The organism is Pluralibacter sp., from assembly GCF_019237635.1.
Taxonomy (GTDB): Bacteria; Pseudomonadota; Gammaproteobacteria; order Enterobacterales; family Enterobacteriaceae; genus Enterobacter_B.
The window spans coordinates 1-41,410 of the sequence record NZ_JAFAGS010000123.1; the positions used below are offsets into that span (position 1 = coordinate 1).

A 41,410-nucleotide genomic window follows, 5' to 3' on the forward strand; every position below is an offset into this window, starting at 1 on the left:
CTCGATATAGGTCGCATCGGCCATTTCCGGGTCGGTCATGATGGTTGCCGGGTTGGAGTTCACCAGAATGACGCGGTAACCCTCTTCGCGCAGAGCTTTACACGCCTGGGCGCCGGAGTAGTCAAATTCACAGGCCTGGCCGATAACGATCGGGCCAGCGCCAAGGATCAGGATGCTTTTTATGTCTGTACGTTTTGGCATGGTCTTCTCGGCTCCTGATTATTTAGCGGTCTTACGGTAAAGCTCGATAAGTTCGATGAAATGATCGAACAGCGGCGCGGCATCGTGCGGGCCTGGGCTAGCTTCCGGGTGTCCCTGGAAACTGAACGCCGGTTTATCGGTACGATGAATGCCCTGCAGGGTGCCGTCGAACAGCGACTTGTGCGTCACGCGCAGGTTGGCAGGCATGGACGCCTCATCCACGGCGAAGCCGTGGTTCTGCGCGGTAATCATTACGGTATTGTTATCGATATCTTTTACCGGGTGGTTGCCGCCGTGGTGACCAAACTTCATCTTAACGGTGTTCGCACCGCTCGCCAGCGCCAGCAGCTGATGGCCGAGGCAAATGCCGAATACCGGGATATCCGTTTCCAGGAAGGATTTGATGGCGTTGATGGCGTAATCACACGGCGCCGGGTCGCCAGGGCCGTTAGAAAGGAAGATTCCGTCCGGATTCATCTTCAGCACCTCTTCAGCCGAGGTCTTCGCCGGCACCACCGTCAGGCGGCAGCCGCGGTCAACCAGCATGCGCAGGATATTGCGCTTGGCGCCAAAATCGTAGGCCACCACGTGGAACGGCAATTCGTCCTCTTTTTTCGCTTCCGGCAGGTCGTTCGCCAGCGTCCAGCTCCCCTGCGTCCAGCTGTAGGCTTCTGCGGTGGTCACTTCTTTTGCCAGATCCATGCCGTTCAGGCCCGGAAAAGCGTTGGCTTTTTCCAGCGCCAGCGCCGCATCCAGGTTATCGCCCGCGATGATGCAGCCGTTCTGAGCGCCTTTCTCGCGCAACAGACGCGTCAGCTTACGGGTATCGATATCGGCAATCGCCACGATGTTATGGCGCTTAAGGTAAGAAGAGAGGTCTTCAGTATTGCGAAAGTTGCTGGCAATCAGCGGCAGGTCACGAATGACGAGGCCTTGCGCATGGACCTGAGAGGATTCTTCATCAGCGGCGTTGGTGCCGACATTACCGATATGAGGATAAGTAAGAGTGACGATTTGGCGGGAATAGGAAGGATCAGTGAGGATTTCTTGATAACCGGTCATTGAAGTATTGAAAACGACTTCCCCAACCGCCGAACCTGTTGCCCCTATGGCCCGACCGTGAAACTGGGTTCCGTCTTCCAGAACCAATAGCGCTGACTTAATCAAAACACCCTCCAGAGAATATTCACTCACTTTATTTGCATATTAATGCATTCACATCGTGTGAATCAATGCAAATTTGCTTACCCATGGATTTCTGGCAAACGGCGGCATTCTGGAGATACAGAGGCAAAAAGTCAACTTAAAGACGGTATTTTCATTGTTATTTTACGCCACTGAACGATTACACCCTGTATAACAGGCAAAAATAGCAACCAGGGTGATGATAACAACCGCTTGCGTCGCCAGGATAATGTAAAACGAAGCGTCTGAGGTTAAAAAAGTGGACCAGATGGTCAAAATTTACATATCAACAACACAAAACCGAAGTAAAACATGTGAAAATAACAATCTAATTAGCAAATCACACCTAAAAAGACAAAATTAAAGGGCAATAAAATATTGCCCTATGCAATCAATAAATTATGACTGCGAAAACCACATCACGATGGGTAATAACTCTTACAAACTGTTGAGATCGAGCACATCACGCATATCAAAAAGACCATTTTTCTTGCCTTTTAACCACAGTGCTGAACGAACAGCACCGTTAGCAAATGTCATGCGGCTGGACGCTTTATGCGTAATCTCCACACGTTCACCGATATCGGCAAACATTGCGGTATGCTCACCGACAATGTCGCCAGCCCGAACGGTGGCAAAACCGATAGTGCCCGGTACGCGCTCGCCGGTATGGCCTTCACGGCTGTATACGGCGCAGCTTTTAAGATCTTTATTCAGCGCGCCAGCAATCGCCTCGCCCATCGCCAGCGCGGTGCCTGACGGCGCATCAACCTTGTGGCGATGATGCGCTTCGATAATTTCGATATCGGTGTAGCTTCCCATGACTTTAGCGGCCTTCTCCAGCAGCTTCAGCATCACGTTGACCCCCACGCTGAAGTTGGCGGCGAAGACAATCGCAATGTCCTGCGCTGCGCGTTGAATAGCCTGTTTACCGGCGTCGTCAAAACCGGTCGTGCCGATAACCATGCCCTTGCCGTTCGCCCGGCAGAACGCCAGGTGCGTCAGCGTCCCTTCAGGACGGGTGAAATCGATGAAAACGTCAAAATCCGCTTTCACCGCTTCCAGGCTGCTTTGTACCGTAACGCCGGTGTGGCCGATGCCAGCGAGTTCGCCCGCGTCGCTTCCCAGCAGAGATGAGCCTTCGCGCTCCAGCGCAGCGCCCAGTTGAACGCCATCCATCTGCGCTGCGGCCTGAATTAACTGACGCCCCATACGGCCGCCCGCGCCCGCTATCGCGACGCGGATTTGTGCATCATGCATATCTATTCTCTTAAGTTAACTATATGTGAATCGTTTTCAGAGTAACCAGCCCCGCCAGAGGCCGCCACTCAAAAACACCGATAATTAGAATTTAACGTGAAACAGGGATCGCTATCAGTAAAAGATATAACGATCAGCGAAAACCGCATGATTCTCTGACCACCAGCGCAGGCGGCAGAATGATCCGTTTCGGCGGCTCATCATTGCCCTGAATACGACTATAAAGCAGTTCGCCCGCCTTGCGTCCTATCTCTTTTGCCGCAACGGAAACCGTCGTCAGTGCAGGCTGTACCAGCGCCGCTTCGGTAATATCGTCAAAGCCGATGAGAGCGAAGTCACGCCCCACCTCCCTGCCAAGCTTACGCAGGGTCTGCATCACGCCCAGCGCGACGATATCCTGATAGCACACCGCCGCGGTGATCTGCGGAAATTGCCTGAACAGCGCTTCGGATACCCGTGCGCCGTCGCTCTGACTGGCCTGCGAGGTTACAATCCACTGCGGATTCGGCGACAGCCCGTGCTCCAGAAGACGGCTGGTGAAGCCGCCGATACGCTGGGAGCGGGTGCCGGAATTCTGGCTGCCGCCGATAAACGCGATGTTCCGGTGCCCCAACTTCAGCAAGTGCGACGTCGCCATTTGCGTACCGAGAAAGTTGTCGGTACCGACGAAATCAAAATCCGGGTCGGTCAACGGCCGCACCACCATAATGGCCGGGATATTGCGCCGCTTCAGGCCGTCGAAAAATGCCTGCGGGGTTTCCCGCGCCGCACACAGCACCATGCCGCAGGCATTATTGCGCAGCAGCGAGTCGACAAACTTCTGCTGACGCTCTTCTGACTCCTCGCTGTTGGCCAGAAACAGCAACATCTCATGACGCTCCATCTCATGGCTCAGGCCAGCGGTCATCTCCCCGTAAAAGGGGTTGGTAATATCGTGCAGCAGCAAACCCACCTGGTTGCTGCTGCGATTGCGCAGATTCGCCGCCGTCTGGTTATAGACATAACCGGACTCATCCAGCGCTTTTAGCACCCGTTCGCGGGTCGCCTGTGAGATGCGCCCACGGTTGCGCAGCACCATCGACACCGTTGCCGTCGATACGCCCGCCTTCTCGGCTACCTGTGCCAGCGTCACTGTCGTCATGTTTCCTCCTGTCGCTCCCACCACAGATTAATCGAATAACCGATATTTTGCATTTTTCCCTGTGAGGAACTTCACATCGCGTGGCGTGAAACGCATTTCATTGCTTTTTTGCTGGGTTAATCGCGTTAACCCCTCTTTCCATAAACGGTTAATCGATTAATCTTATTATAGCGATTACGGAGAGAAAGAATGAAACTGACCACCTACGATAAATACCCTGAAGTTTCCGTGAAGGACTACGAACATCAGGCCTGGCAAGGCTGGCAGGCCATTATTACTGCGCTAAACACCAGGCGTTCTGCTTCCGCCAAAACCGTGCTGGTCATCGACTGCTACCCGGGCGTACGTCTGAGCGAACTGGAAAATCAGCTGCTGCCTGCGGCGTAGGTCACTACGCCAAACAACAGCATCCGCTTTTGCAGCTCGTCGCGATCCTGCATGCGCGCCACATCCATCGCAATAGCGTATACCTCGTCCGGCCCTTCGCAGTGCGGGTCGCGAAGCGATGCGCGGATCTGATCGAGATGGCGAATTTCCGGCATCGGTCCTGTGACCTCATCGCCATAGCTAAACCCGAGCGGCTGGTGGTGGATGGTCATATCGAGCCCGTAAGGTTGAGGCTTCTCACCCATTTTTCACCTCCCGGACGCAGACCTGCTGGTTTTCCTCCAGCACCCGCAGCGCGAACCCACCCTGTAGCGCCGCGTAATCATGCCCGACGATAGTCGGCAAGACGGCCAGCGCGGAGAGGATATCGCTGCCGGTATTGATAAGCCGGTGCGCCGTAAACCCGGGAATAATATGCACCGAACCGGCGCCGACCGTTTCCAGCCGCGCTTTTCCGTGTTCGTCCTGCAACAGCAGCAGCCCCTGCCCGCTCAGGCCAAAATAGACTTCGCCCTGCTCGCGTCGGGCGTGGAAATGTCCGCGGGTCATGAAAAACTCGTTGCCTACTTTTCCGGGATTCAGGTGCGTTACCCCCGTCCAGAGTTCGCCCTCTCCGGCAGGAGTATCAAGCATTTCAACGGTATAAACCGGGTGTTGAGGATCGTAGCCATGCCAGCGAAAACGGCGGTCAGATCCTGAATACGTGTAGTTTTTCGAATCAGTGGCGCATGACTAAAGGCGCCACTCGCCCACGCCACCTGCGGTGACTGGATTATTTGAGAGTTCATGTTTATCTCCGGCCCGAGGAGAACAACACATTAGGCGCACCAGATTAATCGATTAACCTTGCGATGCAATGATAACTTTGCTGGGCGAGTCACACTCCGCCGTCAGGGCGCCAGCGCCAGTACCTCTAAGACCCAACGGCGGAAGCCGTCGACATCCAGCCCCAGCGCGACCTGGGCGTTGGCGTGTTGCCCAAGACGGCCTTCAATATCCACAACGGTGGCGCCCGCAGTCCAGGTTCCCTGGGTTTCAACAGCGACGAAGCACGAGCTAAGCGCGAACAGTTCCGGGCGAACCAGCCAGGCAATGGCGCAAAGATCGTGCATCCGCAGCCCGCTGCTCATGCTGCCGCTGCGGTAGTGGCTGAACAGGGAATGCAGCATTTTTCCGGTTTCGTTAAGCCGCGGCAACTGCGCCAGGTCATCGGGCGTCAGCACCGCCTGGTTTGTGACGTCCAGCCCGCACATGACGATATCAATGCCGCTTTGAAACACGCGCGCGGCGGCCTCCGGATCAATCGCAATGTTGAACTCTGCATTCGGCGTGAAATTCCCCCGTCCGGCAGAACCGCCCATGATGACCAGTCGACGAATGTTAAACATGCATTCCGGGTAGTGGGTCAACAGCAGCGCGATATTGGTCAGCGGGCCAATCGCCACCAGCGTCAACGGTTCCGGCGCGCTCATCACGGCATCGCGAAGCGCAATAAACGCCGGTTTCACTAGCGGCTGGCGGTTATGCTCGACAAAGTCATAACCCTCCATTCCCGACTCGCCATGGATGTCCGCCGCATTACGCAGCGGGCGCAGCATCGGCGCGGCGGCGCCCTGCGCCAGCGGAACATCGGCCTGCCAGAAATGGAGCAGTTGCAGTGCGTTCCGGGTGGTTTTCTCGACCGAAACGTTACCGGCAACGGTCGTGATTAACTGCAAATCCAGCTCAGGGGCAAACAGCGCAGCGGCAATCGCCGCCGCATCATCAATGCCAGGGTCAGTATCAAGTACGATCGGTAAGCGCATTTTCCCTCCTAAAAAAAATGCCAGACGGGCAGTCTGGCATCTTCTCATAACAGTGAAATGAATAACTTACTCGACTTCACGAACATCCATTCGCAGTTCTTTCGGCACTTCAAAGACGATGTTTTCTTCACGCCCTTCCAGCGGCACGGCTTCACCGCCCCCTAAATCCTGGAGACGCGCAATCACGTTCTGCACCAGAATATCCGGCGCGGACGCGCCTGCGGTCACGCCGACGCACTTCGCCTCTTTCACCCAGGCTTCCTGAATATCCGTCGCATCATCAATCAAAAACGCCGCCTTCCCCATACGCTGCGCCAGTTCGGCCAGACGGTTGGAGTTCGACGAGTTTTTGGAGCCGACGACCAGCACGACATCCGCCTGTTCCGCCAGCGCGCGCACCGCTTCCTGACGGTTGGTGGTGGCATAGCAGATATCGTCTTTACGCGGCCCGACAATCTGCGGGAAGCGCTTGCGCAGCGCGTCGATGACGTCGGACGTATCGTCCACCGAGAGCGTGGTCTGGGTCATAAACGACAGTTTGGCTTCGTTTTTGACGTTCAGCCGCCAGACGTCATCCGGCGACTCCACCAGATACATCCCCCCTTGCGGGTTGCTGTACTGGCCCATCGTGCCTTCGACCTCCGGGTGACCGGCATGGCCAATCAGAATCGACTCTTCGCCGCGACGGCTGGCGCGGGCAACCTCCATATGCACTTTGGTTACCAGCGGGCAGGTCGCGTCGAACACGGTGAGATCGCGGCCTTTGGCTTCATTACGCACCGCCTGAGACACGCCGTGCGCGGAAAAAATCAGGATGGCGCCGTCCGGCACTTCGCTGAGTTGTTCAATGAAAATCGCCCCGCGCTCGCGCAGGCTGTCCACCACGTAGCGGTTGTGCACCACTTCGTGGCGAACGTAAATTGGCGCGCCGTAGATAGCCAACGCGTTTTCAACAATGCTGATAGCGCGGTCAACGCCAGCGCAAAAACCGCGCGGGTTAGCCAACAGGATCTGCATGTTATGCCTCCAGTGCCGGATCAACTTCCAGCACGTCAATATCGAAATGAACGGTATGACCTGCCAGCGGGTGATTGAAATCGACGGTGATGGAATCGCCGTTGATTTCGCGGATCACGCCTGGCATTTCGCTGCCATCCATAGCGGTAAAGAGCATAATCGCGCCGATTTCCGGCTCGCCGGCATCCATAAACTCGCGGCGGGAAAAGTACTGGATGAGGTCCGGACTCGGCACGCCGAACGCGGCGTCAGGCTCCAGCGAGAAAACGCGCTTTTCGCCAGCCTCTAACCCCAGCAGATGCTGCTCAAGCCCTTCAGACAGAGAACCATCGCCCAGGCGAAACAACGCCGGTTTGCCGTTGTTGCGGGTCGACTCAGCAAGCGAGCCGTCATCAAGTTTCAGCGTGAAATGCACCAGAACGGCGCTGTTGCTCTGTACAGATGTAGACATGCAAATTACTCGCTTGTTTTGCCCGGCGGCGCAACGCCTGCCGGGCGAGTGTTGTTACGCCTGTCCTTTCTCGGCTGGCTTCGGTAAAAAGCCTTCCAGCACGATCAACGCCGCACCAATACAAATCGCCGTATCGGCAAGGTTGAACGTGGCAAAGTGCCAGTCACCGACGTAGAAGTCGATCATATCGACCACAAAGCCATGCCACAGCCTGTCGAACAGGTTGCCCAGCGCGCCGCCGATGATCAACGCATAGGCGATGTTATTGAGTTTCTCCGACGCTTTAGAACGGTACATCAGCACCGTTAAGATGACGCAGATACCGATTGCAATGCCCGCAAAGAACCAGCGCTGCCAGCCACCGCTGTCGGCAAGGAAGCTAAACGCCGCACCGTAGTTACGCGCATAGTGCAGATTAAGCGACGGAAACAACCCAACCGTATCCCCCAGCATGAAGTTCTGGAGGATCAGGTATTTGCTGCCCAAATCGATAATCAATACGGCTACGACGACCCACAGCCAGCGCAGCCCTGTTGAACAGACAGATTTACTCATCAGGCAAACTTACGTTGTTCGCCGTCACCGGCGATGTTACTGACACAGCGTCCGCAGATCTCTGCGTGTTCCGCCACCTGGCCGACATCAGTGGTGTAATGCCAGCAACGCGGGCATTTATCACCTTCGGCTTTGCTCAGCGCGACTTTCAGCCCTTTCAGCAGTTCGCTCTGTTGAGCGTCTGCCGTTGCGGCTGCATAATCGGCCACTGTCGCCCCGGAGGTCAACAGGACAAATCGCAATTCGTCGCCCAGCGCCGTCAGCTTCGCCGCCAGCTCAGGTTCCGCGTACAGGGTCACCGCCGCTTCCAGAGAACCGCCGACTTTCTTATCCGCACGCGCCTGCTCGATGACCTTGTTCACTTCGCCGCGCACTTTCAGCAGCTCGTCCCAGAAGGCATCGTTCATGGCTTCGGTGCTGGAGAGATCGAACAGACCTTCGTACCACTCGCCGGTAAAGACGTACTTCTCACGGTCGCCCGGCAGGTAGCCCCAGATTTCATCAGCGGTGAAGGACATGATCGGTGCCATCCAGCGCACCAGCGCTTCTGCGATGTGGTACAGCGCAGTCTGGCAGCTGCGGCGCGCCACACTGTCCGCTTTCGCGGTGTACTGACGGTCTTTGATGATGTCGAGGTAGAACGAGCCCATTTCGATGGAGCAGAAGCGCATCAGGCGCTGCACCACTTCGTGGAAATCGTAAGAGTCGTACGCGTTAACGATATCGTCCTGCGCCGCTTTCGCGCAGCCTACCGCCCAGCGATCCAGAACCACCATCTCTTCCGGTTTCATCATGTCTTTTGCCGGATCGAAACCGTTCAGGTTCGCCAGCAGGAAGCGCGCGGTGTTACGGATACGACGATAGGCATCGGCAGCGCGTTTGAGGATCTCATCGGAGACCGCCATCTCGCCGGTATAATCGGTAGACGCCACCCACAGACGCAGAATATCCGCGCCCAGTTTGTTCATCACATCCTGCGGAGAAACAGTGTTGCCGATGGATTTGGACATCTTACGGCCCTGACCATCCACGGTGAAACCGTGAGTCAGTACCTGACGGTACGGCGCTTTACCCTTCATGGCGGTGGAGATCATCAGCGATGACATGAACCAGCCGCGGTGTTGGTCAGAGCCTTCCAGATACATGTCGGCAGCGTGACCGGCGAATTCCGGGCGCACGTCAACCACAGAGGAGTGAGTAGAACCGGAGTCGAACCACACGTCCAGGGTATCCGGCACTTTCTCGTAGTTGTCAGCGTCAGCGCCCAGGATGTCGCGGGAGTCGAGATCCCACCACGCCTGGATGCCGTCGGCTTCTACGCGCTTAGCCACTTCTTCCATCAGTTCCAGGGTGTTCGGATGCAGTTCCTGCGTCTCTTTATGCACGAACAGCGACATCGGCACGCCCCAGGTACGCTGACGGGAGATACACCAGTCAGGACGGTTGGCGACCATGGATTCGATACGCGCCTGGCCCCAGTCCGGGATCCACTGCACGCCTTTGATCTCGGAAAGCGACTGCGCGCGCAGGCCTTTCTGATCCATGCTGACGAACCACTGCGGCGTCGCACGGAAGATGATCGGCGATTTGTGACGCCAGCAGCACGGATAGCTGTGCTGCATTTTCTCAACGTTCAGCAACGCACCGCTGCTGCGCAGGATGTCAACGATGATGTCGTTCGCTTTGAAGACATTGATGCCGTCCAGCGCCGGGTAAGTACCTGGCAGGTACGCGCCGTCCGGGCCGACCGGGTTAGCAATTTCCAGACCGTATTTCAGGCTGATGCTGTAGTCGTCCGGACCGTGACCACCGGCGGTATGCACCGCACCGGTACCCGCATCCAGCGTGACGTGCTCGCCGAGGATCGCCGGCACATCGAAGCCCAGGAACGGGTGTTTGAAGCGCATCAGCTCCAGCGCATCGCCTTTTACGGTGCCCAGCACGCTATAGTCGCTGATGTTCGCGCGTTTCAGCACGCTTTCCACCAGATCTTTCGCCAGGATCACCGCCTGACCATCCACCTGCACCAGCGCGTATTCAAACTCACCGGACAGGGAGATCGCGCGGTTCGCTGGCAGCGTCCACGGCGTGGTGGTCCAGATAACCAGAGAGATCGGGCCATTCACCATCGACACGCCGAATTTGGCTTTCACCGCATCCTGATCCACCGCGTGGAACGCCACGTCGATAGACGGAGAGGTTTTGTCGTAATACTCCACTTCCGCTTCCGCCAGCGCAGAGCGGCAGTCCACACACCAGTGCACCGGCTTGGCGCCTTTATGCAGGTGGCCGTTGCCGATGATTTTACCCAGCGCGCGGATAATGTTGGCTTCAGTTTTAAAGTCCATGGTCAGGTACGGGCGCGACCAGTCGCCCAGCACGCCCAGACGGATAAAGTCAGCACGCTGACCGTCAACCTGAGTGGCGGCGTATTCGCGGCATTTCGCACGGAACTCGGCGGCGGTGAACTTCTCGCCCGGCTTACCGAACTCCTGCTCCACTTTCAGCTCAATAGGCAGACCGTGGCAGTCCCAGCCCGGAACGTAAGGCGAGTCATATCCCGCGAGTCCTTTGGACTTCACGATAATGTCTTTGAGAATTTTGTTAACAGAGTGACCAATATGAATGCTGCCATTCGCATAAGGAGGGCCATCATGCAGAATGAACGTTTTCTTGCCTTTTTTGGCTGCACGAATGATGCCGTACAGGTCATCATCAGTCCAACGCGCCAGCATTCCCGGTTCGCGTTTGGCGAGATCGCCACGCATCGGGAACCCTGTTTCCGGCAAATTCAGGGTTGATTTATAGTCACTCATCAGATTCTCGGTTCCGTATTTCGGTTTGATTACATAACCGGCCTCAGGCCGGTTTTGCTAGCCCAAAAAATTCGCGGGCTGTTAACTCATCACGCGCGATTTGCGCTTTCAGTTCATCCAGCGAGGCAAATCGCTGCTCGTTGCGTATCTTTTTACGCAGTATCACATCTATATGGCGACCATAGAGGTCCATTACAACATCCAGTAAATGCACTTCCAGCTGCTGGCGCACGCCCGCCACCGTCGGACGGGTACCGATGTTGGCAACGCCGGGTAAAGGTGTGTCGCCCAGTCCTGTAACTTCTACCGCATAGACCCCTTTGACCGGGGAAACCTGACGACGCAGCGGTAAATTCGCCGTCGGGAAACCTATGGTGCGCCCGAGTTCATCACCGTGAACCACGCGCCCCGAAATCGTGAATGGATGCCCGAGCAGCGTTTGCGCAAGCCCGAGATCGTCATTTGCCAGCGCCTGGCGAATCGCGGTGCTGCTGATGCGCATTCCGCCTTCGCAGAAGGTTTGCGTGCTGGTCACGTCAAAACCAAACTCCGCGCCCGCTTTCTGTAATAACAAGAAATCCCCTTCGCGACCAGCGCCAAAGCGGAAATCATCACCGATCGCCAGATACTGAACGCCAAGGCGCTTCACCAGCAGTTCGCCGATAAACGCCTGCGCCGTGAATGCCGCAAAGCGACGGTCGAAACGAACGCACAGGACGTAATCTACACCGCTCTCGGCCAGGTAGCGCAGCTTTTCGCGCAGGCGCGTCAGCCTGGCAGGGGCCTTATCCACGGCAAAAAGCTCAAGCGGCTGCGGTTCAAAAATCATGACCACAACCGGTAAGCCCCGCTCGCGACCTTCCACATGCAAACGCTGCAGCAATGCCTGATGTCCACGATGCACGCCGTCGAAATTACCAATGGTCAATACGCACCCATGCGGCGCCTGACCAAGATTATGTATGCCGCGTATCAGCTTCATGTCTGGCTCAAAACAGTGAAAATCGTCAGAGTATACCTTGTACAGGGGGCGACGTTAACCGGCGATTGCACCTCAACGGCGAAAGATGCAAGGATTTCATCCACCTCGGTGGATAAAGCAAGAAAACTGGCCGTTTGCTGCGATTTTTGTAGCGGAAAAGCTGTATTCGGAGCGCGCTTGCTGATAGAATCCTGCGCCATCACTACGTAACGTAGCGTCGTCAAATTAACGGCGCTTATTTGCACAAATCCATTGACAAAAGAAGGCTAAAAGGGCATATTCCTCGGCCTTTGAATTGTCCATATAGAACATATTTGGGAGTTGGACCTTGGCTAATATCAAATCAGCTAAGAAGCGCGCCATTCAGTCTGAAAAGGCCCGCAAGCACAACGCTAGCCGTCGCTCTATGATGCGTACTTTCATCAAGAAAGTATACGCAGCTATCGAAGCTGGCGACAAAGCTGCTGCAGTAAACGCATTTAACGAAATGCAACCGATCGTGGACCGTCAGGCTGCTAAAGGTCTGATCCACAAAAACAAAGCTGCACGTCATAAAGCAAACCTGACTGCACAGATCAGCAAACTGGCTTAATCGCCTGTCTGTTGTCGCTTTGTAAAAAAACCCGCTTCTGCGGGTTTTTTCATGTCTTCCGTTTGCCTCTAGCCTAACGGCAAGGTGAACAGCGCGGAGTAATCGCGATTGCAGATGCGCTGCACGGCCGGATGCTGAATCATCCGCTCGGCGAAAATCGCGTGATACTCCTCCATCACGTTCTCCACCCGGCCAATCTCAACGATATGGTCATCCGCATAGAAATCGTGCGCATACAGCGTCGGCGCGACAAAAATCGCGTTATGCGCGGCGCCAAAGGCTTTCATCAGCGCGGCATCGTCAAACTCGCCCAGAATTTCGACCTGCAATCCCTGCGAGTTTATCCAGTTAAGCAGTTTGCGGCCCAGCATCGAACGACGACCCGGAATCAGCAGGCGGCGTTCCTCCAGACAGGCGGGAAACGGTTTCTGCGGCAGCGGCGCCATACACCAGAAGCTGACGCCGCACTCGCCGATCTTGACCGAAAACAGCCCTTCCTGCTGCGTGGAGTCGATGGGACAGTCGGAGATAATCATATCGAGCTTGTGCTGGCTGAGTTGTTCAAGCAGCATCTCGTGCGTTGACTCAAAGCAGCGCAAATGGATTTGCTCATCCTCGACGACGGCCGCGTCCAGCACACCGCTCACCAGACGTTTTGATAACGCATCCGCAACCCCGACATCAAACAGCAGGTTGGACTCTTTGCGATAGTTGATGATATCGAGCATTTCCTGGCTCAGGGTGAACATCTTATCGGCGTAGCGGAACACCAACTCGCCAAGCTCGCTTGGCTCAAGCCCTCGTCCCTTACGCTTAAAAAGCTTTCCCTGCAGCCGCTCTTCCAGGGCTTTAATTTGCCCGGTAATCGTCTGCGGCGTCAGGTACAGCGCTTCTGCAGCGCCCACGACCGACCCCTCTTTGTAGACGTGCCAGAAGTAATACAGGTGATTGTAATTAATATGCGACATGCACTTCTCTCCCTGAGTCTTTGCAAAAATGGCCGCCTGTCGGCGACCATTCGTATCCTGTTATTCAGCGTAAGCGGAACCGCTATTCCGTGACCGGAGTAAACTATACCCGGTAACCGCAGCCAGAAGCGAGCCTATCAGAATACCCAGTTTAGCCCATGTAATAAGCTGCGGGTCCATGTCGCCAAACGCCAGCGTTGAGATGAAAATCGACATGGTAAACCCGATGCCGCAGAGCACGCTGACGGCGAAAATCTGCCTGCCGGTCGTATCCTGAGGAAGCGTCGCCAGCTTCAACCGTACGGCCAGCCAGCAGAACAGGCCAATGCCTAACGGCTTACCGATAAACAGCCCGGCGATAATGCCCAGCGGCAGCAGCGACGTCAGACTTTCCAGCGTGACGCCCGCAAGCGACACCCCCGCATTAGCGAAAGCGAACAGCGGCAGAATCAAAAACGCCACCCACGGATGCAGCACGTGTTCAAGCTCACCGGCCGGGGAATGCCCCTCTTTCTCTTTCAGCGGAATAAAGAAGCCAACGATAACGCCCGCAAGCGTTGCGTGAACGCCCGACTTCAGCACCGCGGTCCACAATATCGCGCCCACCAGGATATACACCCCGGTCCGACGCACATTGCACAGGTTGAGCAGAGCCAGCACGGCAATCGCCACGCCCGCCACGCCCAGCGACAGAACCGACAAATCGCTGGTGTAAAACAGCGCAATGATAATAATGGCGCCCAAATCGTCGATGATAGCCAGCGCCATCAGGAAGATTTTCAGCGTCAGCGGCACGCGGTTACCCAGCAGCGCCAGCACCCCGAGGGCGAAGGCGATATCGGTCGCCGCCGGGATGGCCCATCCCTGGCGCGTAATCGGATCCTGGTAGTTGAACGCCAGATAAAGAAGCGCCGGTACGACCATCCCGCCGATGGCGGCGATCACCGGAAATGCGGCCTGCTGGCGGGACGCCAGCGAACCCAGCACCAGTTCGCGCTTCACCTCAAGGCCAACCAGCAGGAAAAACACCGCCATGAGCGCATCGTTAATCCACAGCAGCATGTTCTTGTTGATCTCAAGCGGCCCGACCTTGAGCTGCACCGGCGTAGAAAGAAATGCCTGGTACAGGTGGCTGGTGAGTCCTGAGTTGGCCAGCAGCATCGCCAGCGCCGCGGCGATGATGAGAACGATGCCCCCGGAAGCGTCGCCGTTAAAGAAGCGTTGCAGATGTTTCACTTTTACTCTCTCTATTCATCTTATTATTCGATTAAACCATATTAACCCCAATAAACACTCGTTAAAATAAGGTTATTTAGCCATTAACACTCGATTTTAACGAATTATTCCGATCGCATAAAAAAAACCCGGGACGAGCCCGGGCTTTTGCGGTTACGGCGGATAAGCACCCTTAGCGGGTCAAATCATCAAAGAATTTTTTCACGCCGTCGAAAAAGCTTTTTGAACGCGGGCTGTTTTTCTCCCCCGTTGGGCCGCCAAAACTTTCCTGCAGCTCTTTTAGCAGCTGCTTCTGTTTCTCGTTCAGGCCAACCGGCGTTTCCACCACCACGCGGCACAGCAGGTCGCCCTGCGCGCCGCCACGGACGGATTTTACCCCTTTGCCGCGCATGCGGAACAGCTTGCCGGTCTGGGTTTCGCCAGGCACTTTCAGATTCACGCGACCGTCGAGGGTCGGCACTTCGATTTCGCCGCCCAGCGCCGCCATGGCGAAGTTGATCGGCACTTCGCAATACAGGTTATTGCCTTCACGCTCGAAGATGGCGTGCTGCTTCACCTGGACCTGAACGTACAGATCGCCTGCCGGCGCGCCGTGCTCGCCCGCTTCGCCTTCGCCGGCCAGACGAATGCGATCGCCGGTATCCACGCCCGCCGGGATTTTAACCGACAGGGTTTTGGTCTTCTCGACGCGACCGTGACCGTGACACTTATTGCACGGATCTTTAATCAGCGTACCGCGGCCCTGACAGTGCGGACAGGTCTGCTGTACGGCAAAAAAGCCCTGACGCATCTGCACCTGGCCGGAACCGTGACAGGTCGGACAGGTCTGCGGCTGGGTTCCGGATTTTGCGCCGCTGCCGTGGCAAACGTCGCACTCTTCCAGCGTCGGAATGCGGATCTCTTTGGTGACGCCACGAACGGCCTCTTCCAGGGTAAGATCCATGTTATAGCGCAAATCGGCGCCGCGTGCCGCGCGCTGACGCCCGCGTCCACCGCCAAAGATATCGCCAAACACGTCGCCAAAGATATCGCTGAAGTCCGCGCCGCCGCCGCCAAATCCGCCGCCGCCCATGCCGCCTTGTTCAAACGCGGCGTGGCCGTACTGATCGTAGGCCGCGCGCTTTTGCGCATCGGTCAGGATCTCATAGGCTTCCTTGATCTCTTTGAACTTGGCTTCGGCCTCTTTGTCACCCTGATTGCGGTCCGGGTGGAACTTCATCGCCAGGCGCTTGTAAGCCTTTTTGATTTCACGCTCTTCCGCTGTTTTGGAAACGCCCAAAATCTCGTAATAGTCTTTCTTCGCCATCTCTTTTAATAGCCCTTAACATGCGAGCACGGGCGTAGAGGTAAAAACCCCGACGCCCGTGCCAGTCTAATTACCCTGCATCAGGGCGATTATTTTTTATCTTTGACTTCTTCGAACTCCGCGTCGACAACATCGTCGTCTTTCGCGTTGTTCGCGGAAGCATCAGCGCCGCCCGCCTGCTGCTGGGCATGCTGCTGTTGAGCAATTTCCAGCAGTTTCTGGGAAGCCTGCGCCAGCGCCTGCATTTTCGCTTCGATATCCGCTTTGTCTTCGCCTTTCAAAGACGCTTCCAGCGCGGTCAGCGCAGACTCGATCGCGGTTTTGTCGTCAGCCGGCAGTTTATCGCCTGCTTCTTCAACCTGCTTGCGAGTGCTGTGCAGCAGATGGTCGCCCTGGTTGCGGGTCTGCACCAACTCTTCGAACTTACGGTCAGACTCAGCGTTTGCTTCCGCTTCGCGAACCATTTTCTGGATCTCTTCTTCGTTCAGACCAGAAGAGGCCTTGATGGTTATCTTCTGCTCTTTACCGCTGTTTTTGTCTTTCGCGGACACGTGCAGGATACCGTCAGCGTCGATATCGAAGGTCACTTCGATCTGCGGCATGCCGCGCGGTGCCGGGCTGATACCATCCAGGTTGAACTGACCCAGAGATTTGTTATCGCCAGAACGTTTACGCTCACCCTGCAGCACATGGATGGTTACCGCAGACTGGTTGTCTTCAGCGGTAGAGAACACCTGGCTGTGCTTGGTCGGGATGGTGGTGTTTTTGTTGATGAGCGCCGTCATCACACCGCCCATGGTTTCGATACCCAGAGACAGCGGGGTCACGTCCAGCAGCAGAACGTCCTTCACATCACCGGTCAGTACGCCGCCCTGAACCGCAGCGCCGATAGCGACCGCTTCGTCCGGGTTCACGTCTTTACGCGGTTCTTTACCGAAGAACTCGGCCACTTTCTTCTGCACCATCGGCATACGGGTCTGGCCGCCGACCAGGATCACGTCCTGAACGTCAGAAACAGACAGACCAGCGTCCTGCAGAGCGACTTTCAGCGGCTCGATGGAACGGTTCACCAGGTCTTCAACCAGGCTTTCCAGTTTCGCGCGAGTCACTTTAATATTCATGTGTTTCGGACCGGTTGCGTCTGCGGTGATGTACGGCAGGTTCACGTCGGTCTGCTGAGCGGAAGACAGTTCGATCTTCGCTTTCTCAGCGGCTTCTTTCAGGCGCTGCATCGCCAGCGGGTCGTTACGCAGGTCGATGCCCTGATCTTTCTTGAACTCGTCAACGAGGTAGTTGATCAGACGCGTATCGAAGTCTTCGCCGCCCAGGTGGGTATCACCATTGGTTGCCAGAACTTCGAAGGTTTTCTCGCCGTCAACTTCATCGATTTCGATAATAGAGATATCGAAGGTACCGCCACCGAGGTCATAGACCGCGATAGTACGGTTGCCGACTTCTTTGTCCAGACCGTAAGCCAGCGCAGCGGCTGTCGGTTCGTTGATGATACGTTTGACTTCCAGACCGGCGATACGGCCAGCGTCTTTGGTTGCCTGACGCTGAGCATCGTTGAAGTATGCCGGTACGGTGATAACGGCTTCAGTTACCGGCTCACCCAGGTAATCCTCAGCGGTTTTCTTCATTTTTTTCAGCACTTCGGCAGAGATCTGCGGCGGTGCCATTTTCTGACCTTTAACGTCCAGCCAGGCGTCGCCGTTATCCGCGCCTATAATTTTGTACGGCATAATGGATACATCGCGCTGAACTTCTTCGTCCTTGAAGCGGCGGCCAATCAGGCGTTTGATCGCAAACAGGGTGTTTTGCGGGTTTGTCACTGCCTGACGTTTAGCCGGCTGACCAACCAGAGTTTCACCATCCTGGGTATAAGCAATGATAGAAGGCGTGGTGCGATCGCCCTCGGCATTCTCCAGCACACGTGCAGTAGTGCCATCCATAATCGCTACACAAGAGTTGGTAGTACCCAGGTCGATACCAATAATTTTACCCATCTAAACGTCTCCACTAAAAATTCGTCATCATGTGGTTGTGAACCTGTAATAAGGGCGAAACGTGCGGTTTCAAGCTCCCTGAATCGTTTTTTTCCAGGCTCACCACTGCGGTTGGTTACAAGATGGGGTCGCAATAACGCCCATCAAGGGGCAGGGCAAAAAAAATTTTGCTCTTTTTTCGCTAAGCCTCTAAATCCCCAGCCGCGTCAAGCCAGGCAGATGTGTAAAAAATGTCTATTCTCCCTGCTTTGATCATAGACAGCCTAATTTGTCACGATTATGATTCCGCGCCCCGCCATTTCTAAGCGGCTGTGGGAAACATATTTAACCCTTTAAATGATGATTTTGAGGAATTATGGGCAACACTACGTTGGCTAATCCGGCTCCGCTGGGCTTAATGGGCTTCGGCATGACGACTATCCTGCTGAACCTGCATAACATCGGGCTGTTCCCGCTTGATGGCATTATCCTGGCGATGGGTATTTTTTACGGCGGTATCGCACAGATCTTTGCAGGCCTGCTGGAATACAAGAAAGGCAATACCTTCGGTGTCACCGCCTTTACCTCTTATGGTTCTTTCTGGCTGACGCTGGTCGCTATCCTCCTGATGCCGAAAATGGGCCTGGCAGACGCGGCAAATCCGCACTTCCTGGGCGTCTACCTGGGCCTGTGGGGCGTCTTCACGCTGTTTATGTTCTTCGGCACGCTGAAGGGTAACCGCGCGCTGCAGTTCGTCTTCCTGAGCCTGACCGTCCTGTTCGCCCTGCTGGCGATAGGTCATCTGGCGGATAGCGAAGGCATCGTACACGTTGCAGGCTGGATCGGTCTGGTTTGCGGCGCCAGCGCTATTTACCTGGCAATGGGTGAAGTGCTGAACGAGCAGTTTGGCCGCACCGTGCTGCCGATTGGTGAAAAACACTAAGCGTTTTTTCTTTCGTGCCCGCCCGCGGGCACGAATTTTCTGTCTCTTCCCTGCCGTCTGCTTCCCTGGCATCACGCCGTTATTTGTTCCTGCGTCTTAATCAGTCCCTGCGTTTTATGCAGCCACAACCCCAGCAACAACCCGACCAGCGACAAAGCCGCGACGTACCAGGCGGGCGCCATCGGCGAGACGCTCATCAGCAGCGTCACCGCAATCGGCGTCAACCCGCCGAAAATGGCATAGGAGACGTTATAGGAGAAGGAGATGCCGGTAAAACGCACCGCCGCCGGAAACGCCCGCACCATCACATACGGCACGGCCCCCACCACACCGACGCACAGCCCGACCAGGCCATACAAAGGGAACAGGTATTCAGGATACGCACCGACAAGATGGTAGAAAGCCCAGCTTGAGGCCGCCAGCAGCAGGCTGCCGATGATAAACGTCCGGCTGGCGCCGTATTTATCCGCCGCCATCCCGGCAATCAGGCAGCCAAAACACAGCATGATCGTTGCGATGCTGTTGGCCTGCAGCGTCAGCGCTGGCGGTAAGCCATACTGCTTTTGCAGCCATACCGGCGACATCAGGATCACGACCACAATGCCCGCAGACAGCAGCCAGGTCAGCAGCATCGACACCACTACGGCACGCTGATGCTTAAGCACAACCGCTTTCACCGGCAGCTCCTGCGCCAGCGCTTTGCGTTGCTGCATTTCGAGGAACACCGGCGTTTCCTGCAGCCAGCGGCGCAGGTACATGGCCAGCAGGCCAAACGCGCCGCCCAACAGGAACGGAATACGCCAGCCGCCGTCGTGAATCGCCTGCGGTGTCAGGCTGGTATTGATAAGCGTCGCCACCACCGAGCCGAGCAGAATGCCCACCGTTAGCCCCGCCGTCAGCGTACCGCAGGCAATACCGACCCGCCGCGCAGGCACATGCTCCGCCACGAAGACCCAGGCGCCAGGCACTTCGCCGCCGATGGCGGCCCCCTGGAGAATACGCATCAGTAGCAGCAGCAGCGGCGCCGCAAGACCGACAGAGGCGTACACCGGCAGCAGCCCCATTGCCAGCGTCGGTACCGCCATCAACAGAATACTCAGGGTAAACATCTTCTTACGGCCCACAAGATCGCCAAAGTGGGCCATGATAATGCCGCCAAGCGGGCGCGCCAGATAGCCCGCGGCGAAGATGCCGAACGTCTGCACCTGGCGCAGCCATTCCGGAATATCCGCCGGGAAGAAAAGCTCGCCGACGACCGCGGCGAAGAAGACGAAGATGATGAAATCATAAAACTCCAGCGCGCCGCCTAATGCCGCGAGCGTCAGCGTTTTATAATCCTGTCGGTTCAGAGGTCGGGAAGAGTGTGACATAACGGATCGCTTGTTTTGTTTTGTTTGGTTTACATGCATCGTAAAGAAAAAATTACCATACCGTAAATCACGCCACAAACGACCGGAAAAACAGGTTATGTCACAAATCCGCCATCTTCAGGAGATTGTCTCGCGGCGTGCGCTTTTCGGACGAAAAGCCGCTACCACCTGCGGATCGGTTTCGAGGTACGGCCCCTCCAGCAACTGTACACAATAAGGTACACTTGCGAAGATACCGTGAACCACTACGTTACCCTCCGCGTCCTTAACGCCCTCCAGCGTTTCCTGGATAGATTTCGGCTGACCAGGCAGGTTAAGGATCAGCGCCTGTTTACGAATAACCCCCACCTGGCGGGACAAAATCGCCGTCGGCACAAAGTGCAGGCTTATCTGACGCATCTGCTCGCCAAACCCCGGCATCTCGCGATCGGCAACGGCCAGCGTCGCATCCGGCGTCACGTCACGGCGCGCAGGCCCGGTACCGCCGGTCGTCAGCACCAGGTGGCAGCTCATTTCATCCACCAGCTCGCAAAGGGTTTGCTCAATGACGGGCTGTTCGTCGGGGATCAGGCGGGTCTCAAGGACAAAAGGCGTCGTCAGCGCGCGCGACAGCCATGCTTCAAGCGCCGGGATCCCTTTATCCTGATAAACACCACTGGATGCGCGGTCAGAAATGGACACTAAGCCGATACGTAATGTGTTCATATGAATTCCGTTTAAGAGATGCAGTTAAACAGAATGATACACTGCGGGAGAGATGACAGACAGTTTTCGAAGGGGGTAGCGTGACCGGAGACCCGGCCACGCCGAATGATTACAGCAGTTCGCCGATCATTTTTTCCAGTTTTTCCTGGTCGATAGCAAACTTACGGATACCTTCCGCCAGCTTGTCTACCGCCATCGGGTCCTGGTTGTGCTGCCACAGGAACTGGGACTCGGTGATGCGTTCCGGACGCGCTTTCACTTCACCGGTGTAAACCAGTTTACGCTCAATGGCGCCCTGCGCTTCAGACAGCTCTTTGAGCAGCGCTGGCGCGATAGTCAGACGATCGCAACCTGCCAGCTCGAGAATTTCGCCGACGTTACGGAAGCTTGCGCCCATCACGACGGTCTCGTAGCCGTGCTCTTTGTAGTAGCTGTAGATTTCAGAAACGGAAACCACGCCCGGATCTTCAGAGGCCGCGTATTCTTTCTTGTCGGTATTGGTTTTGTACCAGTCGAGGATACGGCCCACGAACGGAGAAATCAGGAACACGCCCGCTTCCGCGCAAGCACGCGCCTGAGCGAAGGAGAACAGCAGCGTCAGGTTACAGTTGATGCCTTCTTTTTCCAGCTGCTCGGCAGCACGGATGCCCTGCCAGGTGGAGGCCAGCTTGATAAGGATGCGATCGTTGCTGATACCCGCATCGTTATACAGCTTGATCAGGCGCTTCGCTTTGGCAATGGAGCCTTCGGTATCGTAGGACAGACGTGCGTCAACTTCAGTAGAAATACGGCCCGGGATCAGCTTGAGGATTTCCAGACCAATGTTCACCGCCAGCTTATCAGTCGCGTCAACCACCTGCTGAGCACGGGAGCTGCTCTGGCTACGCGCCCATGCAATAGCGTCATCAATCAGCTTACGGTATTCAGGAATCTGGGCAGCACCCAGGATCAGTGAAGGGTTGGTTGTCGCATCCTGAGGCTGATACAGCTTCATTGCTGCAATGTCTCCGGTGTCAGCCACTACGGTTGTGTACTGACGCAGGGAGGTCAATTTATCCGTCATGATAGTGTTTCTCTTTAAACAGCTGTTAGGGGGATGTAACCGGTCTGCCACGATAATATCACGCCCCAGTGCCAGCGCAACCGCAGACGGCCAGAGAGCGCAGAGTATGATAAACTCAGAGGATGATTTCTGTGCCCGTAAATGGACTGTCTGTAAGTGGTAACGCTTACACGGGTTTATGGCATTTTAATGGAGAAGTTTAATGCCTGAATTTTTATCCTTTATCAATGAGATACTCTGGGGCTCGGTCATGATTTACCTGCTCCTCGGCGCCGGAGTATGGTTTACCTGGCGAACCGGATATATCCAGTTTCGCCGTCTTCGCCAGTTTGGCAAAAGTCTGAAAAACAGCATTGTGCCGCAGTCCAACGGCCTGAGCGCTTTCCAGGCGCTGTGCACCAGCCTGGCGGCGCGCGTCGGCAGCGGTAACCTGGCGGGCGTAGCGCTGGCGATTACCGTCGGCGGCCCGGGCGCCGTATTCTGGATGTGGGTGTCGGCAATTATCGGGATGGCCACCTCATTTGCCGAGTGCTCGCTGGCGCAATTGTACAAAGAGCGCGACGCCAGCGGTCAGTTTCGCGGCGGCCCGGCCTGGTATATGTCCCGAGGGCTGGGCATGCGCTGGATGGGGGTGATGTTCTCGATTTTCCTGTTGCTGGCCTACGGCTTTATCTTCAACACGGTCCAGGCGAACTCCATATCGCACGCTATGCGCTATGCCTTCCATCTGCCGGAAATGATTACCGGCGCAGTACTGGCGCTGCTCACGCTGCTGGTGATTGTCCGCGGGCTGCGCGGCGTCGCGCGGCTAATGCAGTGGCTGGTACCGGTCATGTTGCTGCTGTGGGTGACCGTCAGCCTGATAATCAGCCTCTGGCACATTGGCGAAATTCCCGGGGTTATCAGCAACATCATCCGCTGCGCCTTTGGCTGGCAGGAAGCCGCCGCGGGCGCGGTGGGGTATACCGTCAGCCAGGCGCTGACCAGCGGTTTTCAACGCGGAATGTTTTCTAACGAAGCGGGGATGGGCTCCACGCCCAACGCGGCGGCGACAGCGGCCTCTTCACCGCCCCATCCCGCGGCGCAGGGTATTGTACAGATGATAGGCGTCTTCACGGACACCATGATCGTCTGCACGGCGACGGCCATGGTCGTACTGCTTGCCGGACATAGCACAGAACACCCCGGCAATGGCATTCAATTGGTGCAGCAGGCGATGACGCATTTTGCCGGCAGTTGGGGAGCTCCGTTCGTCGCCGGTATCGTCCTGCTGTTCGCCTTTACCTCCATCGTGGCGAACTATATCTATGCCGAGAACAACCTGATTTACCTGCGCCTCAACACGCCGCGAAACGTCTGGCTGCTGCGCGCCGTGACGCTGCTGATGGTGATGGCAGGTACGCTGATGAGCCTGCCGGTGGTCTGGCAACTGGCGGATATCATTATGGCGCTGATGGCCATCACCAATCTGACGGCGATCCTTCTGCTTTCGCCGGTGGTGCATATCCTTGCCAGCGACTATCTGCGACAGCGAAAGCTGGGGCTGAAACCGGTGTTCAATCCCTCGCGTTATCCGGAGATTAAACCGCAGCTGGCGCCGGGAAGCTGGGATGATGATGCTCGCCAATAGCAGCTATCGCTCCCTTCATGGTCGTTTTTTGGTAAAGTCGGAGAAAAATTCCCGCAAGGACTGGATATGCTGATTCTGATTTCACCTGCAAAAACGCTGGACTACCAAAGCCCGCTGGCCACGACCCGCTATACACACCCTGAGCTGCTGGATTACTCCCAGCAGCTGATTACCGAGGCGCGTAAGCTGTCGGCGCCGCAGATAGCCACGCTGATGAGCATCAGCGACAAGCTGGCGAGCCTGAACGCGACCCGCTTTCACGAATGGCAGCCGGACTTCACCCCGCAGAACGCGCGCCAGGCGATCCTCGCATTTAAGGGCGACGTCTATACCGGACTGCAGGCCGAAGAATTCAACGATGCGGATTTTGATTTCGCCCAGACGCATCTGCGGATGCTTTCCGGGCTGTACGGCGTGCTGCGCCCGCTGGATCTGATGCAGCCTTATCGCCTTGAGATGGGTATCCGTCTGGAGAATGCCAAAGGCAAAGATCTGTACCACTTCTGGGGCGATATTATTACCGACAAGCTCAATGAGGCGCTGAAAGCGCAAGGCGACGATATCATCGTCAACCTGGCGTCTGATGAGTATTTTAAATCGGTGAAACCGAAGAACCTGCAGGGGCGCATCATCAAGCCCGTCTTCCTTGACGAGAAAAACGGCAAATTCAAGGTCATCAGCTTCTACGCCAAAAAAGCGCGTGGGCTGATGAGTCGCTACATCATTGAAAATCGCCTGACGAAGCCGGAGCAGTTAACCGGGTTTAACAGCGAGGGCTATTTCTTTGATGAAGAGACATCGGTAAAAGACGAGCTGGTATTCAAACGCCACGTGCAGTAAGGAAGTGCCCTCTCCCGGACGGGAGAGGGTGAGAAGTACAATCAGTGCTGGGAGTCATGATCGCCATGATGCTCATGATAGTCGCCATGCTCATCATGATCGCCGTGGTGATGTTTCCAGTACTTATCTTCATGTTCATGCCAGTGGTTGTCACGCCACTCATAGTGGTGATCCCACCAGTCGCGATCGCGCCAGTGGTCGCCATCCCAGTAGTTGCCGTCGTGGTCTTGATCGCCAATCTGCAGCTTCACGGCCGGAATCAGGGTGATTTCGGAAGCATGCACCATTACCGGAGCCGCCAGCATCATCGAAAGTGCGAGGAGAACGGGTTTCAGTGCAGACATAGGGTACTCCTTATCATCAGTGCCCGATATGGGTCTATATAAGAAGATTACTCGTCAAAACCACGCTCCGTTATTATCCGTAATCCTAATCTTGCGGCCCCCCGCATTTATTGGTCATTCCTGCATTTTTTCTGCCGAAACTCTGCATAATTTCTCCCCGTTTCCCCCGGCCTGTCGGCCGGAGGAAACAGAGAAATTACGCGTTGCGCATCATGAACTGACGCAGCGCCGCGAAATCAGCCGGCAGGTTGTGCGACAGCAGCGGCAGGCTGGCGCGACAGGCCAGCTCCTTTGGCAGCGGCAGCGGCTGGCCAAGAATCGCCTCCACGCTCTCTTTGAACTTCGCCGGATGCGCAGTACCGAGGAACAACCCGTACTCGCCGGGCTGCAGCGTGTCGCGCAACGCGCGATAGGCCACCGCCGCATGCGGCTCTGAGGTGTAGCCCAGCGCCTGCAGTTCGCGCATGGTCGCTTTAGTGGTCTCATCGTCCACCGACGCGTAGCCGAGGTCGTTCAGACGCCACACCTTCCGACGGAACAGCTCCTCCACGCGCGGCCAGTTGTTAGGCTGACTGACGTCCATCGCGTTTGACAGCGTGGCCTGCGTGGCTTTCGGCTTCCACTCGCCTTCCTGCAGGAAGCGCGGTACGGTGTCGTTGACGTTCGTCGCGGCGATAAAACGCTTCACCGGCAGCCCCATCGACTTCGCGAGCAGCCCCGCCGTCAGGTCGCCAAAGTTACCGCTTGGCACCGAAATCACCAGCTGATTACGCGCATCCTGCGGCAGTTGCGCCACCGCTTCGAAGTAGTAGCAAATCTGCGCCAACAGACGGCTGATGTTGATAGAGTTCGCGGAGTTCAGCCCCAGCGTCTGCTTCAGTTCTTCGTCATCGAAGGCGTGCTTCACCAGCGCCTGGCAGGCGTCGAAATCGCCATCGATAGCAACGGTCTCAATATTGCCGCCCAGGGTACAGAACAGCTTCTCCTGCAGCGGGCTGATTTTACCGCGCGGATAGAGGATAACGACGCGGACATTCTTCAGGCCGTAGAAGGCATGCGCGACGGCCGCGCCAGTATCCCCTGACGTCGCCGTCAGGATAGTCACCGGCTTATCGCCGCTGATGTGGGTCAGCATCTGCGCCATAAAGCGCCCGCCAAAGTCCTTGAACGCCAGCGTCGGACCGTGGAACAGCTCAAGGCAGCCCACATCGCCCTGCACCTGACTTACCGGCGCCGGGAAAGCAAATGCCGCGCGCAGACGCGCTTCCAGCTCAGCGGCCGGGATCTCATCGCCGATAAACGCGGAGAGGATCTTCGCGCTGCGACTGACGAAATCCTGCTGTAGCATCTCGTCGACCTCGGTCAGGCTGAACTCCGGCAGATCGTGCGGGAAAAACAGCCCCTGATGCTTGCCTAAGCCCTGGGTGACGGCCTGCGCGAAGCTGACCTGCTCGTTGTGATCTTTTAAGTTATACAGTTTCATCAATTATCCCACCACGCGTGCGCCCGCCGTGTCCAGCCGGCAAATATGAACAAAGCCTTCCTGATTTTGCAGATAGTGTTTACTGAGCCAGTCTGCGACTCGCTGGGCGGTAGCCGGGTTGTCGCACAGGGCGAACATTGTCGGGCCGGAGCCGGAAATACCGCTCGCCACCGCGCCTATCTCCGCCACCGCCTGACGCGCTTCGCTAAAGCCCGGCAACAGTTTCGTGCGATAAGGCTCGGCGATAACATCTTTCATCAGCGTGGCGGCAAGCGCTGGCTGACGGCTGTAACAGGCATGGATAAACCCGGCAAGATGACGGCCATGCGCAATGCAATCCTGACGACGATACTGCGCCGGAAGAATGGCCCGCGCCTCGGCGGTTGAGACCTTAATCCCCGGGTAGGCCAGCACCCACAGCCACTCATCAAAGCCTGGCACCTGCTGGCTGATAATGCCGCTTTCTTCAATCATCAACTGCATCCCGCCCAGGTAGCAAGGCGCGACGTTATCGTAATGAATGCTGCCGGAGATACGCCCTTCCAGCTCACCCATCAGCGCCAGCATCCGGTGTTCATTCAGCGGTTTGCCGCAGTACTCGTTCATCGCCACCAGCGCAGCCACAACGGAGCAGGCGCTGGAACCGAGACCGGAGCCAATCGGCATGTTCTTCTCCAGCGTCATGGCGACAGGTACGATTTTGCCAATCTCCAGACAATAACGCTCCCAGCACTGCCAGGCGATATTCTCCCGCGGATCGGACGGCAGCTTACTGGCAAAACGCCCGACGTTTTTCAGGCTGAAAACGTCCGCCGCCTCAACGCTGACGTTATCGCCCAGCAGCGTCCCATCCACCGGCGCCACCGCCGCGCCCAGCACATCAAAACCAACGCTCATATTCGCGCTGGAGGCCGGGGCATAAACTTTAACCATCTTAGACTCCTAACTTCCATGACAGGGTACGCAGCAGATCGGCAAACACCCCGGCCGCCGTCACGTCGTTGCCTGCGCCGTATCCGCGCAACACCAGCGGCAGCGGCTGATAATAGTGGCTATAGAATGCCAGCGCGTTCTCGCCGTTTTTCACTTTATACAGCGGATCGTTGCCGTCCACTTCGGCTATCTTCACGCGGCATACGCCATCTTCTTCGATGTTGCCGACGTAACGCAGCACGTGGCCCGTATCGCGGGCTTTCGCCACCCGCGCGGCGAAGGTATTGTTCAGCTGCGGCAAACGCGCCATAAAACTGTCGGTGTCGCCGGAGGCGTCAAAATCGTCCGGCAGCACGGACTCCACCACAATGTCGCTAAGTTCAAGCTGGCGACCCGTCTCACGCACGAGGATCAGCAGCTTGCGCGCCACATCCATGCCGGACAGGTCATCACGCGGATCGGGTTCGGTATAGCCCATTTCCCGCGCCAGCGTTGTCGCTTCCGACAGGCTCATCCCCTCATCGAGCTTACCGAAGATGAACGACAGAGAACCCGAGAGAATACCGGAGAAACGCTGCAGCTCATCTCCTGCGCTAAGAAGGTTCTGCAGGTTCTCAATCACCGGCAGACCCGCGCCGACGTTGGTGTCATACAAAAACTTGCGGCGGGAGCCAGCGGCCGCCTGACGCAGTTCGTGATAGTAGTTCATCGATGAGGTGTTCGCCTTTTTATTCGGCGTCACCACATGGAAACCTTCGCGCAGAAAATCCGCGTACTGATCGGCAACGGCCTGGCTTGAGGTACAGTCCACGATCACCGGGTTCAGCAGGTGATACTCTTTTACCAGGCGAATCAGGCGGCCAAGATTAAATGGCTCTTTCGCCTCGGCAAGCTCACCGCGCCAGTTTTCCAGGTTCAGACCATGTACGTTGGTCAGCAGCGCCCGGGAGTTCGCCACGCCGCACACCCGCAGGTCGATATGCTTGCTCTTAAGCCAGCCCTGCTGGCGCTTGAGCTGCTCAAGCAGCGCGCCGCCCACGCCGCCCACGCCGATGACAAACACCTCAATCACCTGGTCGGTATTGAACAGCATCTGGTGCACCACGCGCACGCCGGTGGTGGCGTCATCGTTGTTCACAACCACAGAGATGGAACGCTCAGAGGAGCCCTGGGCAATCGCCACAATGTTGATATTGGCGCGCGCCAGCGCGGCAAAGAACTTAGCCGAGATACCGCGCAGGGTACGCATACCGTCGCCGACCACGGAGATAATGGCCAGCCGCTCCATGATCGACAGCGGCTCCAGCAGCCCCTCTTTCAGTTCGAGATAAAACTCATCTTCCATCACCTTCTTCGCCCGCGGGCTGTCGCTTTGCGGCACGCAGAAGCTGATGCTGTATTCGGAAGAGGACTGGGTAATCAGCACCACCGAAATTCCGGCGCGGGACATGGTGGCGAACACGCGCGCCGCCATCCCCACCATGCCTTTCATGCCAGGGCCGGAGACGTTGAACATCGCCATGTTGTTAAGATTTGAGATCCCTTTGACCGGCAGACCGTCTTCATCGCGGCTGGCGCCAATCAGCGTGCCCGGCGCCTGCGGGTTGCCGGTATTTTTGATAAGACAGGGGATCTGGAACTGGGCGATCGGCGAGATCGTACGCGGATGCAGCACCTTCGCGCCGAAGTAAGAGAGCTCCATCGCTTCCTGGTAGGACATCGACTTCAGCAGCCGGGCATCCGGCACCTGGCGCGGGTCGCAGGTATAAACGCCGTCAACGTCGGTCCAGATCTCACAGCAGTCGGCGCGCAGGCAGGCGGCCAGCACCGCCGCGGAATAGTCGGAACCGTTACGCCCCAGAACCACCAATTCGCCTTTGTCGTTACCGGCGGTAAACCCGGCCATCAGCACCATGTGGTCAGACGGAATTTGGCTGGCGACGATACGGCGGGTTGATTCCGCGATATCGACCGTCGATTCCAGATAGTGCCCCACCGCCAGCAGCTTCTCGACCGGATCGATAACGGTGACCTTGTGGCCGCGCGCCTCCAGCAGACCAGCCATGATGGCGATCGACAGCTTTTCACCCCGGCAGATAAACGCCGCGTTGACGGCATCCGGACACTGACCTAACAGGCTGATGCCATGCAGGACATGTTTAATCTGCGCGAATTCCTGAGCGACGACCGCCTTTAACTGTGCGAGAGGAAAACCCGACTGAGCATCGGCAAGGCCCTGAAGCAGTTCAGCGAAAATACGCTCAGCATCAGCAATATTCACAAGAGCTTCCTGACCGCCAATGGTTTTTTCAATCATCGCGACCAGATGGTTGGTGATTTTGGCCGGGGCAGAAAGCACAGTGGCGACCTGCCCCTGCCTGGCGTTGCTCTCCAGAATATCGGCAACTCGCAGAAAGCACTCTGCGTTTGCCACTGATGTACCGCCGAACTTCAAGACTCGCATAGTTCTTACCCCTTGATTTTTAGTCGAAAAAAAAGCCCGCACTGTTCAGGTGCGGGCTTTTTTCTTTTTTTCCTGTACGCGTCAGCCCGCACCGATACCTGTGGTAATGGTGATGGTTGTAATAGTGGTAATCATGCTGATGCGAATCATGGATGTTGTGTGCTCTGTTATTTATCTGTCTGTGCTGTTCCCTATATTGGTTAAAGTATCTGGCAGGGTAAGTCAACGAATTTTTACATTGGTCACATTCCGTAACCACCCCGATTCCGGCTAACGCCGCCCTAGTTTTTGACCAGATACCCCAAATCAAACCCGCTAATGCAGAGCATCACCCCATAAATAAAATTTATGGCAGCATTTTACGCTGAGAGATTTTTTTCGATATCATGCAGCAAACGGTGCAACATGGCGGTATCCCGCTGCGCTAAAAGGCCGATCCGCTGCTGTAGCCAGTCGGCCAGTTTATGGTCATCGGCCACCTGCAATCGTTCCAGCAACGCCTGGGTGCGAAGACGTAACGCCTGTAGCTGGTTTTCGTCGCCCTCACTGGCGCCAGGCGCCGTATTTTGCGTCAGAGAAGAGAGCTGGTAGCAGTAGACCATCACTGCCTGTCCGAGGTTCAGCGACGGGTAGTCGGCCACCATCGGCACGCCGGTCAGCACATCGGCCAGCGCCAGTTCGTCATTGGTTAAGCCCGAATCTTCGCGGCCAAACACCAGCGCGGCGTGCTGCAGCCACTGTGATTTTTCCTCCAGCAGCGGCATCAGCTCCTGCGGCGTGGCGTAATAGTGAAAGCGCGCGCGGCTGCGGGCGGTGGTGGCGATAGTGAAATCCACATCGTGCAACGCCTCGGCCAGAGTGGCATAAGTGGTGATGTTTTCGAGGATATCGCCGGCGCCGTGGGCGACCCGCTGCGCGCCGGGTTCACGGTGCGCGACGCTTGCGACAATTCGCATTTCGGTGAAGCCCATGGTCTTCATGGCCCGGGCGGCAGCGCCGATATTTTCGGCTCTTGCTGGCGAAACCAGCACGATTGATAAGCGCATGTAATCATCTCTTTTTAGCATTCAGACGGCAACAATGTGATGCACGTCAACATATTGCGCGGCGCGAATTTACTTAATTGCAACAAAAATCAGTGAAATGGCGTTTCTTAACATATAAAAAAGATTAAACTATTTTCTAAGAATCCACTGAGGTAATATGTTAACAGAACTGATATATCCTCATGTTCTCAAATAGTATTTTAAATTCAATTAACGCGCCCCTGTTGGATTCATTGCGTTTATCAGTTAATCTTCGCAACTACCTGACTTGTTGCCAAATTGTGACAAACGCTAGCATTTAGATGCAATGATTTCACAAGACTGTTAACGTGCTACAATTGAACTTGATATATGTCAACGAAGCGTAGTTTTATTGGGTGTCAGACGTCACTTAGCCTGTTATGTTGCTGTTAAAATGGTTAGGATGACAGCCGTTTTTGACACTGTCGGGTCCAGAGGGAAAGTACCCACGACCAAGCTAATGATGTTGTTGACGTTGATGGAAAGTGCATCAAGAACGCAATTACGTACTTTAGTCATGTTATGCCGGTCATGTTAATTTGCGACATGTACCAGGCGGGTCAGGGACTTTTGTACTTCCTGTTTCGATTTAGTTGGCAATTTAGGTAGCAAACATGCAGACCCCGCACATTCTTATCGTTGAAGACGAGTTGGTAACACGCAACACGTTAAAAAGTATTTTCGAAGCAGAAGGCTACGATGTTTTCGAAGCGACCGATGGCGCGGAAATGCATCAGATCCTTTCAGAAAATGATATCAATCTGGTGATTATGGATATCAATCTGCCAGGGAAAAACGGCCTTCTGTTGGCGCGTGAACTGCGCGAACAGGCAAACGTCGCCCTGATGTTCCTTACCGGCCGTGACAACGAGGTCGACAAAATCCTCGGTCTGGAAATCGGTGCAGATGACTATATTACCAAGCCGTTCAACCCACGTGAACTGACGATTCGTGCGCGCAACCTGCTCTCCCGCACCATGAATCTGGGTACCGTGAGCGAAGAACGCCGCAGCGTTGAAAGCTACAAGTTCAACGGCTGGGAGCTGGACATCAACAGCCGCTCTCTTATCAGCCCGAACGGCGAGCAGTACAAGCTGCCGCGTAGCGAATTCCGCGCCATGCTGCACTTCTGCGAAAACCCGGGCAAGATCCAGTCCCGCGCAGAGCTGCTGAAGAAAATGACCGGTCGCGAGCTGAAGCCGCACGACCGTACCGTTGACGTGACTATCCGCCGTATTCGTAAGCACTTCGAATCCACGCCGGATACGCCGGAAATCATCGCCACGATCCACGGTGAAGGTTATCGTTTCTGCGGCGATCTGCAGGAATAATATTACTGTTAGCCCTAAAAAAACGGCGCACTTTGCGCCGTTTTTTTATCCTTGCATAACTCGATTATCCCTTCCACGGCATAATCGGTACGGCGCTGATGGCGTTTTTCGGCGAACCGTCCACCACTTTATCGGAGTACGTCAGGTACACCAGCGCGTTGCGTTTGGCGTCATAAAAACGCACCACCTGCAGCTTTTTGAACACCAGAGACGTGCGCTTCTGGAACACTACATCGCCCTGTGTCTTGCCGTTTTTGATCTTATCGCTTACCTCAATTGGCCCAACCTGCTGGCAGGAGATGGCCGCATCGGAGGTATCTTCCGCCAGCCCTAAGCCACCTTTAATCCCCCCGGTTTTCGCCCGGCTGATGTAGCAGGTCACATTGTTCACATCCGGATCGTCAAAAGCCTCGACAACGATTTTATGATCTGGGCCGATCATCTTGAACACCGTATCGACGGAGCCAATTTGTTCCGCGTGTGCCGCTTGCCCGGCCATCGCCAGCAGGAGGCCAATCATTAAACTCTTGTATTTCATATTGTTACCATTTCTGAAAATGACGTTGAGCGATTATTCACTTTTAAAGCAGAAAATGTTTAAAGATCACAGCTTTACAAAAATAATAACTTAATAACCTGTAAAATCGCACTTTAGAGCAAAAAAAACACTGAATGCTAAAACATCAAAAAATGTTATTATCCGCTAACCTAGTAACAGGCATCTGCGTAAGGATGAGGACATATATATGGATCAGGCTGGGATTATTCGCGATCTTCTAAGCTGGCTCGAAGGGCACCTTGATCAGCCTCTGTCACTGGATAACGTGGCGGCAAAAGCAGGCTATTCCAAGTGGCACCTGCAGAGAATGTTTAAAGACGTGACTGGCCATGCGATTGGTGCCTATATTCGCGCTCGTCGACTGTCGAAATCAGCGGTTGCGCTGCGTTTGACCGCGCGCCCTATTTTAGATATCGCCCTGCAGTATCGTTTCGACTCGCAGCAGACGTTTACCCGCGCCTTTAAGAAACAGTTCTCGCTGACGCCAGCGCTCTATCGCCGTTCTCCTGACTGGAGCGCGTTCGGTATGCGTCCGCCGCTGCGTCTTGGCGAATTCACCATGCCGAAGCATGAATTCGTCATGCTTCCGGAAACCCATCTGGTCGGGGTAACCCAGAGCTATACCTGTAAGCTGGAAGAGATCTCCGATTTCCGTCAGCAGATGCGCGTTCAGTTCTGGCGTGAGTTCCTCAGCAACTCGCCGAGCATCCCGCCGATGCTGTATGGCCTGCACGAACCACGACCGAATCTGGACAGAGATGACGAGCAGGAAGTGCTGTACACCACTGCGCTGACGCCGGAAATGGCCAACGGTCATCTGCAGAATTCGCATCCTGTCACGCTGGAAGGCGGCGAATATGTGATGTTCACCTATGAAGGGCTGGGCACCGGGCTGCAGGAGTTTATTCTGACCGTCTATGGCACCAGCATGCCGATGCTGAACCTGACCCGTCGTAAGGGCCAGGATATTGAACGCTTCTTCCCGCAGAAAGAAGCGATCAACCAGGAACCCCCAATTCAGCTGCGCTGCGAGTACCTGATTCCGATTCGTCGTTAACGCTGCAGCTCATCCAACGCAGGGGCGTCCAGATGCGAGATGTCCCCTGCGGTTTCCACCACCCAACCTGGCGCAAGCCACGGGCTTTGCTGGTAGTCCACTCGAGAAATCGAGCAGTTGCGTAAACGCAGGCGACGTTCAGCGTGCGCCGGTAATCCCAGGATCGTGCTCATCAGGCAACCCAGCGCCATACCATGGCTGACCAGCAGCGGGCGGCTTCCCTGCGGCAAATTCAGGCAGCTCACCAATGCGGCGTGCATACGATCGGCCAGCTCCTGCATTGACTCGCCCTGCGGAATACGGCCGCCAGGCGTGCCGTTCACCAGTTGGCGACGCCAGCCCTCTTCCTGCTCGGTCAACGAATCGATGAGACGCTTCTCAAGCACGCCCATGTTCAGCTCGCGCAGACGCGCGTCGAAGGCTACAGCACAGCCGCAGGCGTCAGCAATGATCTCGGCGGTACGGCGCGTACGGCCAAGGTCGCTGGAGATAATATGGGTGATGCCCAGCGTTCTGGCGCGCTCCCCCACCTGCCAGGCCTGCTGCTCACCTTTTTCGGTCAGCGGACTGTCGGACTGGCCCTGAAGACGTCGCTCGGCGTTCCACTGCGTCTCGCCGTGGCGAACAAGGTATACCTGTAACATGCTAATTATCCGTTATACTGCGATGATGATTTTTTGGCTTAAGTGTCTTGATTATGCACCAAGTTGTCTCAGCTACCACTAATCCCGCAAAAATTCGGGCCATTATGCAGGCTTTTGCCGAGATCTTCGGCGAAGGATCCTGCCACATTGATGCTATCGCCGTCGAGAGCGGCGTGCCGGAACAACCGAATGGCTGCGAAGAAACGCGCGCTGGCGCACGTAACCGGGTGGCAAACGCGCGCGCCAGCCGTCCCGATGCGGACTTCTGGGTAGCGATTGAAGCCGGTATTGACGATGGCAGCACCTTTAGCTGGGTCGTGATTGAAAGCCGCCAGCAGCGCGGCGAAGCGCGCTCGGCGACATTACCGCTCCCGGCGGTAATTCTGGAACGCGTACGCCACGGCGAGGCGCTGGGGCCTGTCATGTCGCACTATACGGGGATTGACGAGATTGGCCGTAAGGAAGGCGCCATCGGCGTATTTACAGCCGGGAAACTGACCCGCAGCAGCGTTTATTATCAGGCGGTGATCCTGGCGCTTAGCCCATTTCACAACGCCGTTTATCGCTGAGTGTCCGGCAGCGCCTGCTCCAGCCATTGACGCAGCTCAACAGGCGCCGATTTCAGACTATTTGAACCGCGCGTGATGGTCGCAATGCCCGCGCCGAGCTCGCTTTTCAGCTCGCGCTGGCTCATTTCTCCGCGCAGGAGTTCTTCAATTATCCGCACGCGGGTGCCGAGCGCCTCCCGCTCATCCGGCGTCATCATCAGATTAAGCAGAGGCAGGTGTAAATCAGCCTCATACGCTTTACGCAGCAGCTCGACGAAACGAAGCCATTCCTGGTTACGCTGTTCGGCAAGCGCCGCTGAATAAGGGGATTGTTGGGTCATGTTACGCCACCATATTGGGGCGGATGGCCGGGGCCATCCGCCAAATGTACTCTTTTGCGAGTACAAGCATAACATACTCCGCCGAAACGGGGACAGGATCAGTAACGCTGTTGCCACTCAGCCTTGGTCAGAATGACCGGCTGCTCGCCCATGAAGTAGCGATAGTAGGCATCGTAGGCCAGCACATTCTTCACGTAACCCCGCGTCTCCGAGAACGGAATACTCTCGACAAAAGCGACCGCATCGAGGCGTCCGGCGCTGTTGCCCTGCCAGGTGCGCACGCGTCCCGGCCCGGCGTTATAGGCCGCCGAGGCGTAAATACGGTTATTGTCGAACTGCTGGTACACATACTGCAGGTACAGCGTGCCGATATTGATGTTGGTTTCCGGGTCAAGCAGCTGGCTTGGGCCGCTGTAGCCCGGTACGTTGAACATCTTCACCGTATGTGTCGCCGTTCCCGGCATCAACTGCATCAGCCCGGTGGCACCGACGGGAGAGCGAATTTTCGGGTTCCAGGCACTCTCCTGACGGGCGATCGCCATCGCATAGCTCTTATCGTAACCCTTATCGCCGGTGTAACGGGCAAACAGGTCCTTATAGGCTAGCGGGAAGCGTTCCTGCAGATTATCCCACAGCTTACCGGCGATAGTGGCCTGCACGCTGAGATCCCACCAGCCCTGATCGTAGGCGTAACGCGCCAGCTGCGACTGCTCGTTGCGCGTGCGGCTGGTCACCAGGTTGGCCCATTCACTGCGCGCGGTGTTATCCATATTCCAGTACATCAGCTCGCGCACGCGCATCATTTCCGGGCCGCTGACCAGCAACGGAGCAACCGTCCCTTCCGGTTTTTCTACCCGTACAGGGTAGTCCTCGCCCAGCCGTTGGGCAGCCACCATCGGGTAGAAACCGCGCTGCTGCATCAGCGAACGCAGAATGCTTTTCGCTTCATCGTCACGACCGCGCTCCATCAGCAGATCCGCCTGCCAGTAGCGCCATTCGTCCTTCTCTTTCGCCTCCATCGGCAGACGGGCAAGCCAGGTATTCAGACCACGGCGATCGCCCTCGCCCAGCGCCATGCGTACGCGGCGCTCCACAAGCGAAGTCGACTGCGAGCGCATCACGGCATCGTCGCGCCAGCGGGCTTGCTCGTCCGTTACATCCGTCCCCATTAAACGCCAGGCGACAATATCGCGTAGCGCCTGAGTCTGATCCTCATTGAGCTTCTGCGCCTGAACCAGCATCGGCAGCATCAGGCGGGCGTTCTCCACATCCTGGCGCGCTACGCTTTCAAAGGCTTCTGCCGCCATCTGTCGCGTAAAATCGGTCGCCCCGGTGCTCTGCGCGAAGCTCAGCACGCTGTTGGGGTTATTCGCGAGACTCACGATGGCAGAAGAAATGGTTTGATAGCTGGAAGGCATCTGCCCGGCAAGCGCGGTGACCAGGCTGGTATTTCCGGCTTTCATCGCCAGGCGAATCCGCTCCAGATAAGCCAGCGGGTCCTGCGCGCCCGACGAGCGCCAGGCGCTGAAGAGCTTATCGCAGGCCGCAGGTTGGTTTTTACCGGTCAGCCAGAGTTCTTGCGCCCCTGTCCAGGCCTCCTGCGTCAGGCCAGTGCTGTATTTCGCATAGTAATAATTACACTGGGCCTCGGCGGTGCCCGGTTTATCCGGGCTGAACGCCAGCAGCCCACGCCAGTCCTCCCTGCGCGCCAGCTCGTTCACAAAGCGGTTTTGCAGGGTACGTGCTGGCGGCAACGTCGGGTTGGCGCGTACAAAATCGGTCACGGTGATGGCGGGCTCATTCATCAGATCGTCGGTTATCTGACGATACTCCAGGTACGGATAGAGCGGATACGCTTTTAGCGTCGGCATCAGTTGGTCGACAACGTCCATCTGGCGGTTATCCCACGCCTGCTTAATTTGGGCATAGCGGCTGCGCTGTTCATCCAGTGAATCCGCATGCACCGCGTAGCTTACCGTCAGCAGGCAGGCGCTGGCCGCCAGAAGACGCCACATCATGGGTTGGGCTTTTTCCACAAGCGCTTCCTCTTTAAAAATGCGTCAATGCAGCATCGTGCCGCGTAAAAGACTGTTTCTGGTAATTATGCTAACCAGACATTGCGTATTGCGCCACGTCAGGAACACTTTTTTACCTTTAATGTTACTGCGATCGCCTCGCTGGGATTACAGCATGAAAAAGGCTACACTTCGCAGCTGAATACTATTTCTTTACTATAAAAGAGGCGAAGTCCAACGTGGCTCAATTCGTTTATACCATGCATCGTGTCGGCAAAGTGGTTCCGCCGAAACGTCATATCCTGAAAAATATCTCGCTGAGCTTCTTCCCTGGCGCAAAAATCGGCGTCCTTGGTCTGAACGGCGCCGGTAAATCCACCCTGCTGCGCATTATGGCGGGCATCGATACCGATATCGAAGGTGAAGCGCGCCCGCAGCCAGGCATCAAAATTGGCTACCTGCCGCAGGAGCCGCAGCTCAATCCTGAGCACACTGTGCGTGAATCCGTTGAAGAAGCGGTTGCCGAAGTGGTTAACGCGCTGAAAGGTCTGGATGAGGTGTACGCGAAGTACGCTGAACCGGATGCTGACTTTGACAAACTCGCCGCACAACAGGGTAAGTTTGAAGAGATAATCCAGGCGCACGACGGTCATAACCTGAACGTGCAGCTGGAGCGCGCGGCCGATGCCCTGCGTCTGCCGGACTGGGATGCGAAAATCGCGAATCTTTCCGGTGGTGAGCGCCGCCGCGTCGCGCTGTGCCGTCTGCTGCTGGAAAAACCGGACATGCTGCTGCTCGACGAACCGACCAACCACCTGGATGCGGAATCCGTGGCCTGGCTGGAACGCTTCCTGCACGATTTCGAAGGCACCGTCGTGGCGATTACCCACGACCGTTACTTCCTCGACAACGTAGCGGGTTGGATCCTGGAGCTTGACCGTGGCGAAGGTATTCCATGGGAAGGCAACTACTCCTCCTGGCTTGAGCAGAAAGATCAGCGTCTGGCGCAGGAAGCCTCAGCGGAAGCGGCTCGCCGTAAATCTATTGAGAAAGAACTGGAGTGGGTGCGTCAGGGCGCCAAAGGCCGTCAGTCTAAGGGTAAAGCCCGTCTGGCACGCTTTGAAGAGCTCAACAGCACCGAATACCAGAAACGTAACGAAACCAACGAACTGTTTATTCCGCCTGGCGCGCGTCTGGGGGATAAAGTTGTTGAAGTCAGCAATCTGCGTAAGTCTTACGGCGACCGCCTGCTGATCGACGACCTGAGCTTCTCCGTCCCGAAAGGCGCCATCGTGGGCATCATTGGTCCGAACGGCGCGGGTAAATCGACGCTGTTCCGCATGATGTCCGGTCAGGAACAGCCTGACAGCGGCGCCATCACCCTGGGTGAGACCGTGAAGCTCGCGTCCGTTGACCAGTTCCGCGACGCCATGGACAACAGCAAAACCGTGTGGGAAGAGGTCTCCGGCGGTCTGGATATCATGCGTATCGGCAACACCGAAATGCCGAGCCGCGCCTATGTGGGCCGCTTTAACTTCAAAGGTACTGACCAGGGCAAACGCGTAGGCGAACTGTCCGGCGGTGAGCGTGGTCGTCTGCACCTGGCGAAGCTGCTACAGGTTGGCGGCAACGTGCTGCTGCTCGATGAACCGACCAACGACCTGGATATCGAAACCCTGCGCGCACTGGAAAACGCCCTGCTGGAATTCCCGGGCTGCGCGATGGTTATCTCGCACGACCGTTGGTTCCTCGACCGTATCGCCACCCACATCCTGGACTACCAGGATGAAGGTAAAGTGGAGTTCTTCGAAGGTAACTTCACCGAATACGAAGAGTACAAGAAACGTACCCTCGGCGCGGACGCGCTGGAGCCGAAACGTATCAAGTACAAACGTATTACCAAGTAATCATGCGCAAAGCGAATGGCGAAAGCCATTCGCTTTAGTATTACTGAATGTTGATTGCAAAAAAAATAAATAACTATCCCCTCTGAAAAATAGTGTTCTTTTTTATATATCTACAGTACGCCAACCGCATATTTCATAATAAATACAAATATTATCCCTCGCCGTAAAAAAGCCTCTCCCTGATGACTATTGAGCATATATATAAATTATGCTAAAACTCCACATCAGCGCAGGTGATATGTTATTCATAATATTTATTCCTTAAACAGGAATCATCAGGCACAGGGAAAATAGCGTTATTGCAAGGGAATGACATGTTATCTCGTATTACACCTCATGCGTTATTCGATCGTCACAGGGATAGTGAATGTGGTGGGTGATGGGCGTAATTCGCTCTGTAATTCATTCGTCTAATCTATTAATGTGGTTTATTGAATAACTCATGAATATTAAGCAATGTCTGTCAGGAAAAGATTTATCCAGGAAAATCCGCCGGGCCAGAACGTCATTACATCAATGGAAGAAGATCGGTATCCAGCGCCATCTGTGGAAAATTATGATCGCCGCGCCGATGTGTTTACTCATCATCTACCTGGTCATTTTCAGCCAGCCGCGTTTTGTCAGCGAGTCAAAGGTTGCGGTAAAGCGCCCTAACGATCTTGATACTTCCAGCCTGAATGTCGGCCTGCTGCTTGGCGCTTCCAACCCATCATCTGCGGAAGACTCCCTGTACCTGAAAGAGTACATGAACTCGCCAGACATGCTGCAGACGCTGGATAAACAGCTCGATTTTCATCAGGCCTTTGGTCAAAGCGGCTGGGATTTTCTGTTTCATCTGCCGGTGGACATCAGCGCAGAGCGGTATCTCGAGTACTACCGGGCGCGGCTGGCCGTCGATTATGACGAAAAAACGGGCCTGTTAACCATCCAGACACAGGGTTTTACCCCCGAGTTTGCCCGGCGGTTCAACCAGACGATACTGAAGGAGTCAGAGCGCTTCATTAACGAGTTGTCTCATAAAATCTCACGTGAGCAGATGCAGTTTGCCGAAGACGAGTTACAGCAAGCCAAAGAACGCCTGAGCCTCAGCAAAAACAGATTATTGTCGTACCAGAACAATAACAATGTGCTTGACCCCGCGGCATCCGCCGAGGCTGCCACAACGCTCGTCAATACGCTAATCGGCAAAAAAATTGAAATGGAGGCGGATTTACGCAACCTGCTGACCTATTTACGTGAAGATGCGCCCCAGGTCGTGAGTACCAAAAACGCCATCAAATCACTGCAGGCGCAAATCGACGTCGAGCAAAGTAAAATTACCGCGCCTGACGGAAAAAAACTCAACAGTATGGCGGCTGATTTTGAAGACCTGAAATCAACCGTCACATTTGATACCGATCTCTACTCACTGGCCCTCCAGGCTATTGAAAAGACACGCATGGAAAGTGCGCGAAAATTAAAAACTCTGTCCGTGATCAGCTCCCCACAATTGCCGCAAGAATCCAAGTATCCGGATATTCCGTATCTCTTAGCAAGCTGGTTATTGGTGTGTTGTTTACTGTTTGGCACGGTCAAATTATTGATCACCATCATTGAAGATCATAAAGACTAATGACCTACCAATATTATTAACAGAGCCTATTATGAAATTAGTTAAATCGATACTTATCCTGACGATTTTACACTCCAGTCAAGGTATGGCGGTCGGAATTACCGCTGATCCGCAATTAACTGGCGCAGCCGACTTACCCGCTATCCTTGCCGCGAAAGCGGAAACAATAGATAGCAACGGCTTTGATAATACTCCCCCACCACAACCGGAACCCGTCTTAAGCCGCATGTTCGGCGCTCAGCTGTTTACCGGGGCAACGGCAGATAGTGGCGCAGGGATCGGTTTTAACCCCAATTACGTCATCGGGCTTGGCGATACGATTCAGATACGGCTCTGGGGTGCATTCAACTTTGACGGTGCCTTACCCGTTGACCCTAAAGGCAACATTTTTGTCCCTAACGTCGGCCCGCTGAAGGTGAACGGCGTGACCAACGGCCAGTTGAACAGCCTGGTCACCGCGAAGGTCAAAGAGGTCTATCAGTCGAACGTGAATGTTTACGCCTCGCTATTGCAGGCCCAGCCGGTAAAAGTTTTCGTGACCGGCTATGTGAGAAATCCCGGGCTTTACGGCGGCGTTGCCTCTGATTCCCTGCTTTCCTATCTGAGTAAAGCAGGCGGCGTCGACAGCGAGCGCGGCAGCTATGTCGACATTACCGTCAAACGCGGT

The 41,410-nt window shown here is 55.7% G+C and carries 38 protein-coding genes, 4 pseudogenes and 1 other annotated feature; of the genes and pseudogenes, 11 read left to right on the top strand and 31 right to left on the bottom strand.

The genetic code is table 11. The features are described from left to right. The 4 genes from JO226_RS14420 to JO226_RS14435 all read right to left on the bottom strand — a co-directional run. Positions 1 to 201, bottom strand: a 201-nt coding sequence (locus JO226_RS14420) for a hypothetical protein (RefSeq protein WP_188009639.1), incomplete at its 3' end; no start/stop codon positions are given. Positions 202 to 219: 18 nt separating this feature from the next. After that, on the bottom strand, positions 220 to 1,368 hold the full coding sequence (gene carA / locus JO226_RS14425) for a glutamine-hydrolyzing carbamoyl-phosphate synthase small subunit (RefSeq protein ID WP_293600642.1): 1,149 nt from the start codon (positions 1,366 to 1,368) through the stop codon (positions 220 to 222). 456 nt (positions 1,369 to 1,824) lie between these two features. Beyond that, on the bottom strand, positions 1,825 to 2,646 hold the full coding sequence (dapB, locus tag JO226_RS14430; protein WP_293600644.1) for a 4-hydroxy-tetrahydrodipicolinate reductase: 822 nt from the start codon (positions 2,644 to 2,646) through the stop codon (positions 1,825 to 1,827). 133 nt (positions 2,647 to 2,779) lie between these two features. Then, the gene (locus JO226_RS14435; protein ID WP_293600646.1) at positions 2,780 to 3,787 is read right to left on the bottom strand and encodes a LacI family DNA-binding transcriptional regulator; all 1,008 of its coding nucleotides are present in this window, start codon (positions 3,785 to 3,787) and stop codon (positions 2,780 to 2,782) included. A gap of 189 nt (positions 3,788 to 3,976) precedes the next feature. Between JO226_RS14435 and JO226_RS14440 the strand changes: the two are divergent. Beyond that, positions 3,977 to 4,162, top strand: a pseudogene (locus tag JO226_RS14440) (mannose-6-phosphate isomerase); the annotation flags it as partial. Here the strand turns inward: JO226_RS14440 and JO226_RS14445 are convergent. The 9 genes and pseudogenes from JO226_RS14445 to JO226_RS14485 form a co-directional block, all read right to left on the bottom strand. Next, positions 4,162 to 4,419: pseudogene (locus JO226_RS14445) on the bottom strand (glucose-6-phosphate isomerase); the annotation flags it as partial. The pseudogenes JO226_RS14440 and JO226_RS14445 sit on opposite strands and share 1 nt — an antisense overlap. After that, positions 4,412 to 4,962 (bottom strand): annotated as a pseudogene (locus tag JO226_RS14450) (glucose-6-phosphate isomerase family protein). The pseudogenes JO226_RS14445 and JO226_RS14450, both read right to left, overlap by 8 nt. A 102-nt stretch (positions 4,963 to 5,064) precedes the next feature. Then, complete coding sequence (rihC, locus tag JO226_RS14455) at positions 5,065 to 5,979, bottom strand: ribonucleoside hydrolase RihC (RefSeq protein ID WP_293600648.1); 915 nt, start codon at positions 5,977 to 5,979, stop codon at positions 5,065 to 5,067. 66 nt (positions 5,980 to 6,045) lie between these two features. Continuing rightward, on the bottom strand, positions 6,046 to 6,996 hold the full coding sequence (gene ispH, locus JO226_RS14460) for a 4-hydroxy-3-methylbut-2-enyl diphosphate reductase (protein WP_293600650.1): 951 nt from the start codon (positions 6,994 to 6,996) through the stop codon (positions 6,046 to 6,048). A gap of 1 nt (position 6,997) precedes the next feature. Then, on the bottom strand, positions 6,998 to 7,447 hold the full coding sequence (gene fkpB / locus JO226_RS14465; protein WP_293600652.1) for an FKBP-type peptidyl-prolyl cis-trans isomerase: 450 nt from the start codon (positions 7,445 to 7,447) through the stop codon (positions 6,998 to 7,000). Positions 7,448 to 7,501: 54 nt separating this feature from the next. Further along, entirely contained in the window at positions 7,502 to 8,002 is a 501-nt protein-coding gene (gene lspA, locus JO226_RS14470) for a signal peptidase II (protein ID WP_293600654.1), read from the bottom strand. Further along, on the bottom strand, positions 8,002 to 10,818 hold the full coding sequence (gene ileS / locus JO226_RS14475) for an isoleucine--tRNA ligase (RefSeq protein ID WP_293600656.1): 2,817 nt from the start codon (positions 10,816 to 10,818) through the stop codon (positions 8,002 to 8,004). Before ileS ends, lspA begins: the two co-directional genes overlap by 1 nt. A gap of 43 nt (positions 10,819 to 10,861) precedes the next feature. Next, complete coding sequence (gene ribF / locus JO226_RS14480; RefSeq protein WP_293600658.1) at positions 10,862 to 11,800, bottom strand: bifunctional riboflavin kinase/FAD synthetase; 939 nt, start codon at positions 11,798 to 11,800, stop codon at positions 10,862 to 10,864. Positions 11,801 to 11,923: 123 nt separating this feature from the next. After that, positions 11,924 to 12,013 (bottom strand): annotated as a pseudogene (locus tag JO226_RS14485) (DUF2575 domain-containing protein); the annotation flags it as partial. 115 nt (positions 12,014 to 12,128) lie between these two features. Between JO226_RS14485 and rpsT the strand changes: the two are divergent. Then, positions 12,129 to 12,392, top strand: coding sequence for a 30S ribosomal protein S20 (gene rpsT, locus JO226_RS14490; RefSeq protein WP_293600660.1), 264 nt, complete (start codon positions 12,129 to 12,131; stop codon positions 12,390 to 12,392). Positions 12,393 to 12,460: 68 nt separating this feature from the next. On the opposite strand, the gene nhaR is transcribed toward rpsT, so the two are convergent. From nhaR to dnaK, 4 genes are all read right to left on the bottom strand, one after another. Continuing rightward, positions 12,461 to 13,360, bottom strand: coding sequence for a transcriptional activator NhaR (gene nhaR, locus JO226_RS14495; RefSeq protein WP_293600662.1), 900 nt, complete (start codon positions 13,358 to 13,360; stop codon positions 12,461 to 12,463). A gap of 60 nt (positions 13,361 to 13,420) precedes the next feature. Then, positions 13,421 to 14,596: a Na+/H+ antiporter NhaA gene (nhaA, locus tag JO226_RS14500; protein ID WP_293600664.1), complete on the bottom strand. Its 1,176-nt coding sequence runs from the start codon at positions 14,594 to 14,596 to the stop codon at positions 13,421 to 13,423. 172 nt (positions 14,597 to 14,768) lie between these two features. Beyond that, positions 14,769 to 15,902, bottom strand: coding sequence for a molecular chaperone DnaJ (dnaJ, locus tag JO226_RS14505; protein ID WP_293600666.1), 1,134 nt, complete (start codon positions 15,900 to 15,902; stop codon positions 14,769 to 14,771). A gap of 89 nt (positions 15,903 to 15,991) precedes the next feature. After that, positions 15,992 to 17,908 carry a molecular chaperone DnaK gene (dnaK, locus tag JO226_RS14510; RefSeq protein ID WP_293600668.1) on the bottom strand — a complete coding sequence of 639 codons (1,917 nt, stop codon included), beginning with the start codon at positions 17,906 to 17,908 and terminating at the stop codon, positions 15,992 to 15,994. A 355-nt stretch (positions 17,909 to 18,263) separates the two neighbouring features. On the opposite strand from dnaK, the gene satP reads away from it, so the two are divergent. Next, a complete protein-coding gene (gene satP / locus JO226_RS14515; protein ID WP_293600670.1) occupies positions 18,264 to 18,830 on the top strand; it encodes an acetate uptake transporter in 567 nt (188 codons plus the stop codon). Positions 18,831 to 18,901: 71 nt separating this feature from the next. Here satP and JO226_RS14520 read toward each other — a convergent pair whose 3' ends face one another. The 3 genes from JO226_RS14520 to tal all read right to left on the bottom strand — a co-directional run bounded on the left by JO226_RS14520 (position 18,902) and on the right by tal (position 21,968). Continuing rightward, entirely contained in the window at positions 18,902 to 20,200 is a 1,299-nt protein-coding gene (locus JO226_RS14520) for an MFS transporter (RefSeq protein ID WP_293600672.1), read from the bottom strand. A 117-nt stretch (positions 20,201 to 20,317) separates the two neighbouring features. Then, positions 20,318 to 20,905, bottom strand: a complete 588-nt coding sequence (gene mog / locus JO226_RS14525) for a molybdopterin adenylyltransferase (RefSeq protein ID WP_293600673.1) — start codon at positions 20,903 to 20,905, stop codon at positions 20,318 to 20,320. Between the two features lie 109 nt (positions 20,906 to 21,014). Further along, entirely contained in the window at positions 21,015 to 21,968 is a 954-nt protein-coding gene (gene tal, locus JO226_RS14530; protein WP_293600675.1) for a transaldolase, read from the bottom strand. 202 nt (positions 21,969 to 22,170) lie between these two features. Here tal and JO226_RS14535 point away from each other — a divergent pair, with 202 nt between their 5' ends. Together JO226_RS14535 and yaaA are read left to right on the top strand one after the other, a co-directional pair. Continuing rightward, positions 22,171 to 23,598, top strand: coding sequence for a sodium:alanine symporter family protein (locus JO226_RS14535; protein ID WP_293600677.1), 1,428 nt, complete (start codon positions 22,171 to 22,173; stop codon positions 23,596 to 23,598). Between the two features lie 66 nt (positions 23,599 to 23,664). Next, entirely contained in the window at positions 23,665 to 24,438 is a 774-nt protein-coding gene (gene yaaA, locus JO226_RS14540; RefSeq protein ID WP_293600678.1) for a peroxide stress protein YaaA, read from the top strand. A gap of 41 nt (positions 24,439 to 24,479) precedes the next feature. Here yaaA and JO226_RS14545 read toward each other — a convergent pair whose 3' ends face one another. The 7 genes from JO226_RS14545 to yjjY all read right to left on the bottom strand — a co-directional run bounded on the left by JO226_RS14545 (position 24,480) and on the right by yjjY (position 31,248). Continuing rightward, positions 24,480 to 24,782 carry a DUF2502 domain-containing protein gene (locus tag JO226_RS14545; protein WP_293600680.1) on the bottom strand — a complete coding sequence of 101 codons (303 nt, stop codon included), beginning with the start codon at positions 24,780 to 24,782 and terminating at the stop codon, positions 24,480 to 24,482. A gap of 196 nt (positions 24,783 to 24,978) precedes the next feature. Next, entirely contained in the window at positions 24,979 to 26,265 is a 1,287-nt protein-coding gene (gene thrC, locus JO226_RS14550) for a threonine synthase (protein ID WP_293600682.1), read from the bottom strand. Between the two features lie 3 nt (positions 26,266 to 26,268). Beyond that, positions 26,269 to 27,198, bottom strand: a complete 930-nt coding sequence (gene thrB / locus JO226_RS14555) for a homoserine kinase (RefSeq protein WP_293600684.1) — start codon at positions 27,196 to 27,198, stop codon at positions 26,269 to 26,271. A 1-nt stretch (position 27,199) separates the two neighbouring features. Further along, the gene (thrA, locus tag JO226_RS14560) at positions 27,200 to 29,662 is read right to left on the bottom strand and encodes a bifunctional aspartate kinase/homoserine dehydrogenase I (protein WP_293600686.1); all 2,463 of its coding nucleotides are present in this window, start codon (positions 29,660 to 29,662) and stop codon (positions 27,200 to 27,202) included. Between the two features lie 25 nt (positions 29,663 to 29,687). Next, positions 29,688 to 29,805 (bottom strand) — a sequence feature (Thr leader region). Beyond that, the gene (locus JO226_RS14565) at positions 29,744 to 29,812 is read right to left on the bottom strand and encodes a thr operon leader peptide (protein WP_157865609.1); all 69 of its coding nucleotides are present in this window, start codon (positions 29,810 to 29,812) and stop codon (positions 29,744 to 29,746) included. (Overlaps the previous feature by 62 nt.) A 209-nt stretch (positions 29,813 to 30,021) precedes the next feature. Further along, positions 30,022 to 30,708 (bottom strand): tRNA/rRNA methyltransferase, encoded by a 687-nt coding sequence (locus JO226_RS14570; protein ID WP_293600688.1) that lies wholly within the window; start codon positions 30,706 to 30,708, stop codon positions 30,022 to 30,024. A 399-nt stretch (positions 30,709 to 31,107) separates the two neighbouring features. Then, positions 31,108 to 31,248 (bottom strand): protein YjjY, encoded by a 141-nt coding sequence (gene yjjY, locus JO226_RS14575; RefSeq protein WP_001541509.1) that lies wholly within the window; start codon positions 31,246 to 31,248, stop codon positions 31,108 to 31,110. A gap of 95 nt (positions 31,249 to 31,343) precedes the next feature. Between yjjY and arcA the strand changes: the two genes are divergently transcribed. After that, positions 31,344 to 32,060, top strand: coding sequence for a two-component system response regulator ArcA (gene arcA, locus JO226_RS14580; RefSeq protein ID WP_013367683.1), 717 nt, complete (start codon positions 31,344 to 31,346; stop codon positions 32,058 to 32,060). Positions 32,061 to 32,124: 64 nt separating this feature from the next. On the opposite strand, the gene creA is transcribed toward arcA, so the two are convergent. Beyond that, on the bottom strand, positions 32,125 to 32,598 hold the full coding sequence (gene creA / locus JO226_RS14585; RefSeq protein WP_293602266.1) for a protein CreA: 474 nt from the start codon (positions 32,596 to 32,598) through the stop codon (positions 32,125 to 32,127). A gap of 208 nt (positions 32,599 to 32,806) precedes the next feature. Between creA and robA the strand changes: the two genes are divergently transcribed. Further along, on the top strand, positions 32,807 to 33,676 hold the full coding sequence (gene robA / locus JO226_RS14590; RefSeq protein ID WP_293602267.1) for an MDR efflux pump AcrAB transcriptional activator RobA: 870 nt from the start codon (positions 32,807 to 32,809) through the stop codon (positions 33,674 to 33,676). Here robA and gpmB read toward each other — a convergent pair. Further along, a complete protein-coding gene (gpmB, locus tag JO226_RS14595) occupies positions 33,673 to 34,320 on the bottom strand; it encodes a 2,3-diphosphoglycerate-dependent phosphoglycerate mutase GpmB (protein ID WP_293602268.1) in 648 nt (215 codons plus the stop codon). The two genes, robA and gpmB, sit on opposite strands and share 4 nt — an antisense overlap. A 53-nt stretch (positions 34,321 to 34,373) precedes the next feature. On the opposite strand from gpmB, the gene yjjX reads away from it, so the two are divergent. Further along, on the top strand, positions 34,374 to 34,889 hold the full coding sequence (gene yjjX, locus JO226_RS14600; protein ID WP_293602269.1) for an inosine/xanthosine triphosphatase: 516 nt from the start codon (positions 34,374 to 34,376) through the stop codon (positions 34,887 to 34,889). Here the strand turns inward: yjjX and trpR are convergent. Further along, complete coding sequence (gene trpR / locus JO226_RS14605) at positions 34,880 to 35,209, bottom strand: trp operon repressor (protein ID WP_293602270.1); 330 nt, start codon at positions 35,207 to 35,209, stop codon at positions 34,880 to 34,882. The two genes, yjjX and trpR, sit on opposite strands and share 10 nt — an antisense overlap. 98 nt (positions 35,210 to 35,307) lie before the next feature. Next, positions 35,308 to 37,245 (bottom strand): murein transglycosylase, encoded by a 1,938-nt coding sequence (sltY, locus tag JO226_RS14610; protein WP_293602271.1) that lies wholly within the window; start codon positions 37,243 to 37,245, stop codon positions 35,308 to 35,310. A 218-nt stretch (positions 37,246 to 37,463) separates the two neighbouring features. Here sltY and ettA point away from each other — a divergent pair, with 218 nt between their 5' ends. The 3 genes from ettA to JO226_RS14625 all read left to right on the top strand — a co-directional run. Then, positions 37,464 to 39,131: an energy-dependent translational throttle protein EttA gene (gene ettA / locus JO226_RS14615; RefSeq protein ID WP_293602272.1), complete on the top strand. Its 1,668-nt coding sequence runs from the start codon at positions 37,464 to 37,466 to the stop codon at positions 39,129 to 39,131. A gap of 556 nt (positions 39,132 to 39,687) precedes the next feature. Continuing rightward, entirely contained in the window at positions 39,688 to 40,743 is a 1,056-nt protein-coding gene (locus tag JO226_RS14620) for a capsule biosynthesis protein (RefSeq protein ID WP_293602274.1), read from the top strand. Between the two features lie 31 nt (positions 40,744 to 40,774). After that, the coding region (locus tag JO226_RS14625; RefSeq protein WP_293602273.1) for a polysaccharide biosynthesis/export family protein at positions 40,775 to 41,410 on the top strand (636 nt) is incomplete at its 3' end.

Excerpts from the sequence above, each read along its gene's own strand:
- thrA (WP_293600686.1), bottom strand. The coding sequence starts at position 29,662 with ATGCGAGTCTTGAAGTTCGGCGGTACATCAGTGGCAAACGCAGAGTGC.
- ribF (WP_293600658.1), bottom strand. The coding sequence starts at position 11,800 with ATGAAGCTGATACGCGGCATACATAATCTTGGTCAGGCGCCGCATGGG.
- arcA (WP_013367683.1), top strand. The coding sequence starts at position 31,344 with ATGCAGACCCCGCACATTCTTATCGTTGAAGACGAGTTGGTAACACGC.
- tal (WP_293600675.1), bottom strand. The coding sequence starts at position 21,968 with ATGACGGATAAATTGACCTCCCTGCGTCAGTACACAACCGTAGTGGCT.
- JO226_RS14570 (WP_293600688.1), bottom strand. The coding sequence starts at position 30,708 with ATGCGCTTATCAATCGTGCTGGTTTCGCCAGCAAGAGCCGAAAATATC.
- JO226_RS14620 (WP_293602274.1), top strand. The coding sequence starts at position 39,688 with ATGATCGCCGCGCCGATGTGTTTACTCATCATCTACCTGGTCATTTTC.
- gpmB (WP_293602268.1), bottom strand. The coding sequence starts at position 34,320 with ATGTTACAGGTATACCTTGTTCGCCACGGCGAGACGCAGTGGAACGCC.
- dapB (WP_293600644.1), bottom strand. The coding sequence starts at position 2,646 with ATGCATGATGCACAAATCCGCGTCGCGATAGCGGGCGCGGGCGGCCGT.
- yjjY (WP_001541509.1), bottom strand. The coding sequence starts at position 31,248 with ATGACTAAAGTACGTAATTGCGTTCTTGATGCACTTTCCATCAACGTC.
- nhaR (WP_293600662.1), bottom strand. The coding sequence starts at position 13,360 with ATGTCGCATATTAATTACAATCACCTGTATTACTTCTGGCACGTCTAC.
- satP (WP_293600670.1), top strand. The coding sequence starts at position 18,264 with ATGGGCAACACTACGTTGGCTAATCCGGCTCCGCTGGGCTTAATGGGC.
- rihC (WP_293600648.1), bottom strand. The coding sequence starts at position 5,979 with ATGCGCTTACCGATCGTACTTGATACTGACCCTGGCATTGATGATGCG.
- ileS (WP_293600656.1), bottom strand. The coding sequence starts at position 10,818 with ATGAGTGACTATAAATCAACCCTGAATTTGCCGGAAACAGGGTTCCCG.
- ispH (WP_293600650.1), bottom strand. The coding sequence starts at position 6,996 with ATGCAGATCCTGTTGGCTAACCCGCGCGGTTTTTGCGCTGGCGTTGAC.
- JO226_RS14520 (WP_293600672.1), bottom strand. The coding sequence starts at position 20,200 with ATGTCACACTCTTCCCGACCTCTGAACCGACAGGATTATAAAACGCTG.
- lspA (WP_293600654.1), bottom strand. The coding sequence starts at position 8,002 with ATGAGTAAATCTGTCTGTTCAACAGGGCTGCGCTGGCTGTGGGTCGTC.
- JO226_RS14545 (WP_293600680.1), bottom strand. The coding sequence starts at position 24,782 with ATGTCTGCACTGAAACCCGTTCTCCTCGCACTTTCGATGATGCTGGCG.
- creA (WP_293602266.1), bottom strand. The coding sequence starts at position 32,598 with ATGAAATACAAGAGTTTAATGATTGGCCTCCTGCTGGCGATGGCCGGG.
- mog (WP_293600673.1), bottom strand. The coding sequence starts at position 20,905 with ATGAACACATTACGTATCGGCTTAGTGTCCATTTCTGACCGCGCATCC.
- thrB (WP_293600684.1), bottom strand. The coding sequence starts at position 27,198 with ATGGTTAAAGTTTATGCCCCGGCCTCCAGCGCGAATATGAGCGTTGGT.
- robA (WP_293602267.1), top strand. The coding sequence starts at position 32,807 with ATGGATCAGGCTGGGATTATTCGCGATCTTCTAAGCTGGCTCGAAGGG.
- thrC (WP_293600682.1), bottom strand. The coding sequence starts at position 26,265 with ATGAAACTGTATAACTTAAAAGATCACAACGAGCAGGTCAGCTTCGCG.
- JO226_RS14535 (WP_293600677.1), top strand. The coding sequence starts at position 22,171 with ATGCCTGAATTTTTATCCTTTATCAATGAGATACTCTGGGGCTCGGTC.
- fkpB (WP_293600652.1), bottom strand. The coding sequence starts at position 7,447 with ATGTCTACATCTGTACAGAGCAACAGCGCCGTTCTGGTGCATTTCACG.
- dnaK (WP_293600668.1), bottom strand. The coding sequence starts at position 17,908 with ATGGGTAAAATTATTGGTATCGACCTGGGTACTACCAACTCTTGTGTA.
- dnaJ (WP_293600666.1), bottom strand. The coding sequence starts at position 15,902 with ATGGCGAAGAAAGACTATTACGAGATTTTGGGCGTTTCCAAAACAGCG.
- yjjX (WP_293602269.1), top strand. The coding sequence starts at position 34,374 with ATGCACCAAGTTGTCTCAGCTACCACTAATCCCGCAAAAATTCGGGCC.
- trpR (WP_293602270.1), bottom strand. The coding sequence starts at position 35,209 with ATGACCCAACAATCCCCTTATTCAGCGGCGCTTGCCGAACAGCGTAAC.
- JO226_RS14435 (WP_293600646.1), bottom strand. The coding sequence starts at position 3,787 with ATGACGACAGTGACGCTGGCACAGGTAGCCGAGAAGGCGGGCGTATCG.
- yaaA (WP_293600678.1), top strand. The coding sequence starts at position 23,665 with ATGCTGATTCTGATTTCACCTGCAAAAACGCTGGACTACCAAAGCCCG.